We start from the raw sequence: 57,671 nt of genomic DNA on the forward strand, positions 1-57,671 counted from the left end.
GGGACGGCTGAGTACCGGGTCGCGGTGGAGGAGCTGAAGACCCGGTTCGCGTCCTGCGCGTGGCGCGACCCGATGGACCCGAACAAGGCCCTGGGCGACATCTCCGCCACGGCCGGGCAGGAGTGGCAGCAGGAGGTCGCCTCGCAGGCGCCCCAGCGCAACCAGCTCCTGACCGCGAGCAAGGAGGCCACCACCTCCCTCGCCTCAGGCGCGAAGACGCTGGGTGATCTGCTGGGGCACTCCTGGATCGCCGACCGCCTTGCACGCTGGCAGGACTACTGGGCTGCGGGCGGAGTGGGCTGGATCGGTGACAGCCATGTGACGATCGAGGTGCCGGGCGCCGCGGGCAGCTGCCTGGACGTTCAGGGCGGCGGCAAGACCAACGGCACGCCGGTCCAGATCTACACCTGCAACGGCGCCGCGTCCCAGCAGTGGACGCTCGAGGGCAGCGAGGACGACCTCCACCTGCGCAATGTCGGCTCGCAGAAGTGCCTGGACGTGGCCGGGAACAAGTCGGCGAACGGCACGAAGATCCAGATCCATGACTGCTACAAGTCCGAGGGGCAGTCGTGGAAGGGCGACGTCCGTGCCTCCTCGCCCCTGAAGAGCGTGTCCACGGGCAAGTGCCTGGATCTGAGCGCGTTCACCAAGAGCACGGACGCGCGGCTGTGGGACTGCAAGAACGCCGCCTCGCAGAAGTACCTGATCAAGCCGTCCGGTCACAAGGGTACGGACAGCCTGTCGTATCCGGACAAGGCGCAGTTCGACAAGGCGAAGAAGGGCGTCACCAGCACCCAGGCGGCGGCGAAGAAGCAACTGGCCGCTCTGAAGACGCAGCTGGAGAACGCCAAGAAGGCCGGCACCGCGTCGGATGCGGCCGAGCAGGCCGCGTACGGGATCGCGGATGCCGCTGGTGCGCCGCGGGGGCGTGGTCTCCTCGTGGGCCAGCAGAAGGCACAGGTCACCAAGGGCATAGTCGCCGCGCTGACGGCGATGGTGAAGGCCGGTGAGACCGCCGAAGCGGCCACCCGCGCCTCCGCTGGTGACAGCGAGACGATCGCGCAGCGCGCGCTGGCTCAGGCGGCGCAGGTCAACGCCGAGTTCCGCAAGGAGGCCGCGCACAAGGCCGAGCTGCAGGCGAAAGCGGCGGCTGACGCGGCCAAGCTGCACCGGGACAACGCGAAGAAGGACAAGGAACTCGCGGAGGCGAAGCTCGCCGTCGCGCTGAAGGCGGAGGGCGACGCGAAGGCGGCGGCCGCTGACGCGCATGCGAAGCGGCTCGCGGCCGAGGCCGAGGAGAAGACGGCCAAGGCGGAGAAGGAAACAGCCGCGGCCAAGCAGGCCGAAGCCAACCAGCACAAGAAGACCGCGCAGACCGAGGCTGAGAACGCGCAGGAGGCCAAGAAGAAGGCCGAGGCCGCCGAGGCGACCGCAGTCGCGCGGAAGGACGACGCGGTCACCGCCCGCGACAACGCCAAGGCCAAACGAGACGACGCCTGGGACGCCGAGCAGAAGGCCGACGTCGCCCGGGCCAAGGCCGACGCGAAGGGCGCCTACGCCGACTCCCTGGAGGCCGGTGACGCGGCGGACGCCGCGCGCGCCGCCGCCAACGAAGCGGACAGGCATGCGGATGATGCCGAGGCGGCCGCGGGCAGGGCGCGTGCCGCGGCGGATGCCGCGTCGAAGGCCGCGGCCGAGGCCGATGCCGCGGCCACCCGCGCCGAGGCGGCAGCCAAGCGGGCGCGCTCCAACGCGGACGGCGCCCAGGCCGCCAAGCTGAAGGCCGACGCCGCCGTCAAGACCGCGACCAGCGCCGTGGCCGACGCCATCAAGGCGTCCGAGCACGCCTCCGCCGAGGCCAAGACGGCCGTCGAGCTGGCAAACGAGGCGCAGAAACTGGCCAAGACCGCCAAGTCCGAAGCGGATGCGGCGAGCAAGGAGGCTGCCAAGGCCCTGGCCGCTTCGGCGAAGGCCGCGGGCTTCGCCTACGTCACCGCGCAGGCCGCCGTCGACGCGGGCAACGCCGCCGCCCAGGTCGCCAAGCCCGCCAACGACGCGATCCAGCTGGGCTCCCCGTACGTCACCACCGACTCGGCCGCCGGCCTGGTCGTGTTGGCCGGTCAGGCGTCGAAGTCGATCGCGGACCAGCAGAAGGCCGTCGCCGACGCCCATGCGAAGAACGCGCAGGCGGAGGCCGCCGCGGCCAAGAACCTCGCCGACCAGGCGACGGGCGACGCGAAGATCGCGTACCAGTACGCGGCCAACGCTGCCGGTCATGCCGCCAACGCCCGTACGTACTCCAAGGAGGCCCTCGGCTACGCAGCCGATGCCGCCAAGGCAGCGTCGGCGGCGTCGGCGTCACTTGCCCGCACCCTCGAGTACGACCGCCGGGCGACCGAAGACGCCGCAGCCGCGGACCAGGCGGCCGGACGCGCCGAGGGCTACGCCAAGCAGGCCCGCGATTCCGCCGACCAGGCGGCGCTCGACGCTCAGGCAGCCCGCCAGGCGGCAGCCGCGGCCGAACAGGCCGCCAAGGATGCCCGCGCAGCCGCCAACCGCGCCGACGCCGCCGCCACCGAAGCCGAACAGGCCGCCAAGGACGCCGAGAGGTACGCCAAGGAAGCCCAGGAAGCGGCTGACAGGGCCGAGAAGGCCGCGAACGCGAAGCAGATCGACACCGGCACCGTCGTCGACGAGGCCGGTGGCTCCATCGGCAGCATGTTCTATGTCATCGACCACATCGAGAAGGTCGGCGACCCCGAGACCGTCAAGAAGACGGCGGGCTGCGACGGCTGGTTCGACAAGCTCTTCTACCGGGGCGACTGCACGGTCACCGCGAAGATCCGGTACAGGGCGATCGTCGATCTGTACATGTGCACCGCGCAGGACCTGGATCCGACGAAGTACACCTGCCCCGCCGGCGCGACCGCGTACCTGGGTCAGCACACGACCAAGGTGCTGTCCCAGGAGGTCACCCACACCATCACGATCGCCGAGTACCAGCAGAGCGTCGACCCGGTCGACATCCTCTTCGGAAGCTGGATCAAGTGCGCCCAGAAGCTCACCCCCGGTGGTGAGAACGGAAGCTGGGGCGGATGCGCCTGGGCAGCCGTGGACGTCGCGAGCCTGTTCGCAGGCAAGGTCCTCAGGCCCATCGCCGACGCCGTCAGGGCCGTGGACGCCGCCGCGAAGACCGGCATCGGCTTCACGAACGCCTACAAGGCGCTGCGTTCCCTCGGTCTGTCGGAAGAGGTCGTCGCCGGAATCAGCAGGGTGCAGTTCCTGCGGCTGAGGGCAACGTGTGCGACGGCTCTGGCCCCGTCCAAGATGCGCGCGCTGGCGGCCGACGGCAGTGTGAAGCGGATCGTCGCGGCCAGCAGTGCCAGATGCCCGGACTACGTCGACGTGGCCCCGAGCGGATTTGGAATCGTTGCGGGCATCGATGACGCCGGCCTCGTCTCCATAGCCGTCAAGAAGGGCCCGGGTACGCCGAGTGGCGGTGAAATGTTCAACGCCGCCCTTGCGCACTTCGGCGACAAGGTCAAGGGAGTGAAGGCGTACTGGCAGAACGGTGGAGAACTCAGCGACAACCTGAATTCCTTCAACAAGGCCGTGCGCAGTGGCGAATACGCATCACTCGAGGAAGCGGCACTCCGGGGAACGTTCACGGGTAAGATGTCGTCGAAGTCAGGGTTCACCAACGTAGAAATAATCGAACTCCGAGGAATGCCGGGTGAGTACACCGAGGTCGGTGTGATCTTCTCGTAGAGGTCGCCCGCGCGATTCGCGAGACGATGAGCGTGTGAGGACGGGGCTCACGCGAAGCGAGCCCCGTCCTCACACCGCAATAGTGCTCGGGGCAGAACGGAAAGCCAGGTACGATATGGATGATCTGGAGAAAACAGCAGCCGAACTGAGGGCGGCTCACGCGGAAGGCCGCGGTGCGGTGGAACTGGCCTTGCTTTCGAGGGACAGGATGGGTTCGGCGTTCGGCGTCATCTCATTCATTGCCGCGTTCCGTATGGCGTTTGATGTTCCGCTTCCTGTTCTGCAGCGGGCGCAAGCGTGGGAGCGGTTCGGCTGGGGAGGCGTCCAGATCTCCGACGAGGAGTTCTCCGCTCTCCTCTCGCCTTGGCTCACCGACTGAGCGTGTCCGCTGGATGGTGAGGGCCCACCCATGACCTGCCCGGGCGGCGGTCGTGCGGCCTCCGCCCACGGGTGGCACGAGTAGTCGTCAGTCCCGTCCGAACCGTTGACCTGCTCGCGGCACACCCTTACCTTTTCGGCGTTCGTAATGACAGATGGCGTTCGAAATATCAGACAGCGTCGTGTGTCTCCCCCACCGAGAGGCAGGCCGCATGAGCCGCGATTCCGCTCTGCCCCAAGTCCCCAGCCGCAGATCGCTGTTGATGGGCGCCGCAGCCGCCGGCGCCCTGGCCGCGGTCCCTGGCGTCGCCCAGGCCGCCACGCCCCCGAAAGCAGCCCCCCTCGTCAACCCGCTCGTCCGCAACCGGGCCGACCCGCACATCCACCGGCACAAGGACGGCTTCTACTACTTCACCGCCACCGCCCCCGAGTACGACCGCATCATCCTGCGCCGCTCCCGCACGCTGAACGGCCTGGGAACGGCGGCCGAGTCGGTCATCTGGCGCGCCCACCCCACGGGGAACATGGGCGCGCACATCTGGGCGCCCGAACTGCACCGCATCGGCGGCAAGTGGTACATCTACTTCGCCTCCGCGCCCGCCGAGGACGTCTGGGCGATCCGCATCTGGGTGCTGGAGAACGCCCACCCCAACCCCTTCAAGGGCACCTGGGTGGAGCGGGGCCAGGTCAAGACGGCCTGGGAGACCTTCTCCCTGGACGCCACGACCTTCACCCACCGGGGCAAGCGCTACCTGGCCTGGGCGCAGCACGAGCCCGGCATGGACAACAACACCGGCATCTTCCTGTCCGAGATGGCGAACCCGTGGACCCTGAAGGGCCCTCAGGTACGGCTCTCCACCCCGGAGTACGACTGGGAGTGCATCGGCTTCAAGGTCAACGAGGGCCCGTACGTCCTCAAGCGCAACGGCCGCCTGTTCATGACGTACTCGGCCAGCGCCACCGACTCCCACTACTGCATGGGCCTGCTGACCGCCGACGCCGACAGCCACCTCCTGGACCCCATGAGCTGGTCCAAGTCACCGACGCCGGTCTTCACCAGCAACGACACCACCAAACAGTACGGCCCCGGCCACAACTGCTTCACGGTCGCCGAGGACGGCCGCACCGACGTCCTCGTCTACCACGCCCGCCAGTACAAGGAGATCAACGGCGACCCGCTGAACGACCCCAACCGCCACACCCGCGTCCAGAAGCTCGGCTGGAAGGCGGACGGCACCCCGGACTTCGGCATACCGGTCGCCGACACCGCCCCGGCAGGGGGCTGAGATGAGACGCGCGTACGCGACCCTCCTCGCCCTGTGTCTCGGGCTGTTCGGCGCGCTCGCCACCGCCGGGCCGGCCCAGGCCGCACCCCAGACCATCACCAACGGCACCCAGTTCAAGGACACTTCGGGCAACCCCGTCCACGCCCACGGCGGCGGGGTCCTCAAGGTCGGCTCGTACTACTACTGGTTCGGCGAGCACCGCAACGCCGACAACACCTTCCGGTACGTCGACGCCTACCGCTCGACCGACCTGAAGAACTGGGAGTTCCGCAACCACGTCCTCACCGAGGCCAGTGATCCGGAGCTCGCGACCGCCAACATCGAGCGGCCGAAGGTCATGTACAACGCGGCCACCGGCACGTTCGTGATGTGGATGCACAAGGAGAACGGCACCGACTACAGCGAGGCCCGGGCCGCCGTCGCCGTCTCGGACACCGTCGACGGCGACTACACCTGGAAGGGCAGTTTCCGTCCGCTCGGCCAGCACATGTCCCGGGACATCACGGTCTTCACCGACACCGACGGCACCGGCTACATGGTCTCCGCCGCCCGCGAGAACTACGACCTCCAGATCTACCGCCTCACCGCCGACTACGCCGGCATCGCGAGCCTGCTCGCCAACCCCTGGCCGGGCGGCCACCGCGAGGCCCCCGCCCTGTTCAAACGCAACGGCGTGTACTTCATGCTGACCTCCGGCGCCACCGGCTGGAACCCCAACCAGCAGCAGTACGCCACCGCCACGAACCTCGCCGGGCCCTGGTCCGCCATGAAGAACATCGGCGACTCGACGACGTACGGCTCGCAGACCGCGTTCGTCCTGCCCGTGCAGGGCACCTCGGGTACCTCGTACCTGTACATGGGCGACCGCTGGGGCAACTCCTTCGGCGGCACCGTCAACGACTCCCGGTACGTGTGGCTTCCGCTGACTTTCTCGGGCTCGACCACGATGTCCATGTCCTGGTCGCCGGAGGTCACCGTCGACACCGCCGCCGGAACCGTCAGCGGGACCAACGCCACGTACAACACGCTCATCGCCCGCCACTCCTCAAAGTGCGCGGACGTCACGAGCCAGTCGCTCTGGCCGGGCGCCCAGCTCAAGCAGTACGACTGCAACGGCGGTACCAACCAGAGGTACTGGTTCAAGTCCGTCGGAAGCGGCTACTACCAGCTGATGGTCCGGAACAGCTCCCTGTGCGTGCAGGAGAACGCGAACACGGTCACGCAGGAGAACTGCGACGCCTCCGCGACGAGCCAGCAGTGGTCGCTGACCACCACCGGCTCGTACGTGAACGTCAGATCGCGTGCCACCGGGGAGTGCCTGGACGTGAACGGCGCGTCCACCGCCAATTCCGCCGCGGTCATCACGTATGCGTGCAACGGAGGGACCAACCAGCAGTGGACGCGCGGCACATGATCCGGTAACCCTCAGGCCAGGAGGTCGATCGCGTCGATCGCGGTCCCGGCGCTGAGGAAGCCGGCCGCCCCCGACCCGCTCACCACGTCGATCCTGAGCACGTTGTACTGACCGGCGTCCGTCTTCCAGGCGGACGCCGGGACGGTGTACGTGAACGTGTGGTTGTTGCCGCGGTAGGAACCGTTGGTCAGAGAACGGGTGTTGGGCTGAGTGGGCGGGGAGGGGATCGCCGAGGTCCAGGTGTCGTTGACGGTGACCTGGGGGCGGCCGTTCGCGTAGGCCGTCGTGACGCCGATGCGCAGGGTGTGCGCGGCGGCCGCCTGGGCCGCCGTCAGCCGGAAGTACACCAGGATCCCGCTGTTGACGTCCTTCCAGAGGTAGCAGGGGAAGGCCGCCGTCTCGCCGTTGCCGACCACCACGTTCCCGGTCCAGGACGCGGCCCGCGCGTCGGACGGATGCGCGTACGTCATCAGGTCCGCGTTCTTGAATCCGGCCGGCGTGCCGTTCCAGTCCCCGATCCGCCAGATCGCGCTCGCGTTGGACGGGTCGTTGGACGACGGGATCGCGATCGTGTTCAGGGTGGTGGTGCCACCCGCCGACACGCTCACCGACGTGGTGTACACCGCCAGTTCGCCCTTGAAGACGGTCAGCGCGTACGTCCCCGGCAGCACACCCGGGATGGAGAACCAGCCGTCCGAAGCCCGCGCCGAACCCCAGTACTGCGCCGCCGCGTTGGCCAGCCCGACCGTGTACGGGTACGCCGTGTTCCGGCCGGAGATCCCGACGCCCGCGACCTTGCCCCGGCCGCTCGCCGGCACGTACCCCGAGATGCCGAGCGAGTCGGCCCACGGGGTGGTCAGCGTCCCCGGGAACAGCGACGAGGAGGGCGCACCGCCGTCCGTGAAGGCGATGACGTACGGGCCCTGCAGGCCGAAGCGCTGCGCCTCGGTCTGGTTCTGTCCGTAGTAGAGGATCTCGTACAGTCCGCCGCCGTCCGCGCTCTGGTGGCGCAGCAGGGAGCGGTAGAAGGGGCCCCCGGAGGCCTTCTCGTGATTGCTGCGTACGACCCACAGACCGACCCCTCCGGCGGACCAGCCGATGTAGTCGTAGTCCATGACGCGCCGCCGGGAGTAGTGCTTGGAGCGGGTCTGCCCGTCGGACTTCCGGAACACGTCCGACGCCTCGATGGTGGTCGGCGCGTACGTGTAGGAGTCGGGCTCGTCGTTGAGGAACGCGCCCTTCCTCACGCGCACGATGTACCGGGTCGCCGAGACGGACGCGTCGGCCTTGTTGGTCCACAGGTAGACGTTGTTCTCGCCGCTGCGGGCGGCGTAGTAGTGCTTCAGTGTGCCGTGCGTGACGGAGACGAGGATCGTCGGACCGGACTGCCTGATCCCGACGGTGGACGTGCCGAGGCCGGACTCGATGTGCGAGTTCATGCCTCCGTAGCCCTGGTACTCCGTGCCCCGGTAGACCAGGGAGGTCAGATCGCCGGTGGATTTGCTGACCTTGAAGACCAGCTGGGCGCCGGTGTCGACGACGTAGTTCGACCCGTCGTCGGTCCAGCCGAAGCCGGCGGCGTGCGCCGTGCCGGTGAGGGCGGTGCCGGCTGCCGCGGTGGCGCCGAGGACGAAGGTGCGGCGGCCGACCGGTCTGTTCGCGGATCCGGACATGGGGTGCCTCCTCCGGGAGGTGGGGGGAAGTGCGGGTGGGAGCGAGGGTGACAGTTGAATCGATTTTGCGAAAGGGCTTTCGCTCGTGTGTGGCTCGGGATCTCGGTAAAGCCGCTCAAGGTCTAGAAAGCGCTTGTCAAGCGCGGTACGGTCCAGGTCCATGTCTTGTCGTCCGCCGGGAGGAGCGCCGAGTGAGACGTTTCAGCATCGCCGTCATGGCGGCGGTGACCCTGGGTACCGCGTTGTCGTCCGTGCCGGCCCAGGCCCACACGGGCCGGCCGTCCCCGGGCCTCGCGCAGTGCACCGCCGGCACCTGCCACTTCGACGTCCCGCCGGGCACCTACGACGTGCGGGTCACCCTCGGCGGAGACGCCGCCTCCAGCACGAGCGTCAGCGGTGAGACCCGCCGCTCCCTGCTTCCCGAGACGGCAGCGGCTGCGGGCAAGCGCGTCACCCGCAGTTTCACCGTGAACGTCCGCACTCCCGAGGGCGAGCCCACCGGCCCCGACGGAACCCCCGGCCTCGACCTGCGGATCGGCGGCACGGCCCCCGCCCTCGCCGACATCAGGGTCACCCCGGCCCGGCACCCCCGACAGATCTTCCTGGTCGGTGACTCCACCGTCTGCGACCAGCCCGGCGACCCCTACTCCGGCTGGGGCCAGCAACTGCCCCAGTACCTCGCCAAGGGCCTCTCCGTCGCCAACTACGCCGATTCCGGCGAGAGTACGGTCTCCTATCTGGGGAACCCGAGGCTGTGGGCCACCGTACGGCCCCTGATCCGCCCCGGCGACCTGGTCCTCGTCCAGCTCGCCCACAACGACAAGACCACGGACGAGGCCACCTACCGGGCCAACCTCGAGAGCCTGGTGGCGGGAGTCCGGGAGCGGGGCGGACAGCCGGTCCTTGTCACTCCCATCGTGCGGCGCTGGTTCAACTCCGACGGCACGCTGAACAACGGAACCGCGCTCCTGGTCAACGGGCTGGGCGTCGACCACCCGGCGGTCACACGCGCCGTCGCCGCCGCGCGGGGGGTCCCGCTGATCGACCTGACCGCGAAGACGAAGGCACTCGTCGAGTCGCTGGGCGTGGAAGCCTCGAAGGCTCTGTACCTCTACAACGAGGCGCGGGACAACACGCACACCTCCGTGCGCGGAGCCACGGTCTACGCGGGCCTGGTCCGCGACGAACTCGTCACCCGGCGTCTAGTGCCGAAGAGCAAGGTGCGGGTCGAATGAACCCCTGGGGCGCCCCGACCGGAACCGGGGCGCTCCAGGTTCCACCTGCTCCGGCCGTCCCGGACGTCCCGGCCGCGAAGCCTTTGAGTACGAAGCTTTGAGCACGAGAGCTTTGAGTACGAAGTCTTTGAGCACGAGAGAGAACCGATGCAGCTGCCTCCCGCCGACCGCACCACGTCCCCGTTCACCGGCTACACCCGCGCCCACTGGGAGGCGGCGGCGGACACCCTGCTCACCGCCGTCGAACCGTACGCGACGCGGGACCGCGCGCTGTACCACCTGCCCGGCGACCGCACCAGCTGGTCGGGCCGCCTCTCCGACGGCCTGGAGGGCTACGCCCGCACCCTGCTGCTGGCCGCCTTCCGCCGCGACGAGAAGGCCCTGGAGCGCTACGCCGACGGCCTCGCCGCCGGAGTCTCGGGCGTCTGGCCCCGCATCGGGGACCGCAGCCAGCCGCTGGTGGAGGCGGCGTCGATCGCCCTGGCCCTGCGCCTGACCAGGGACCTGCTCTGGGACCGGCTGGACGACGGTGTACGGCAGCGGGCGGCCGACTGGCTCGGCGACGCGCTCACCGCCGAACCCTGGCCCTGCAACTGGGAGCTGTTCCCGGTCACGGTGGGCGGCTTCCTCGCCGAGATCGGCCACCGGCCGGACGCGTCCCGCACGGCGATCGACCGCGGCCTGGAGCGCATCGAGCAGTGGTACGTGGGCGACGGCTGGTACACCGACGGCGACGGCCGCAAGTTCGACTACTACAACGGCTGGGCGATGCACCTGTACCCCGTGCTCCACGCCTGGCTGGAGCGGGACGAACGGCTGCTGGAGCTGTACGGCGACCGCCTGTCGCGCCACCTCTCCGACTACGCCCGCCTGTTCGGCGGTGACGGCGCGCCCATGCACCAGGGGCGCTCCCTGACCTACCGCTTCGCGACGACGGCCCCGCTGTGGCTGGGCACGCTGACCGGCCGTACCCCCTTGACGCCGGGCGAGACCCGGCGCCTCGCCTCCGGAGCCCTGCGCTACTTCCTGGACCGGGGCGCGGTCGACGACCGGGGCCTGCTCACCCTGGGCTGGCTCGGCCCCGACGAGTCCGTCCTCCAGGGCTACTCGGGCCCGGCCTCCCCGTACTGGGCGAGCAAGGGTTTCCTCGGCCTGCTCCTGCCGGCCGATCACGAGGTGTGGACGGCTGAGGAGGAGCCCGGCCCAGTCGAGCGCACGGACGCCGTCACCCCGGTCGGCCCGCCCAACTGGCTGCTCCAGTCCACCCGTTCCGACGGCGTGGTCCGCCTGCACAACCACGGCAGCGAGGACGTCCGCTACGACCCGTACTACACGCGGCTGGCCTACTCGACCGTGACGGCTCCGGCCCCGTCGCACGACAACAGCGTGTTCGTGGGGGAGGATCCGAGCCGCACGGACATCGAACCGCTGGGCGCCGGCGAGGGCTGGGCGGCCTCGCGGCACACGGCGGCCGGGGGAGCACGGGTGACGAGCGTCGTGCTGGCCCGGGGAGCGGCGGAGGTGCGGGCCCACTGGGTGTCGGAGGCCGAACCGGGCACGCTGGTGCGGGTGACCGGCTGGCCGGCGACGGAGGGTGTCCGGGCGGAACTCCTGCCCGTGATCGGCCTGGACGAGACCCTCACCGGCTCCACCACCGAGAACGCCACCCTCTTCGTCGCCCTGGCCCGGCTGACGGCGGAGACGGACCCCGTTCCACTGGCGGAGGCCGTCGCCGTCACCGGGTCCGACGACGGGGAGCTGACGGTCCGCTGGGACGGCGGCCCCGAAGTGAGGGTCCGCCTCGACGATTCCGGTGTGAACGTCACCTGAGTACCGGGCAGTATGGCGGCCATGACGGGTGGGAGAGACGAGTTCGCCGTCCTGCTGCGGCGGGCCGGACTGGAGATCGTGGGCGACTGGCGGGTGGAGGAGGTGCTGCCGCCCCGGTCCGCGTGGCGCCGGGTGATCGCGTTCGGGACCGAGCCTGCCGTGTCCGTGCGCTCGGAGCGGTCCGACCTGGCCGACGAGGTCGACCGGCAGTGGCACCGGCTGGCGTCCGAGGCGGGCGTCCTCGCCGGGGACGGGACGTTCCTGATCTCGGTGGCCGGGAACTGGACGCACGCCGTGAGCGAGTTCTGGACCCGGGTCCGGCTCACCGACTCCTGGCGTCTCGCGGCCGTCCTGGGCGAGCGGCCCGGGCAGCCGGAGTTCGTCACGCTGTCGATGGACGGCGGTGCGCTGGTGGCGGCGACGACAGAGGAGTACGACGTCTGGCTGATCGCCGAGAACCGGCTCAAGGAGCGGCAGGAGGACGAGGCCCGGGCAGCCGGCCGGGAGACGCCGCAGGAGCGGGCGGACGCCTGGGCGTCACTCTTCGCGGGGCCCGCGCCGACGGAGAAACTGCTGGCCGCCTGGGCCCGCGGACTCGCGCGCAATCGGGCCGCGCCCCTGGACCTGCGCGTCCGGCTCATGGAGAAAGACCCCTACGTCCTGTACAGCCCCCTGCCGGCGGACGTCGTGGACGCGGTGCTGGCCCACCCGGACTGGAAGCTCAGGGAGCTCGCGGCCGAGTTCCAGCCGGACGTGACACCCGATCAGTGGGCTCGGCTGATCCGTGGCGAGCATGACGAGCGGCACCGTTGGATCCTCGCCATGGTGGCCGCGGACCGCCGGGCTGAGCTCACTGAGGACAGCTACCGCGAGCTCGCCACCGACCCGTCCGCGCGGGTGCGGGCCGAGGCCGCCCGGCACCGGAACCTTCCCCCCTCCCTGCTGGTCGCTCTGGCCGCCGACCCCGAGGCGACCGTGCGCGCGGCGGCCTGCCCCTCGGCCTGGCCGCACCTCGACGCCGCCGGACGCACGGCCCTGCTGGGCGACCCGGCGGGCGAGGTGCGCGCGCAGGCCCGGTTGCTGCACCACCGGGAGCATCCCCTGCCCCGGGCGGTGTACGAGGCCCGGGACCTCGAGCCCGACGCACTCGAGAGCTGCCGCCTGGAGCGCGAGCTGGCCGCACACCTGGCCCGGCACGGCGGACGGTCCGAACGCCTCGCCCTCGCCCGGAACCCCCGCCTGGACCCGGACCTGGTCGCCCTCCTGGGCGACGACCCCGACGACGGCGTCCGCTTCGCCGTGTCGACGCGGGCCGACCTCACCGAAACGCAACGGGCGGGCATCCGCATCGACTTCGACCCCGGCGTCCACTACCACACGCTCGACTGGGTCGAGGCCCTTCACCACGACGACGAGGCGATGCGCCGCCTGTCCGCCTCCGCCCACCCACTCGTCCGCAGGAGCGTCGCCAGGGCCCGGCGCCTCCCGGCGGACGTGGTCGCACGCCTCGCCCGCGACGACGACCGTGTCGTACAGCTCTTCCTCGCTGAGTGCTGTGACGACGCACCCGCGGACATGCTCCTGCGGGTGTGGCAGTGGTGGACCGGCAGTCTCACCGTCCCGGACCGCCCACGGAGTCATCCCCACTTCCCCCGCAGTGACCTCTTGCGCTACGTGGACGACCCGAACCCGCGGATGCGCCGGCTGGCCCTCGACGATCCGGACTCCACACCTGACGTGGTGGAGCGACTCAGCAGGGATCCCAGTGCCGAGGTGCGGTGCCGGGCGGTGTACGACCCCCGGCTGCCGCCCGCGGCCGCCGCGCGGCTGACCGAAGACGCCCACGAGCACATCCGGAACGCCGCCACGGTCCATCCCCGGCTGCCGGCCCGCGTCCTGGCCCGACTGCTGCGGGACACCCGCACCGCGGACACGGCTGCCGAGAGCCGGGCGCTGCCCGTGGAGGTCATGCGCCGGATGGTCGAGCACGTGGAGGGGGCGCCGCCCACCGGCCCGGGACGGGTCTCCGGGGCATGCTCGAGCGCACCGGGGGAGGTTCGCTGACGCACGTACTTCGGTCGGGGCCGAAGCGACCCGGACCTAGCGTGGGCTCATGAGCGCACACCCGAAGCAGCGACAGACCGTGGGGACGGCCACCACCTTCGCCGACCTCCACCGTGCCGACGAGCCGCTCCTTCTGCCCAACGCCTGGGACTGCGCGTCGGCGCGGATACTGGCGGCACGGGGATACCGGGCGATCGCCACGACCAGCCTGGGCGTCGCCGCCGTCGCGGGTCTGCCGGACGCGGTGGCGGCGACCCGTGAGGAGACGCTCCGGCTGGCCTTCGCCCTCGGGTCCGGGCCGTTCCTGCTGTCCGTCGACGCCGAGGAGGGCTTCAGCGAGGACGCGGACGAGGTGGCGGAGTTCGCGCGGGAGCTGTACGCCGTCGGGGTCGCCGGCATCAACCTGGAGGACGGCTGCGGGCCCGTCGACCGGCTGGCGGCGAAGATCACCGCGGTCAAGAGGGCCGCTCCGGGCCTGTTCGTCAACGCTCGCACCGACACCTACTGGCGCCGCGAAGGTGACGCCGCGGAAACCCTCGCCCGCCTTGACGCGTACCGGCAGGCGGGTGCGGACGGGGTGTTCGTCCCCGGCCTCACCGACCTGCGGGTGATCGCCACCCTGGTACGCCGGCTGGACACCCCCCTCAACGTCCTCTACTCGCCGGGCGGTCCGTCGATCGCCCATCTCACCGAGGCCGGCGTACGTCGTATCAGCGTCGGCTCGCTGCTGTACCGACGGGCGCTGGGCGCGGCCCTGGAGGCGATGGCGGACATCGGGGCGGGCCGGACGCCGAGTGGTGCGGCACCGTCGTACGGGGAGGTGGCGGGTCTCGTCCCGGCGGCGGACGACGGCCAGTAGACGACGAGGGCCGTCAGACGTCGAGCGCGGCGACCAGCAGTGACACCGCGGCCAGGTCCGGCACGTCGCGCAGGCAGGTGACCACCTGCTCGCCCGCGAACTCGCGCTGTGCGGCGGTCACGGCGGGATCGACGGCCGTCTCGGCCTGCACGTGGATGTAGTTCAGAGCTGTGGCGAAGAGCATCGAGAACGACTCCGGGCCCGTGACGACGGCCCGGCCTCCGGCACCGCGGTAGGCCCGGGTCAGGCGCCGGGCGGCGTCGGCGTTCACCTCGTTGCCGCCCGACCAGACGAACACGGCCCGCGCGAACTCCCGCTCCGCCGAGACGGGCCCGGCGTTGTCCCAGTCGAGGAGGACCGGGCCGTCCGGGCCGACCAGGACGTTCTGGGGCTGCAGGTCGAGGTGCGAGGTCACGAGGCCGCCCGGGGCCGACGGTGTCACCCAGTGGGCCAGCTGCGGCGCGGACGTGGCGACGAAGCGGCCGAGCTCCTCCGCCCACGGCAGGCCGGCGTCCCGCACCTTCTTGAGCACGTCCTCCCAGTCGGCGTCATCGGGGCACCGCTCGTACCAGTCGCCCGGCGTCTCGACGGTGCCGTCACCGGCCTGGTGGAGCAGCGCCATGGTCCGTCCGAACCAGTCCAGGATGCCGGGGTCGGAGGCGTCTGCCGTGGTGCCCTCGACCCAGTCGTAAAGCTTCACGGACGACCCGCCGGAGGAGCCGGGACGGCAGACGTGGGCGCCGTGCCGGTCGGTGTGGAGCCGGGGCGAGACGATGCCCAGGTCCGCCGCGGCGTCCCGTAACGCGGCCTCCCGGCCGACCTGCGTCTCGTCGCAGCCGAAGAGGAGCTCCTTCACGGCCCACGAGGATCCGTTCCCGGAGAGCTTCCAGATCTGGCCCAGGGCCCCCCGGGTGACCGGGGTCATGGTCCAGGGGCCGGGCCCGAGGGCGTATGTCTCCGCTAGGGAGTCGGCTGCGTCATGCATCGGTTGTCGTCCCCTCGCCGGGCCAGTTCTGCAGCAGTACGTGCAGGGCGTCGATCGCCCTGTCCCAGGACACTTGTACGTCACGGGACGCGCCGAAGGCGCCGGTCGACTCCAGGGCGCAGTAGCCGTGGAAGGTGCTGCGCAGCAGGCGTACCGCGTCGGTGAGGTCGGGTTCCTCCAGGCCGTAGGCGCGGAGCATGCCGTAGGTGACCTCGGCCGTGCGGCGCATCGCGGGGGAGCCGGTGACGAGGGTCTGATCGACGGGGATCTGGGTCGCGGCGTAGCGGCCGGGGTGCTCCAGGGCGTAGGCCCGGTAGGCGCCGGCGAAGGCGCCGAGCGTGTCCCGGCCGGGTTCCCTCCCCTCGACCGCCGCCGCGATCCTGTCGATCATCTCGCCGCCCGCGAGGAGGGCCATACGGGTGCGGAGGTCCTGCAGGTTCCTGACGTGCGAGTAGAGACTCGCGTCCTTCACCCCGAAGCGGCGTGCCAGGGCGGACAGGGTGACACGCTCGAAGCCGGCCTCGTCGGCGAGGTCGGCCGCGGCGGCGACGAGACGGTCGGGGGTGAGGCCGGCTCTGGGCATGGGTTCTCGGGGCTACCTCTCGGACGGTGCCGTGTCGTGGGCGGAGAGAGGGAGAGAGCCTAGTACGGGCCTCAGCGGATCGGCGCGTACATCACCCCCAGCTTGTCGACCTCGTCGCCCGCGCGACCCGTGAACCCGACGATCTGCCGGCCGGCCGGGGCCGTGAAGGTCTTCGCGTCGGACGTGGCCGTACCGGCGGACACCGTCCGTCCCGCGTCGGTCGTGAACGCCGCCGAGAACAGGCGGGTGCGGCCGTCCTTCTTGCCCTGTGTCAGTTTCACCGAGATCAGGTGCTCTCCCGGGGCCAGCGTCAGGGACGCCGCCGTGCCGCCCGTGCCGCCGTGGGTGAGGGTCGTACCGCCGTCGTGGGTGAGGGACACCGCGTCCAGGCGGGCGCTGCCGCGCAGCGTGAGGGTGCGGGGAGCGGGGGTCGCCGGCAGGTCGTCCGCGTCGTTGAAGGCCGTGCCGTGCGGGCCGCCGAAGAAGTCGCTCGCCCGCAGGGCGGAGTTGAGCGTGTACGAGAAGTCGACCGTGTGCGGGAAGTGGTCGGAGAGGTTGTTGCCGGCCGAGTCCAGGAAGGACGCCCAGTCGTTGTGGTAGCGCGTCGCGTTCAGGCTCAGCAGCCTGCTGCCCCGGTAGAGGACCTTGTCCACGACCTCGCAGTCCTGGGCGGGTGCCGTGGTGGAACAGAGGAGCGGGTCACTGCCCTGGGCCGGGGGCTTCCCGCCCTTCACCCGCTGGACCCACGCGTCGGTCAGGCCGTTCTCGGTCAGGAGTGTGCGGATGTTGTCGCCGGCGCGGGTGTACCTCGTGTTCGTGTCGCCCATGACGATCACCGCGTTGCCCGCGGAGTTGGCCTGGATGAAGTCGGAGAGCTGCTCGATGTTGGCCCGGCGGGCGGCGAGCGCGTCGTCCGTCGAGTCCGCGTTCGTGTGCACGTTGTAGAGGTCGACGAAGACACCCTCCGCGAGCCGTACCCGCGCCAGCGAGAAGCCCTTGGGGGTCAGGCAGTTGGTGCCGGTGCAGTTGTTCCACTTCACCCGCTGGAAGTCCTCGAAGGGATGGTCCGAGAGGGTGTTGAGGCCGTCCCCGAAGGGGACTCCGCCGCTGGTCGCGGTGCGGTGGGGGTGGTCGTCGCCCGCGTACAGGGCGGCGTGGTAGTTGAAGTCCTCCTGCACGTTGACGATGTCGTACGCCCCGAGGCGGGGGGAGATCAGCGGGGTGTTCTTCGCCGGACTGCCGGAACTCAGGCCCTCGGGGAGGCCCGCGACGTTGTAGGTGAGCACGTTGAAGGAGCCGGAGTCCGCGGCGGCGGCGGGCGTCGCGGAGGTGGCGGCGAGGCCCGTGACGGCCAGTGCGGTGGCCATGAGGGTGCCGATCAGTCTCTTCATGGGGGGCGTCTCCGGTCGGGGGAGCGAGCGGGGGGAAGGTGAACGGTGCTCAGGTTCGGGGGCAACACCCCTGTGGCGCAAGGGCCTTCGGGAAAACAGGGGGCAACGCCCCGGCGTCAGGCGTGCCGCGGCAGGTTCTGGACCAGCGGTCGCCGCGGGGGCCGTATGGTTGCCGGGGAACCGGGACGCGGGGGAGGCGTCATGACGGACCGTCGGACGGTACGGAACTTACGGGCCGCACGGGCAGCACGGGTGCGAGGGGCGCAGACGCCGCAGAAGGCACGCACGGCATGACCCACGAGACGGCGCGGCACGAGGACGATCCCGGCGGCGGCACCCTCGCGGACACCGTCGACGAGAGCCTGCTCGGCACCCGTCCGCTGTGGCGGCAGCGTGACTTCGGGATCTTCTGGCTCGCGCAGACCCTCTCCGTGCTCGGCGACTCCTTCGCGCTCATCGCCCTGCCCCTGCTGGTTCTGGACGCCACCGGTTCGGTCGCGCGGATGGGGCTGCTGACCGCGGTCGGCGGGGCGGCGGCGGTCGTGGCGGCGGTGTTCGCCGGGGCGGTGGTGGACCGGGTGGACCGGCGCCGGCTGCTCATCGGCTGCGACCTGGTGCGCATGGGCCTGTACGGGGCGATCCCCCTGGTGTGGCTGCTCGGCCCGCAGATCTGGCTGCTGTACGTGGTGCTGCCGCTGTGCGAGGCCGTCGGCATGCTGTTCGCGGTCGGCTACGTCACCGTCGTGCGCGGCCTGGTGGGTACGGAGCGGCTCACCGAGGCCAACGGCCGGCTCAACGCCACCGCAGCCGCGGCGGGCGTCTTCGGGCCGCTGTGCGCGGGTCTGGTCACCGCCTGGTCCGGACCGGCCGCGGCGGTGGGCGTGGACGCGGCCAGCTTCGGGGTGTCGGCGGCGTGCCTGTTCTTCGTACGGTTCCGGACGCGCGCGGCCGGCGACGAGCGGACGGGCGAGCGCCAGGGGCTGTGGCGGGACCTGCGCACCGGCATCGCCTTCCTCTACGGCCATCCGGTGCTGCGCTCGCTCACCGCCCTGCTGTTCGGCTTCAGTTTCCTCACGCTCGGCCTGAACGACCTGGTCATCTACCACCTCAAGCACGACCTCGGCCACGACGACGGCACGGTCGGCACCGTCATGGCACTCGGCGCGCTCGGCACCATCACCGGCGCCCTGCTGGTGGCCCGGGTCCGCCGTCGTCTCGGCTTCGGGCCGACCTGGACGGGCTCGGTCGCGGTGTGCGGAGTGGCCTTCGCCGGCCTCGGCTGGGCCCGTGACGTGCCCGTCGTCGGGGCACTGAGCGCCGCCTTCCTCGCCTGCGCGGGCATGGCGGGCACCTGCTCGATGTCGCTCCGTCAGGAGGTCACCCCCGAACACCTCCTGGGCCGGGTCACCTCCGCCTTCTGGACCCTGCAGTACGCGGCGGCCCCCGTCGGCGCGGCCCTCCTCACCTGGGCCGCGGAGGAACAGGGCACGGCACCGGTCGCCCTGGCCGCCGGAGCGACGTGCGTCCTGCTGGCGGCGACGGCCCTGCTCACCCCGATCCGGGGGTCGGGCAGCGGCCGGGCCGGCCCTGAATCACGATCATCACGCACCGGGACCGATGATCATCACGCACCGGGACCGATCGGCACCAGTCACGCCGATGCCCCGGGCCCGCGCACGCCATAGGGCCGGTCGGATCCGGACCGGGACCTATGGCCCCTCCACCGGGGCGTCCGGTCGACGCGATGCTCGAACCGTCAGCCTTGCTCCGGAGGTGGAGAGAATGCCCCGCACGAGCACCGGCCGCCGTCGTCCCGGACCGGCTGCCCAGTCAGGACGATGACGCATGGACCGGCCGCTTGTCGTCGGTGTGGACGGCTCCGAGTCCAGCCTGCGGGCCGTCGACTGGGCGGCCGACGAGGCGGCGCTGCGCGGGGTTCCGCTGCGCGTGGTGTACGCGTCGCTGTGGGAGCGCTACGAACGGGCCGTCTTCGCCTCGGGGCCGGGAACGTCGGAGCAGGTGCTCACCGACGTCCTCGCGGTGACCGCGGCGAAGCGTGCCCGGCGGCGGGTGCCCGGCCTGAAGGTCACCTCCGAGGTCGTGGCCGAGGGGCCGGTACCCGTACTCCGCCGGGCCTCGCACGACGCGGGCGCGCTGGTCCTGGGATCCCGCGGCCGCGGGGGCGCCGCCGAGCTGCTCCTGGGCTCCGTCAGCCTGGCCGTGGCCGGGCACGCCGACGGCCCGGTGATCGTCGTACGCGGCGACCACGACAACCCGGCCGGGACCGGGGTACGGGACGGCCGCATCGTCGTCGGAGTCCCCGACGAGCCGGCGGACTCGGAGGCGGTGCGGTTCGCCTTCCGGGAGGCGGCACGGCGCGGCGTACCGCTGGAAGCCGTGCGGGCCTGGCACCGGCCCGCGTACGAGAGCGCCGACCAGCCGCCGCTCACCGGCGGGCCGGACCCCGTTCAGCGGCGACGCGCGGAGGAGGCCCTGGAGGCGGGGCTGCGCGCGCCGGCCGGGGAATGCCCGTCCGTCGAGGTGCGCCGGCGCCTCGTCGAGGGCCACGCTCGCACGGTGCTGCTCGACGCCTCGGCCGGTGCCGCCCTCCTGGTGGTCGGCGCCAGGCAGCCCATCGGACCCTTCGGCCCTCAGATCGGCCGCGTCACCCACGCCGTGCTGCACCACGCGGCCTGCCCCGTCGCGGTCGTCCCCGAGCGGTCCTGACCAGGCGCGGAAAGGCCCTGCCGGGCCGGCACGCCTTTTCCGCGCTTCCCACCGCGCAGGCGCTCCGGGGCGGTGGCGGAGCACACTGGAATCACGCCCGTGAGGGGGTGAACGCGATGGCGGTTACACGACACGGGAACGCGGACAGGGTGCGGCTGTGGCGGTGGCGGAGCAATCCGCTCCGGCGCCGCAGCGACCGCGTCGAGGCCTGGATCGTGCTCCTCACCTGCGTCCTCGCCGTGCTGGGCGGAGCGATCGCGGGCCTGATCGCGGCCGGAGCGGCGGACCGGGCCCTCGCGGCGCAGCGCGCGAAGGCGCACGCCGTGTCCGCCGTGCTGACCGAACGGGCGCCGAAGTCCTCGCAGGCCACGGCGGACGGCTCGCGCAGCGACACGGTGTGGGCCACGGTGCGCTGGACCGCCCCGGGCGGCTCGACACACACCGGACGGACCGAGGTCGAGCCCGCCGCCGCGGCGGGAACCCGGGTGACGGTGTGGACGGACCGCACCGGTGAACTGGTCGACGCGCCGCTCAACCCGACGGAGGCGATGATCCAGGCGGCCGCCACCGGTGTCCTGGCCGGAACCGGCACCACAGCCGCGGTGTGGACCGTCGGACGACTCGCACGCGCGCGACTGGACCGGCGGCGTCTCGCCGAGTGGGACGCGGAGTGGGAGCGGGTCGGGCCGCAGTGGCGGAAACGCATGACCGGCTGAGGGCAGCTCATACCTGAGGGCGGCTCATACCCGGATCCGTCTGCCGTACGGTGTGTACTGGCCGATCCTCCGAGCGGCCGATCCTCCGAGCGACCGAGCGGCCGAGCGGCCGAGCGTGACGAGTGCAGTCGGCCGACGACCACCCGGCCGGCCTGGTCGCGCTCGCACGGTCGGACCCGTGGTCCCGGGCGCACAGGGCCCCCGCGCGGCCTCCGCGTCGACCCCGTAGGCGCGCACCACGCTCAGCGGCCTTCGCGCCCAGGTGGCACAGGCACGGCGCGAGTGCCACGCACGACCGGCCGGCCGGTCCGCCGTGGCCGAGGGAGCGGGCCCGTCGGCCCGGCCCGCGGGTCGCGCGCGACCCGCGCGTTCCGCATGCATCCAGCCCGCTGACTCCGGCGGGTGCCTGGGGTGCCCGCCACGGGCCGTACGGCCCCGGCAGAGGCCCGGTCGCCCCTCGCGCCCGGCTGCCGGAGGTGCGACGGTGGGAGTGGATCTGCGGGCTGCCCGAGCACGAGGCGGTGGGAACGATGACCATGGAGCTTCCTCTGGTCGTGGGCGTCGACGGATCGGACGGCAGCCTCCTGGCGGTCGACTGGGCGGTGGACGAGGCCGCCCGGCACGGTCTTCCCCTGCGGCTGGTCCACGGCTCCCTCTGGGAACGGTACGAGGACCTCACTCCGTCGGACGGTCCGGACCGCCCCACGGCGCAGGTGATGGCCGGACACATCGTCGCCTCCGCGGCGGAGCGCGCCGGGCGGCGCAACCCCGACGTGAAGGTGTCCACCGACGTCCTCCTCGACGACGGGGCGGACGCCCTCCTGCACGCGGGCAACAACGCCACCGCCCTGATCACGGGGTCGCAGGGCCGCAGCGAGCTGCAGGGACTGCTGCTGGGCTCCGTCGGACTGGCGGTCGCCGCCCGCGCGCACTGCCCGGTGGTCGTGGTGCGCGGCGACCAGGCCGGCCTGGCCGGCACACACGAACGGATCCTTCTCGGGGCCGGATACCCCGACACCAGTGAGGAGGCGGCACGATTCGCCTTCCGTGAGGCGGAGGCCCGCGGGTGCGTTCTGGACGTGATCCGGACCTGGCGCCGCCCCGCGCACGAGACCACCGGCGCGGCCGCGCCCGCCGAGTCACCCGACCGGGATCACGAGGAGCGGGCCCGCGCCGAGCTCGACGGGCTGCTCCGCGAGGTTACGGCCGAGTACCCCGGTGTACGCGTGCACCGGACGACGGTCGAGGGCCCGGCCCGCAAGGTGCTGGTGCACCGCTCGGCCGCGGCCGACCTGGTGATCCTCGGGGCCCGGCGCCGGCAGGGCCACTTCGGGCTGCAGCTCGGCAGGGTGGCCCACACGCTGCTGCACCACGCCGGCTGCCCGGTGGCCGTCGTACCGCAGCGCGTCTAGGAGGAGACAGCCCCGTGACGGACCGGACGCTGGAGTACGAGGGATACCGTCCCGCCGAGGAACGGCTGCGCGAGTCGCTGTGCACCCTGGGCAACGGCTACTTCGCCACCCGAGGGGCGCTGCCCGAATGCGGGGCGGACGACGTGCACTACCCGGGCACCTACGTGGCCGGCTGCTACAACCGCCTCACCTCCGAGGTCGCGGGACGCCGGGTGGAGAACGAGGACCTGGTGAACCTCCCCGACTGGCTGCCGCTGCGCTACCGCCTCGCGGGCGGGGAGTGGCTCACGCCGGACACGGCGACCGTCCTGGACCACCGCCAGACCCTCCACCTGGAGGTGGGGCTGCTGGAGCGCCGCACCCGCTACACCCTCGGCGAGGGGCGGGCGCTGACCGTAAGGCAGCTGCGGCTGGTGCACATGGCCGATCCGCACATCGCCGCGCTGCGCACCGAGTTCACCGCCGAGGGCGGCGCCGCCGAGCTGGAGGTGGAGGCGGCGATCGACGGGTCGGTCACCAATGCCGGAGTGCCGCGCTACCGCGACCTGGACGGCAGCCACCTGACCCATGTGCAGACCGGTACCGCCACGCCCGGCACGGTGTGGCTGCGCTGCCGCACCCGCACCTCCGACATCCGCGTCGCCCTGGCCGCCCGGCTGACGGCCCCGGCGCCCATCACGGACGCGCCCGGACCCACGCGGGCCGTTCAGCGGCTCACGCTGTCCCTGACCCCCGGTCGCACCGAGACCGTCGACAAGACCGTCGCCCTCCACACCTCGCGCGACCTGGCGATCAGCGACCCGCTGCAGGCAGCGGTGGAGCGGGTGAGCGCGGCACCGGACTTCGACGGACTGCCGGCCTCGCACCGGACCGCCTGGGACCAGCTGTGGCGCCGGGCCGAACTCGACGTCCCGGGCGAAGCCGGCTCCATCCTGCGCCTCCATCTCTTCCACGTGCTCCAGACCCTCTCGCCGCACACCGCCGACCTGGACGTGGGTGTGCCGGCCCGGGGACTGCACGGCGAGGCCTACCGCGGGCACGTCTTCTGGGACGAGCTCTTCGTCCTGCCGTATCTGAACCTGCACTTCCCCGAGGTGTCCCGCGCCCTGCTGCACTACCGTCACCGGCGCCTGGACCGGGCCCGCGCCGCGGCACGGGCCACCGGCCGGCGCGGGGCGCTGTACCCGTGGCAGAGCGGCAGCGACGGTCGTGAGGAGAGCCAGCGGCTGCACCTCAACCCCCGCTCGGGCCGCTGGCTGCCCGACCACACCCACCTCCAGCACCACGTCGGTTCGGCGATCGCGTACAACGTGTGGCAGTACTGCGAGGCCGGCGGCGACGCCGAGTTCCTGCACACCAAGGGTGCCGAGATGCTGCTGCAGATCTCGCGCTTCTGGGCCGACTCGGCCACCTGGGACGAGTCCCTGGGGCGGCACCGCATCCGGGGCGTGGTGGGCCCCGACGAGTACCACGAGGCCTACCCGCACTCAGAGCGGCCCGGCCTGGACGACAACGCCTACACCAACGTCATGGCGGCCTGGGTGCTCACCCGCACCCTGGACGTGCTGCGCACCCTGCCCGCACCCCGCCGCCGCGAACTCGTCGAACGCACCGACCTGGACGACGGTGAAACGGAGCACTGGGAGCATGTCTCCCGCACCCTCCACGTCCCCTTCCACGACGGGATCATCAGCCAGTTCGAGGGCTACGGCGACCTCGCGGAGCTCGACTGGAACGCCTACCTGGAGCGCTACGGCGACATCCGGCGGCTGGACCGGATCCTGGAGGCCGAGGGTGACAGCGTGAACCACTACAAGGCCTCCAAACAGGCCGACGTGCTGATGCTCGGCTACCTCTTCTCGCCGACCGAACTGCAGGGACTCTTCGACCGGTTGGGCTACGGGCTGGACGAGGAGACCTGGCAGCGCACCGTCGACTACTACCTCGCCCGCACCAGCCACGGCTCCACCCTCAGCGGGCTGGTGCACGGCTGGGTCCTGGCCCGGTGCCGGCGTTCCGAGGCGTGGAAGTTCTGCCAGGAGGCCCTGCGGGGCGACATCGCCGACCTGCAGGGCGGCACCACCGGCGAGGGCATCCACCTGGGCGCCATGGCCGGCACCCTCGACCTGGTCCAGCGGGGACTGACCGGCCTGGAGACCCGCGCCGGGGCGCTGTGGCTGGACCCCGTGCCCCTGCCGGAGCTGTCGTCCTACGGGTTCTCCATCGCCTACCAGGGCCACTGGGGCATCCGGCTGCGCCTGACCAGCGGACGGCTGGAGATCGCCGTGCCGCCGTCCGACCTTCCGCCGATCGACGTCGAACTGCCCGACCGCTCGGTCGGCGTCGAGCCGGGCGAGACCGCCACGCTGGTGGTTCCCGACTGACCGCGGGCGACCCGGGCGAGCCGGGCCACCCTCACCCGTTGATCCCGCTGTAGTGCCGCAGCCCCCACCGCCACACCAGTCGCGCGCCCAGATACGCGAGCAGTCCGAGCAGGGGCGAGGCGGCCGCCAGCCAATAGGGCACGCCGGTGGTGTGGCCGTGGCCGGTCAGGACCGCCGCCGGGAAGTACGCGACGAACGCGAGGGGGAGGCCGAAGGTGAGGAAGCCGCCCACCGCCTTGGGCAGAACGTTCAGCGGGTAGCTGCCGAAGGTGCCGAGGAGTTCCTCCAGCCAGCGGCCCCACATGTCGGCGGCCGGGAAGCGCAGGGCCGCGCTGGCCACCACCGTGAACAGGGCCGCCTCCAGCAGCATGCCGCCCAGCACGGCCGCGATCAGGTAGGTGACGCGGCCCGCCGTCCAGTCCAGGTCGCTGCGGGACAGCGCGCCCACCATCAGGCCCGCCGCGACCGTCAGGTCCCCGATGGCGTTGGTGGGGAAGAACGCCAGCTGGATCTGGCGGTGGACCGGCATGGGACGCATCAGGTAGATGTCGACCCGGCCCTCCTGGATCTGCCGGCCGGCCCAGTGCATCCGGCCCAGGAACAGCACGAACAGCCCGTGCGCGAGCATCCGCGTCGCCGGGATCAGCAGCACGTCGGAGCTGTCCCAGCCGCCCATCCCGGCGAACCGGGACAGCAGCACCGTGGCGAACACGATCACCGACACCTGCCAGATCGCCCCGATCGCGATCATCAGCAGGAACTCGGTGCGGTACTCCAGCTGCGCGCGGAAGTTGAGCGCGGTGACGCGCCACACGATCCGCAGAGCCTTCAGCGACATCTCAGCCTCCCTGCGAGATCACACGCCGGGCGGCCCGCCGCCACAGCAACCGGGTGAACAGCGCCAGCACCACGACCCAGCCCGCCTGCACGGAGAGCTGGAACGCCGCATCGGACAGCGGGATCCGCCCCACGTACAGGGACAACGGCACGCTCAGCGTCGCCTGGAACGGCAGGAAGGCGCTCATCGTCACGAACCAGTCCGGGAAGAACCACAGCGGCGCGTACACCCCGGACAGCAGGTTCTGCGCGAACAGCAGGATGAGCATCGCCGCGGTGTTGCGGATCGTCCAGAAGCACAACTGGTCCAGCACGAGCATGACGTAGTACAGGACCCACTGGCCCAGCAGCATGCTCAGCAGGAACACACCGGCCACCGACGCCGAGCGGGGTGGTTCGACGACCCCCGCGGTCAGGCAGATCACGTACCCGGTCAGCGCCCACGCCAGCCCGTACAGCTGCTCCCCGGCGGCCCGCAGGGCGTAGTAGCGCTGCGGGGGCAGCGGACGCAGGTACCAGTAGACGATCGTGCCGAAGTGCATGTGCTGGAGCACGGTGTCCCGGCCCGCGTACTGGTCCAGCTCCCGCAGCCGGGAGGCCAGCACGGCCAGTACGGCGTACGTGACGGCCTGGTCGCGGCTCAGCCCCGCGGTGGTGCCGGTGTGCGCGTACAGGCCGCGCCACAGCGACCAGACCAGCACCACCTGCACGGCCAGCCGGAGGGCGACGGCGGTCATCCGGGGCGGGGCGTTCAGCTCGCCCAGCGGGGTGACGCGGGCGGCGCGCCAGGCGTGCGGCGCGGCCACTCAGACCTCCTCGACGTGCACGTACGCGGCCCGCATCACGTCTTCGAGGTCGGCCTCGTCGAGGGCGACGTCCGTGACCTCGTACCGCTCGATGACGGCCTTCAGCGCCTGGTGGACGGTGGGTGCCCCGGGCCCGTCGGGGCCGAAGACGACCCGCGCGCCCTCGTGCCGCAGCAGGGCGGTCCCGGGCGGCGGCACGACCTCGGCGTGCGCGTCGGCGAGCGTGGCCCGCACCTGCCAGGTCGAGCCGAACTTGCGCCGGATCTCGTCCAGGGTGCCGTCCAGCACCAGCCGGCCGTGGTTGACCAGCACCACCCGCTCGGCGAGCCGCTCCACCTCGGTCATGTCGTGCGTGGTCAGCAGCACCGTACGGCCGCGCTGCTCCACCTGGTGGCGCAGGAACTCCCGCACCTGCTCCTTGACCACCACGTCCATGCCGATGGTCGGCTCGTCGAGGAACACCACCGGCGGGTCGTGCAGCAGCGCGGCTGCCAGGTCGCTGCGCACCCGCTGGCCGAGGGAGAGATGACGGACCCGGGTGTCCCAGAAGGACGACAGCTCCAGGATGTCGTCGAACTCCTTCAGGCGGGCGGCGTGTTCGGCTTTCGGCACCTCGTAGATGTCCCGCAGGATCGCGAACGACTCGCGCACCGGCAGATCCCACCACAGCTGGGTGCGCTGCCCGAACACCGCGCCGACGTTCCGGGCGTTGCGCTCCCGCTCCTGGTACGGCACCACGCCCGCGACCCGGGCCTCGCCGGACGTCGGCGTGAGGATGCCGGTCAGCATCTTGATGGTGGTGGACTTGCCGGCACCGTTCGGGCCGAGCAGGGCGAGCAGTTCGCCCGGGGCCACGTCGAAGGAGATGTCCGTGACGGCGTGCTTGGCCACCCGCTCGGGGTTGACCAGCGATCTGACGGCGCCCAGGAAGCCGGGACGGCGGACGGTGGTGTGGAAGGTCCGGGACAGCCCGCGGACCTCGATGGCGACATCCAATCGACTCACCAACTCCCTCGTGGTGAACACAGACGCGGCCGGTCGGCTGGAGGGCCGACCGGCCGCGGACGATGTCCCGACACTGTCAAAATGTCGATCAATTGGTCAATCGATTAATCGATCTTTTACCTTGCGCGGTGCCTCGCGCGTCACTCCGCGGTCGAGAACACGAACGAGAACTCCGCCGGCCCGGCCTTCAGGAAGTACTTGGGCAGCGGGCCCGGTCCGCAGGACTGCGAGCCGATGCCGTGCTGTCCGTGGTCGAGGTTGACCCACACCGTGTCGCCGGGCGTGAGGTCGGTGCGGTGCTTCGCCGCGTCCAGCTGCTCGGTGGTCCAGCGCCGCGCGGTGAACCAGAACTCCGGGTCGCCCTCGATCCGCAGCCCGCCGAGCTCCACCCAGCGGACGTCGGCACGGGCGCCGTTCTCCTGCGGACGCACGTACGGCGTCTGCAGCCCGTCGACCGTCGACTGCCAGCGGCCCACCATGGAAGCCGTCCGGGTGTCCGGGTACGCCTCGCCGGGACCGCCGCCGAACCACTCCACCCGGTCGGCCCGCGACAGCCCGAACCGGACACCGAGCCGGGGCAGCGGCACCGTCCAGTCGCCCGCCGGCGTCACGGACACGGTCAGCCGCAGCCGCTCGCCGTCGGACGTCCAGCGGTACACCGTGTCCAGGCCCACCTCGCGGGCGGCGGGCGCCACCCGGGTGCGGACCGTCAGCGCGTCCTCGCCGGCCTCGACGGAGGCCAGCCGGTGCCGCATCCGGTGCAGGCCGAGGGTGCGCCACAGCAGCCCGTAGCGGGTGTCGGTCTGCCACTCGGCACCGGCGTCGTTGTCGGTCGGCGCCCGCCACACGTCCAGCCGCGGCGAGCTCACCTCGACCCCGCCGATCGAACGCAGCGCACCGGTGCGGGCGTCGAACTCGCCCGGGCCGAGCGTGATCCGGCCGTCGCCGCGCACCGGACGGTCGGTCGCCGGGACGACCGGCAGCGGCCGGGCCGCCACGGCGAACTGCCCCCACGCCACGACGTGGTCCTTCGCGGCCCAGACCGTGTCGTCCGCGAGCAGCGCCCGCACCGTCCACTGCCGCTCGCCGCCCCGGCCGTCCGCGGGCGGCTCCGGCAGCTTCACCTCGGCGCTCTCGCCCGGCGCCAGCGCCGGCACCGCGAGCGCACCCGACTCGACGGTCTCGCCGTCCACCTGGCAGGACCACTCGAAGGCCAGCGCGGACAGGTCGGCGAAGTCCTGCTTGTTGGTGATCCGGACCGTGCCGCTGGTGCCGTCGCCCTCGATCCGGACCGGCTCGATGACCTTCTTGTACTCGATCAGGCCGGGCGACGGCGTCCGGTCCGGGAAGACCAGCCCGTCGCAGACGAAGTTGCCGTCGTGCAGCTCCTCGCCGAAGTCACCGCCGTAGGCGTAGCCCAGCTCGGGGTGCTCGACGCCGTGGTCGATCCACTCCCAGATGAAGCCGCCCTGGAGCCGCTCGTGCTTCTCGAACAGCTCCTGGTAGTCGGCGAGACCACCCGGGCCGTTGCCCATGGCGTGCCCGTACTCGCACTGGATGAACGGCAGTTCCCGGCGCTTGTGCGTGCCGCCGTCGAGCCGCTGCCCGATCTTGTCGACCTCGTCGTGGAAGGCGTACATCCGCGAGTACACGTCGGTGTCGCGGCAGTTCCAGTCGCCCTCGTAGTGCACCAGCCGCTCGGGGTCCCGCTCGTGGATCCACTCGGCCATGGCGGTGAGCCCGCGTCCGGTGCCGGCCTCGTTGCCGAGCGACCAGAACACGACCGACGGGTGGTTCTTGTCCCGCTCGACCATCCGCGCGGCCCGGTCCAGCAGGGCCGGGGTCCAGCGGTCGTCGTCGACCGGGTTGTCCCGCCAGTCCTGCTCGACGAAACCGTGGGTCTCCAGGTCGCACTCGTCGATGACCCACAGGCCGTACTCGTCGCACAGGTCGAGGAAGGCCGGGTGCGGCGGGTAGTGGGAGGTGCGCACGGCGTTGAGGTTGTGCCGCTTCATCAGCAGCACGTCCTCACGCATGGTCTCCAGGTCGAGGGCGCGGCCCTTCTCCGGGTGCCACTCGTGCCGGTTGACGCCCTTGAAGAGGACGGCCCTGCCGTTGACCTTGATGAGCCCGTCCTCGAGGACGACGGTCCGGAAACCGATCCGCAGCGGTACCCGCTCGCCCTCGGTGGCCAGCACACCGTCGTACAGCTTCGGCGTCTCGGCGGTCCACGGCTCGACGGCGACCGTCACCGTCTCGCCGGTGGCGACATCGATGTCCAGGGCGGGGACGGTCACCCGCCCGTCGACGTCGGAGTCGACGCGCAGGGTGCCCTCGCCGGTGGTGTGGTCGTAGGAGGCGTGCACGAAGAAGTCGCCCACGCTGCCCGCCGGGCGGTGCAGCAGGGTGACGTCACGGAAGATGCCCGGCAGCCACCACTGGTCCTGGTCCTCCAGGTACGACCCCGCCGACCACTGGTGCACGCGCACCGCCAGCACGTTGCCGCCCGGCTTCAGCAGGTGCCCGACCGCGAACTCGTGCGGCAGCCGCGAGCCCTTGAACTCGCCGAGCTCCGTGCCGTTCAGCCAGACCCGGGCGCAGGACTCCACCCCGTCGAACCGCAGCACCGCCGAGCCGTCCGCCGGCCAGTCGGACGGCAGGTCGAAGACGCGCAGATGGTCACCGGTCGGGTTCTCGGTCGGGACGTGCGGCGGGTCCACCGGGAAGGGGTAGAGGTGGTTGGTGTAGATCGGGGACCCGAACGCCCCGTCGCCCTGGAGGACCCAGTGCCCGGGGACCGTGACCTCGGCCCAGTCCCCGGCCTCGTAGCCCTCGCCGGCGAACGAGTCGTCCTCGGCGTCGATGGTCGCCGACAGCCGGAAGCGCCAGCTGCCGTTCAGCGACAGGGACCGCGCGTCCGAGGCCGCGTACCAGGCACGGGGCGGCAGGGCCCCGCTGCCCGGGGAGACGTCCTCGACGTAGTCGGCGGTGTTGCGGAAAGACATCGGTCTCCTAGCTCAGCCCTTGATGCCGGTCTGGGCGATCCCCTGCACCAGCCAGCGCTGGAGGAAGAGGAAGACGAACACCAGGGGCAGTATGGAAATGGCCGTGGCCATGAAGATCAGGTGGTAGTTGACGGTCTGGTTCGTCATGTACGACGACAGCGCCACCTGGACGGTCCAGGCACTCGGATCCTGCCCGATGACCAGGGGCCACAGGAAGGAGTTCCAGCCGGCGATGAACGTGATCGTGGCCATCGCCGCGAAGAAGTTCAGCGAGTTGGGTACGACGATTCGCCAGTACGCGCCCCAGTAGCCGAGCCCGTCCACGCGTGCCGCCTCCTCCAGCTCCTTGGGGAACCCCAGGAAGTACTGCCGGAAGAGGAAGCAGGTGAAACCACTGAACAGGCCCGGGATGATGAGACCCCGGTAACTGTCCACCCAGCCGAGGGAGGACACGAGCACGAAGCTCGGCACGAAGGTGACGGCCGTCGGGACCATCAGGGTCGCCAGGACGGCGTAGAAGACCTTGTTGGCGTGCTTGTACGGGATGCGGGCGAGGCCGTACCCGGCCAGCGAGCAGATCAGCAGGATGCCCGCGGTGTGCAGGACCGCGACGACGACGGAGTTCCACAGGGACCGGGCGAAGTCGACGGTGACGTCGTCGAAGGGCTCGGTGAAGTTGCTCCACTGGATGGAGGTGGGGAACCACTTCCATTCCTCGCCCGTGATCTCCGGGTCCGTCATCAGCGCGTTGCGGACGATCAGGTAGAAGGGGACCAGGAAGAGGACGGCGGCGACACCGGTCGCGACATAGAGGCCGGTGTTGCCGATGACGCCGCCCCGCTTGCCCGTGACCGGCTTCGTGACCTTGTCGAGGTCGGGTGCTGTGGTGGTCACTTGGACTCCTCACCCCTTCCGAAGCCCATGAGCTTGCCTTGGAACAACGTGACGAGACAGATGAGCAGGGTCAGGACGACCGCGCCCGCGCTGCCCACGCCGTAGTTCTGGTTCTCGCCCAGCGCCATCTTGTACAGCTCGACCAGCGGCGGCTGGCCCCAGGTGGCCTTGGGCAGCAGGTTCCAGAACTCGTCGAACGCCTGGTAGGCGGCGACGAGCAGCAGCAGGATCACCGCGGTCGAGGTCGCCCGCAGCTGGGGCAGCGTGATGTGCCGGAAGGTCTGCCAGCCCGGCTTGGCGCCGTCGATGGCCGCGGCCTCGTACAGCTCCCGCGGGATGTTCTGCAGCGCCGCGATGAAGAGGATCATGTAGAAGCCCGACTGGAGCCACAGGCGGACGGTCACGATGACCAGCCAGTACCAGGGCGGATCGGGATTGGCCAGCCAGGCGACGTTGTCGATGCCGACCCAGCCGAGCACGGTGTTGGCCAGGCCGAAGCGGACGCCGTTGAAGATGGACATCTTCCAGATCAGCGCGGCGGCGACATAGCTGACCGCGGTGGGCAGGAAGAACACCGACCGGAAGAACGCCCGCATGAACGTCAGGCGGTTCACCAGCAGGGCGAGCCCCAGTGACATCGCCCAGGTGGCGGGCACGATGAAGGCGGCGAAGACGGTGAACGTGACGAGCGAGTTCAGGAAGTCGTCGTTGGTCAGGATCGACTTGTAGTTCTCGAGGCCGACGAACTCGCTCGGCGTGACGGTGAAGCGCGCCTCGTAGAAGCTGAGCCAGATGCTCCAGCCGATGGGTACGAAGACGAAGATCACCAGGCCGATGAGGAACGGCCCGGTGAAGAGCCAGAAGTTGAAGGTGCTGCTCGCCCTGAGTCCCCGCCGCGGCCGGTCCTCGGAGACCTTGGCCGGGGCGGGGGAGGCGACCCCGCGTGTGGTGGTGGTCGACATGTCGAGATCCGTCCGGCGGTCTATCCGAAGAGCTTCTTGAGCTCGGCGTCGACCTTCTTCTCCGCGGCGTCCAGCTGGGCCTTGGGGTCGCCGTTCTTGCGGACGGTGTTGGCGATCACGTCCCAGAACGCGGCGATCATGGACTGCGTCCAGCCGATGTTGTCGAAGTGGCCGAACTCGTTGAAGAGCTTGACGCCCTCGGCCGGCAGGCCGGACTTCAGCTTGTCCGCGGACTGGGCGAGGGAGGTGCGCGGCGGGATGTGGAAGCCGTAGGAGGTGGCGAAGTCCTCCTGGTACTGCTTCTGGTCGATCCACAGCCACTTGACGTATTCCTTGGCCGCGTCGACGTTATTGCTCTTGGCGTTGACGAACATCGACCAGCCGCCGTTGTAGACCGACTGCTTGCCGGCCGAGCCGACCTTCGGGAACGGGAAGATGCCGATGTCGTCGCCGAGCGCCTTCTGCATGGCCGGCATGGCCCACATGCCGCACCACTGGATCGCGGTGAGGCCCTGGATGAACGCCGACGGGTCCCAGGAGTCGGCGGGGGCGTCGAGGAGCAGGTTGCCGCTGGTGAAGAGACCGCGCAGCTGCTTGAGGCCGTCGGCGACCGCGTCGGTGTTGAAGGCGGGCTTGTTGTCCGCGGTGAGGGTGTCGGCGCCGGCCGACCAGATCAGCGGGCGGTCGATCGAGGTCAGGTCGTTGCCGAGGAAGATGCCCTTGACCTTCTTCGTGGTCAGCTTGTCGGCGGCCTCGATCAGCTCCTCCAGCGTGGTCGGCACCTCGACCTTCGCCTTCTCGAACAGCGAGGGCCGGTAGAAGAGGAACTGCGGGTCGTCGATCATCCGGACGCCGTATATCTTCCCGTCGACCGTGTGCGACTTGATGTCGGCCGGGTTGAAGTCGTCCTTGACCGGTTCGATGATGTCCGTCAGGTCCGCCACCTGGCCGCTCTTGACCATCTGGATCTGCGGGTGGAACTCGAAGACGTCCGGTGCGTTCTTGGTGAGCAGCGCGGCGAACAGCTTCTGCTCGAAGTTGTTGCCCGTGATCCACTGGGTGCTCACGTTGGCGTCCTTGTACGCCTTCGCGTACCGCTTCACGGCCTGCTCGACGCCGGGCTCGCCGTACGCGTGGAAGTACTGGACCAGGCCCTTGCCCGACCCGGCCCCGCCGCCCCGGCCGGTGTTGCTGCCGCACGCGGCGAGTCCGCCGGCGGCGGCCAGGCCCATCGCGGCCCGCATTACGGTTCGGCGGTCCCAGTTCATGTTGCTCGATGCCGACATGCTGACGTCCTTGTCTCGAGTGCGGCTGCGGCTCTTCGGCTCACTGCCGGGTGGCGCTCGGCCCGGTGGCTCGCGCCGGTTGGCTCAAAGAAGAGGTGCGGTGCGGGACGCTAGAGCTTCGGCTAAGACTTCGGCAAGGGGTTGGACGAAGTCTGTTCGAAGCGTTGCGTCCGGTTCGTGATTTCGAACGTGGGGGAGTCGGGGAGGAGTTGACTCCGCCGCTACGACGGTGGCGCGGCGGCGCGGCTCCTCGGGGGTGTGGTGCGTTTGCCGTTCTTCTGCCCGACGGCCCGGAGTGCGCCTTCGAGCGCGAACGTCGCCGCGCCCAGGCACACGGGGTCGGTGGGGATCGGGGAGAGGACGATCTCGGTGGCGGCCAGCGGCCGCGGCAGCGCGTGCCGGTTCACGGCCTCGCGCACCTCGTGCAGCAGCGGTTCGCCCAGGGTGCGGGCGACCCAGCTGCTCAGCACGACGATCTCGGGGTTGAACAGGTTTACCAGGTCGGCGACGCCCGCGCCCAGATAGCGGGCGGTCTCATGGACGGCCCGGCGTGCCACCGGGTCGCCCGCGGCGAGCCCGCGGGCCAGCGCGTCGATGGTCGCCGTCTGGTCGTCGGGATGCAGCAGGGTGCTGTCGGGTCCGATCTCGCGCAGGTTCAGCATGATGCCGCGCGCTCCGACGTACGTCTCCACGCAGCCGTGGTTGCCGCAGCGGCACGGCCGTCCGTCCAGCACCATCGTGGTGTGGCCCCACTCGCCGGCGCTGTTGCTCACGCCCCGGTGCAGCCCGCCGCCCAGCACGAGTCCGGCGCCCACGCCGGTCCCGAGGTTGACCACCACGGCGTTCCCGCGCCCCCGCGCCGCCCCGAACCACAACTCGGCGACCGCGCTGGCACGCAGCGGGTTGTCCAGGTGCAGCGGATAGGCGATGTGCTCGGTGAGCAGGTCGAGCAGGGGGACGTCGTGCCAGTCCCAGTTGGGCGCGTACTCCGAGGTGCCGGTGGCGCGGTCGACCTGCCCGGGCACGCTCACGCCGACGCCGAGTACCCGGGCGCCCTCGATTCCCGCCTGGGTGACGACCGAACCGACGGCGGTGGCCACATGGCCGACTACCTGCTCGGGCAGGCTCTCGCTCGGGCGGACGTCCTCCTCGGCCCGGGCCAGGACGTTCAGCCCCAGGTCGAACAGCTCGACATGGACGTACGTCTCGGCGATGTCGACGCCGATCAGCGCGCCCCCCGAGCCGTTGACCGCGACCAGGCCCCGGGGGCGGCCACCGGCCGAGTCCTCGAAGCCGACCTCCGTGATCATGCGGAGGTCGAGCAGTTCGCCGACGAGTGTGGCCACCGTGGCCAGGCTGAGGCCGGTGGCGGCCGCCAGCTCCTGCCGGGACGTGGGCGACTCGGCGATGATCTGGCGCAGCACCTCGTAGCGGTTGGCGGTGCGGATGTCACGTGATGTGCGCTTCACCGGGGTGCCCCATTCCTTCCCAGACCGGCCCTGGCCGGGTCGAGGTCGGCACCGGCGCGGCGCAAGGCTATGGGCTGCCGGGGACTTTCGACAAGGGGTTTGGAAAGGGGCTTTATAAAGGGCACTCCCCGGTGGCGGGCGGGGCGCCCGGCGGTGGCCTGACCATGATGCCTCAGGGGGGGCAGGGCCGGACGGGTCAGACCCCGTCCTCGGCGGCTCCGCTCCCGGGGCCGACCGCCGCCCCGGCCGGGGGGCTCGCGCTCGCTACGGCCGCCGAGAGCTGCCGCCGCACAGGCTCGGGCAGGGTGCTTCCGTGCACGCTCCCCACCAGGTCACGGGCCAGGTGGTGCAGCTTGGTGTTGGTGTTCTGGGAGGTCCTCACCAGCACGCTCCAGGCCGCTTCGGCGCTCAGGCCGAAGGAAGCCATCAGGATGCCGCGGGCCAGGTCGATGGTGGGCCGGGTCTGCATGGCCCGCCGCAGCTGGGTGACCTCGGCGCGGAGGTCGCGGTCGGCGTCGCCGTCCGTCCGCGCGTCGGCGACGTGGGCGGCCGTGCCTGCGACGTCCGTGAAGAGCTCGCGCGTGCCGGTCAGGTCGAAGAGCCGGTCGACCGCGCGGCCGCAGGAGCGGACGGTCACCGTCTTGCCTTGGTCGAGGGCGTGCGTGCGCAGATCCAGCAGCACGTTGATGCCCGCGCAGTCGCAGAACCCGACCGTGTCCAGGCGCAGATCGATGCCGCTGCCCGACAGCGCGAGGATGTCGTGCAGGTCGGGCAGGAGCCTGCGGCTGCCCAGATCGAGTTCACCCCACAGGGTCACGGTCATCCGGTCGTCGTCCGGGGTGACGTCCATGGTCGCCATGCAGGGCGGGACCGCCGTCGGCGCGTTGTCCGTCGCCGCGGCTGCGGCGCCCTCCCCGGTACGAGACCGCGCGGCATACGCAGGCTCCGGCATGGCCCTGTTCTCCCTCGTCTCTTCGCCCTGCCTCCGCTTTCCAGCGTTGCCTCTCTACCCCATACACGTCAACCGATACATGAAACGTAGTACGTGTTTTTGGCTGCCGGAATGCCAGGTCGGTATTGTTGGAGCATGGACGGAGTGCCTGAGCCACACACCGGATGGACGTTCCTCACCAACCATGCCCGGGTGCTGGCAGCCATCGCCGACAACCACAGCGCCCGCATCCGCGACATAGCGGCGCACTGCCGACTCACCGAACGCGCCGTGCAGAAGATCATCGCGGACCTGGAGCAGGACGGTTACCTCTCGCACACCCGGGAGGGCCGCAGCAACACGTACGAGATCGACCCCGGCAAAGTGCTGCGGCACCCGGCCGAGGCCGGTCTGACCGTGGCGTCGCTGCTCTCCCTCCTCGTCGAGGACGAGGCCGGCCGCGCGAGCGCCCCCGGCCGGCCGCACGCCACGACCTGACCGCTCGACTCCGCGTTCGGTCGGTCTCCGCCGCCCACCGCCTACGGCGCTGCCAGCACGTCCCGCGCAAAGGCGTTGGTGAACTTACCGACGGGGTCCAACTCCCGCGCCAGCGCCCGGAAGTCACCCAGCCGCGGGTACAGCCCGCGCAGGACGGACGCGGGCACGGTGAACACCTTCCCCCAGTGCGGACGCGCCTCGAACGGTGCCAGCGCCTCCTCGACCCGCCGCACCACCGGCAGCACCGCCTCCGTGTCCTCGACCCAGGTGAAGTGCGCCGCCACGGTGTCCCGGCCGAAGGACGGGCTCAGCCACTGGTCGTCGCCGGCGACCGTGCGCACCTCGCAGGTCTGCAGGACGGGGGCGATCGTCCCGCGGATCGCGTCGAGCGCGTGCAGCATCTCGACGGCGTGCCCGCGCGGCAGCAGGTACTCCGACTGCAGTTCCGCCCCGCTGCTCGGGACGAACTCGGCCCGGAAGTGCGGCAGCCGCTCGTGCCAGGGCCCCGGCGCCCCGAACTGCTCGGTGCAGTTGACCGCCGGCATACCCGGCACGGGGTGCTTCTTCTCGGTGGCGGGAGCGGCCCAGGGGAAGGCGGGCAGCGGCTGGTCGGTGCGCCGCTTGAGCCACACCTGCCGGAAGCCCGGCGCCCGCCAGTCGGTGAACAGGCTGACGCTGTACGCCGTCGCCATCACCGTCTCGAACGTCCCGGAATCCAGACCCTCCAGGGGCAGTTCGGTGAACACGTGCTGCTCGGCGTCGAAGGCCGGTTCCAGGTCGAGGGTGAGCGCGGTGACGACGCCGAGCGCGCCCAACGCGGTGACGGCCCCGCCGAACCGCTCCTCGTCGCGACCTATGCTCACCGTCGAGCCGTCCGCCGTGACCAGCTCCACCTCGCGCACGGCCGACGAGAGCGGGCCGTTGAGCACTCCCGAGCCATGGGTGCCGGTCGCGACCGACCCGGCCACCGAGATGTGCGGCAGCGACGCCATGTTGTGCAGCGCCAGACCCTGCCCGTGCACCCGGCGGGCCAGCTCCGCGTACCGTACGCCGCCGCCGACCCGGACCGTACGGGCCGCCGTGTCGACGTCCACCTCCGGCGGCAGGCCGGCCAGTGACAGCAGCACGCCCCCGGCCCCCGGCTCGGCTATCTCGTTGAACGAGTGCCCACTGCCCAGCACCCGCACCCGGTCGCTGCCCGAGACGAGCGCGCGCAGTGCGGTGAGCGAGCCCGGCCGGTGCAGTTCCCCTGCCGCGTAGGTGATGTTCCCCGCCCAGTTGGTCACGGTCCCGCGCATCACGTCGTCCTTCCCCTAGGCAGCGGGGCCGGCAGACCCCCGCCGCGAACCTACCCCGGCGTCCGTTGCCCCCGCCGCCCGCCTCGGCCTACCGTGGAGACGTCGTAGAGAGCGTTTTCTATGCCGTCTGCTGTGCCGTCCGTTCCCCCGTCCGCTGTCGAGCCGGAAGGTCACTCCCCTTGAGCCAGCGCCCCCAGGCACTGTTCGCCATGGCCCCCGAGAACGTGCCGCAGGTCTTCCCGCCCGAGGTGCTGGCACGACTGCGCGAGTCCGTGGACCTCGACCCGGCCCTCGTCGCGCGGGACTTCACCGACCCGGGCGTGCGCGACGCCCTGGCCCGGACCGAACTCCTGATCACCGGGTGGGGCTGCCCCCGCATCGACGAGGCGGTCCTCGACGCGGCGCCCCGGCTGCGTGCCGTCCTGCACTCGGCCGGGTCGGTGAAGTCCTTCGCCACCCCCGCGATCTGGCAGCGCGGCATCGCCGTCTCCACGGCCGCCGCGGCCAACGCGCTGCCGGTCGCCGAGTACACGCTCGCCATGATCCTGCTCGCCGGGAAGGACGTCCTCGCCGCCCGCGACCGGATGCGCGCCACCCGCACCTCCTCCGGCTGGGGCATCGTCCCCGGCATCGGCAACTACGGCCGCCGCGTCGGCGTCGTCGGCGCCTCCCGCATCGGCCGCCGCGTCCTGGAACTGCTGCGCCCCTTCGATCTGCGTCCCGCCCTCACCGACCCGTACGTCGACGCGGAGGAGGCCGCCGCGCTCGGCGTCCCCCTGCTGCCGCTGGACGACCTGCTGCGCACCAGCGACATCGTCACCGTCCACGCCCCGGCGACACCCGAGACCCACCATCTGATCGGCCGCCGTGAGCTGGCCCTGATGCCCGACGGGGCGGTGCTCGTCAACACCGCCCGCGGAGCGCTGGTCGACCACGACGCCCTCGTGGCGGAACTGCGCACCGGGCGCCTGACCGCGATCCTCGACGTCACCGACCCCGAGCCGCTCCCCGCCGACTCGCCCCTCTACGACCTGCCCGGGGCCTTCGTCACCCCGCACCTCGCCGGCTCCCAGGGCAACGAGCTGGCCCGGCTCGGCCTGACGGTCGCCGAGGAGGCGGAACGGCTGCTGACCGGAGGGGGACTGGCGTACGGGGTCGACCTGGCGGCACTGGAGCGCGCGGCCTGAGAGAAGCGCGGGGCCGTCGCTGAGCGCTCCTGGGTCAGGACCATGCCCCCAGCGCATGGCCTGCGACGACGGCGCAGAGTGCCAGTTGGACCGCCCCGATGTATCGGTGCCCCAGCCGCAGCAGCAGGACGCCCGTCACTCCCACTGCCAGGGCCAGGGCGCCGAAGCACACCAGCGGTGCCCAGTCCGTGGGTGGTGCGTCGGCTGCGGTCCGTCCGGGGCCGGGTTCCATCCGGCCCAGCGCTCGGACCGTGAGCAGGAGGACGACCAGCAATCCGGCCGCCGCGTCCGCCATCAGCACGAGCAGCAGGAGACATCCTGCGGTGAACGCGTCCTTCCCGCGGGAAGGCTGTTCGTCGGCGAGTTCGGGCATGTCCGTATCGTTGTGCGGAACTTCCCCCTCCACCCGGGCCGTCGCAGACTCGCAACCCAGGCGTACTCCGCTCTTCACGAGTCGCGCCCGGCCTGCCGGTCAGAACCAGTGCAGGCAGTGCGGGGAGCGCTCGGCGCGGAAGAGGGCGTCGGCGAGGGTGGCCGCGCCCGGGCGGTGGGACCGGATGTGTCCGGCACGCACGAGCGTGCTCGGGGCGGTGCCGCCGAGGTAGACGGAGCCCAGGTCGCTGATGTCCAGGGACAGGTCGGGTTCCCGGTCCGTCGGGACGCAGTCGGCCTTGCCGTTCCGGACGGTCAGCAGGCAGCGGTGGTGTTCACCGAGGAACGGGTCGTCGATGTCGAGGACGAGCTCGCCGTCCGTGAACCAGCCGCGCGCGGTCAGCGCACGCGGGACGTCCAGCGGCCGCACCCACAGCCAGTCCATGTCGCCGCTCACCTCGCCGGCACGGAAGTCGGCGAACTGCCAGCGCAGCGGGTGACCGGGCGGGACGTGCTGGAAAACGACCTGAGAGACCAGGTCGTGGCCGATGACGAACCGGGCCAGGGCCGTGAAGACGGCGTCGTCGCCGGCGATGGTCTCGTCGACCGTCAGGGTGCCGGACTCGATCGAGTAGCTGGCGTACCCGTCCGGGACGCCGTCGGCACCACGGTGGACAGCTATGTAGCGCGGCGCCGGCGAGATCGGGGGTTGCCCCGCGCGCAAGGCCCACCAGCGGTGCGGCCGGGACAGCGCACCGGGCTGGGCGCGGCGGTACCGGTCGTAGACCTCTTCCAGGATCTCGCCGCACTCGGCCCGGCGCAGCACCTCGACCGAGCCGGTGCCCGGACCGGTCGCCGGCGCGTCGGCCGTCCCACGTGCCCGGGGGAGGGCGAGGGCGGCCCGGTGGCGGGGCACCGTCAGCCGCGCCGTGTAGGTCGCCGGTCCGTAGCCGAACCTGCCGTAGATCGGGGCCTCGGAGGCCAGCAGCACGGAAAGGAACTCCCCGCGGGCCCGCAGCTCGGTGAGCTGATGCCGCATCATCGCGCTGAGCACGCCCTGGCGCCGGTGCGAGGGCAGGACGCCGACGGCGGTCACCCCGGCGGCCGGGACGAGGGTCCCACCGGGCAGGGTGAGCTCGAAGGAGTGGGTGGCGGCGGTGCCGACGGGCCGCCCGTCCGCCGTCAGGGCGAGCACGCAGCGGTCCGTTTCGAGCGCCGACCACCAGAGCCCGCCACCCTCGACCGGGGTTTCCGGGAAGCGCCCGAACGCGGCATGGACCGTGTCGACGAAGACGTCGAGATCCTTGTCGGTCGTGGGACGGATCTCCATTGCCGCTGCCTCCTCGGGGAACCGGCACCACGACGCGTGGTGTCCGGCCACAGTGCAGCGTCGACCCGTGACCAGGGCAAGCGAATTACGGCCGGGCCCGTCGGGCGGGTTCGGGCCGGCGAGGAACACAAGGCCCGTACGCCAGATCAGGGGGACCCGGTACCCGCTTCGCACACCCATGGGCATACCGTGAGGAGTCGTACGTCCGAACCGGGAGGAGAGACGGGATGGGCAGCGGCAGCCGTACCGCGCTGGTCGAGGATCTGATGGAGCGATTCCCGCACGTCCCGCGGGAGGCCGTCTTCAAGGAGGACCTGCTCCGGGGCGGCGTGGCCTTCGACGCGTCCGCGCTCAGCGACAACGAGGGTGGTGAGGTCAAGCCGAAGTCGTACTTCATCTTCTCCTTCGACCACGGGACCCTGCCCGAGCTCGGCGAGGCCGCGCTGCGCCGCCCGCCGGAGGAGATCATCCTCACCGGCGGCCCGTACGACCTGCGCCGGACCGTCGTCTCGGTCCGCGTGAACCCCTCCTCGCCGTACCGCGTCGCCGCGAACGAGGACGGCGTGCTCGGCCTCTACCTCGACGGCAAGCGGATCTCCGACGTGGGCGTGCCGCCGATGCCCGAGTACTACCGGCACACCCTCGCCAACGGGAAGTCGGTCATGGAGGTCGCCCCGACCATCCAGTGGGGGTACCTGATCTACCTGACCGTCTTCCGGGTCTGCCAGTACTTCGGCGCCAAGGAGGAGTGCCAGTACTGCGACATCAACCACAACTGGCGCCAGCACAAGGCCGCCGGGCGGCCGTACACCGGGGTGAAGGACGTCGAGGAGGTCCTGGAGGCCCTGGAGATCATCGACCGCTACGACACGGCGAAGGCGTCCACCGCCTACACCCTCACCGGCGGCGCCATCACCAAGACGGTCGCGGGCCGCGACGAGGCCGACTTCTACGGCCACTACGCCAAGGCCATCGAGGAGCGCTTCCCCGGCCGCTGGATCGGCAAGGTGGTGGCCCAGGCGCTGCCGCGCGACGACGTGCAGCGCTTCAAGGACTACGGCGTGCAGATCTACCACCCCAACTACGAGGTGTGGGACGAGTACCTGTTCAAGATGTACTGCCCCGGCAAGGAGCGGTACGTCGGCCGCGACGAGTGGCACAAGCGGATCCTCGACTCCGCCGAGATCTTCGGCGCGCGCAACGTCATCCCCAACTTCGTGGCGGGCGTGGAAATGGCCGAGCCGTTCGGCTTCACCTCGGTCGACGAGGCCATCGACTCGACCACCGAGGGCCTGCGCTTCTTCATGTCGCACGGCATCACGCCCCGCTTCACCACATGGTGCCCGGAGCCCACGACCCCGCTCGGCAAGGCCAACCCGCAGGGCGCGCCGCTGGAGTACCACATCCGGCTGCTCCAGGCGTACCGGCAGACCATGGAGGACTTCGGCCTCTCCTCGCCCCCCGGCTACGGCCCGCCCGGCGCCGGCAACGCGGTCTTCTCCGTCAGCTCCTTCATGGACAGTCTGCCGGCGGACGCGAACACGCCTGTCTGATAACGCTTTGATGACGTCCTTCATCATGGGCGTACCGCGTTGAGCACGGAGCGGACCGGGACCGTATGGCCATCCGAGAGTGGAGTCGTGGGGTACGTCCGCCCTGTGCTGACATCTGAACACGGCGCTTGTCAGTTGTGTGAGTGACGTGAAAAGCTCTTGCCCTGCCGCGAGGGTCCCCCCAACTCCATTACCTATGTGGTGAGTTGACCTCGCTTGTGGATGCAGGAGACTCATGCCCGACCTGCCGACCCCTCAGGACGCCGCCGAGGCCGCGTTGTTCTCCGAGTGCTGGGACGCGGTTCTCGCGTACGCCGATCTGTGCACGTCCGGTTCCACCGCCGCCGCACAGCTCGGCCGCGAGGCGTTCGCACACGGCACACGTGAGGCACGCGCGGCCGAAACCGGCCCGGTCCGGGGCACCGGCCGCCGCCCCGCCCGGCTGCCCCGCATACCCCTGCTGCTGACCGCCGTCCGCACCACGGCCGCGGCCTGGGAGGAGGAAGGACAGGGCCACAAACTCGACCCCGACCTCCGCCTGTGGCTCAACTCGGACAAGGCCGCCCGCTACACCGGACCGCCCCTGCAGCGCCCGCTCGCGCTGCGCGGTCTGCGCGACCTCCAGCAGGCGGACGCGGAACTGCTGTGGCTGGCCGAGGTGGAGGCACTGCCGCTGCCGGTGGTCGCCCGCCGCCTGGGCCTGGACCCCGCCACCGTCGCCGAGGAACTCCAGCAGGTGCGCACCCTGTTCCGGGACCGTTGCCACCGCAACCACCTCGACACCCCGATGGACGCCCAGTGCCGCAGCTATGCCCGGCTGCTGGACGCCGTCACCCGCTCCTCCGCCGCCGACGCCCCGGGGGACCTCTCCCGGCACCTCGCCACCTGCGTGCAGTGTGCCGAGGCCGCGGCCTGCCTGCGTCTGCACGGCGGAGGACTTCCCGGGGCACTGGCCGGCGGGGTGATCGGCTGGGGCGGGCTCGCCTACCTGGAGCGCCGCCGCCGCGCCGCCGAGGTGCGGCTCGGCGCCGGCCGTCCCGGCCCGGCGGACCAGGCGGCCGCCGGGCAGGAGGAGGACGAACAGAAGGCGCGCGTCGCCCGCAACGGTCTCCTCGTCGCCGCCGTCCTGGTCTCCGTGCTGGCGCTGGGCGTCTCGATGATGCCCTTCGGCGGCGACGACCTGGCCGCGCGCGACGACGTCGGCCGTCAGACGGTGGCCGACCCCAACCCGTCCCTGCCGTCCCCGCCCTCGCTGCCTCCCGCGACCTCGAAGCCGGCCGCCACCACCGGGGACAGGGAGCACACCCGCAAGCCGGACGAGCCGAGCACGTCGGACAAGCCGGAGGGCGGCAACGACAACCGCCGGACCGAACCCCAGGGCACCTCCTCTCCCACCGGCCGGGCCGAACCGGAGGAGAGCGAGGAATCCACCTGCCGGGTCGAGTACGACCTGGTCAACCAGTGGCCCGACGGCTTCCAGGCCACCGTCACCGTCACCAGCAGCGAGGCCCTCGACTCCTGGCGCGTGTCCTGGTCCTTCCGGGACGGCCAGCGCGTCGGCCAGATGTGGGACGCCTCCGTCTCCCAGGACGGCTCCCGCGTCACCGCCACCGCCGCCGACTACAACAAGTCCGTCGCGGCCGGCTCCGACCTGACCTTCGGCTTCATCGCCTCCTGGCGCGGCAAGAACTCCCCGCCGTACGCCTTCGAGCTGAACGACCACGCCTGCGCGAAAAGCAGTTGACGCGACGCCGCCGTGACGGGATAGCGTTACGGCGGTTCTGCGAACCGATCTACGACGAGTTCTCCAGCGAGTCGAGGAACGAGGAGGTGTTGACCGATGGCTGTCACCGCGATGAGCGCTGCCCGCATCCAGTTCATCAAGTCCACCTCCGTGGCCGCCGGCTGATCCGACCGACTTCTCGGGCCGGGGGCCGACCTTGGAAAGGGTCACCCTTGACTTCCAGCTCTGCCGCATCCGTTTTCTCCGCGCTCGCTCCCTACGGCTGGGACGACGCCTGGGCGGACGAGTTCGCCCCCTACTCATCCGAAGGACTGCTGCCCGGACGCGTGATCCGGGTCGACCGCGGGCACTGCGACGTCGTCACCGCCGACGGCGTGCTGCGGGCCGACACCGCGTTCGTCACCCCGCACGACCCCCTGCGGGTCGTCTGCACCGGCGACTGGGTCGCCGTCGAACCCGGCGGCAACCCTCGCTACGTCCGCACCTGCCTCCCGCGCCGCACCGCGTTCGTCCGCTCCACCTCCTCCAAACGGTCCGAGGGGCAGATCCTCGCGGCCAACGTCGACCACGCCATCGTCGCCGTGTCCCTCGCCGTCGAGCTCGACCTCGGCCGCATCGAGCGGTTCCTCGCCCTCGCCTGGGAGTCCGGGGCACAGCCCGTCGTCGTCCTCACCAAGGCCGACCTCGTCCCCGACGCCGTGACCCGCTCCCACCTCGTCCAGGACGTGGAGACCAGTGCGCCCGGTGTGCCGGTGGTGCTCGTCAGTGCCGTGCACGGCGAGGGGCTCGACGTGATCGCCGCGATCGTCGGCGGTGGGACGTCGGTGCTGCTCGGGCAGTCCGGCGCGGGCAAGTCCACCCTCGCCAACGCCCTTGTCGGCGAGGACGTCATGGCCGTCCAGGCCGCCCGGGACGTGGACGGCAAGGGCCGCCACACCACGACCACCCGCAACCTGCTCGTCCTGCCCGGCGGGGGTGCCCTCATCGACACACCCGGGCTGCGGGGTGTCGGGCTCTGGGACGCCGAGACCGGCGTCGGGCAGGTGTTCTCCGAGATCGAGGAACTCGCCGAGCGGTGCCGCTTCCACGACTGCGCCCACGAGGCCGAACCGGGCTGTGCCGTACTGGCCGCCATCGACTCCGGCGAGCTGCCGGAGAGGCGACTGACCAGCTACCGCAAGCTCGTGCGGGAGAACCAGCGGATCGTCGCCAAGACGGACGCGCGGCTCCGGGCGGAGATCCGCAAGGACTGGAAGCGGAAGGGAGCGATCGGACGCGCCGCGATGGAGGCGAAGCGCGGACCGCACTGGCGTTCGTGACGGCTGTCTCGCGCCGACCGGGCACGTCAACGTCGTGTCCGATTTCCGCCAGCGACATCCCGGCCGACGGCGGAGACTGGACCCTGTGACGGACGAGGACACGACGGAAGACACGACGGAAGACCCCAGGTACGAAGCCGTACGCAGCCGCGACGCCCGTTTCGACGGCGCCTTCTTCTTCGCCGTCGAGACGACCGGCATCTACTGCCGGCCGAGCTGCCCCGCGGTCACCCCGAAGCGGGCCAACGTACGGTTCTTCGCCACGGCCGCCGCCGCGCAGGGCTCGGGGTTCCGGGCCTGCCGGCGGTGCCGCCCGGACGCCGTGCCCGGCTCCGCCGAGTGGAACGTCCGCGCCGACGTGGTGGGCCGGGCCATGCGGCTCATCGCCGACGGTGTGGTGGACCGGGAGGGCGTCGCCGGCCTCGCCGGACGGCTCGGCTACAGCGCACGGCAGGTGCAGCGGCAGCTCACCGCCGAGCTCGGCGCCGGGCCGGTCGCCCTCGCCCGGGCGCAGCGGGCCCACACCGCGCGCGTCCTGGTGCAGACGACCGAGCTGCCGATCACCGAGATCGCGTTCGCGTCCGGCTTTCCGAGTGCGCGTGAACTACAGTTCTAGCATGTCTGGCGTGTCCGGGTCGGTCCGTTTTCCCAGACAAGTCGCCGTGTACTGAGGCCCGTTCGTGCCCCCTGGGGTCCGTAGCGTGGGCTGCATCAACCCAGCGCGATTGACGGAGATTCGCCATGCCTCAAAACGTTCGCCGACTTCCGTGGACCGGACCTAACGGTGAAGCGGAGTATGCAGCGCCCGGTGAAGTGGACGACTTCGCGGACGCTGAGGAAGCGCACATGATCCGTACGGCGCGCAATGACGCCCGGTACGCGTTGGCCATGGTCGACCGCCCAGACGTTTCGCCTGAGGACCTTCGTAGGCTTGTGCGCTCGATGGTCGACCACGTTGTGTGCGTTGCGCGGGTAGCGGACATGCGCGAAGAGCGCCTGAAAGATCCGTCGTACGGTCCGGCAGTGCGCGCCATTGAGGGGGCGTTGCGTAAGGCTCTTCCGTCCCGCTGATCTTCGTACGCATGAGCCCAGGCATGGCTGGGAATGCGCCCCAGCATGTACGACGCTGTGAGGGTTGCTGAGGGGCTGTCAGAAGCCGAAGCCCGCCGGATATGGCACGAGCACGCGGCAAAGCTTGTGACTATGGGCGAAGCCGAGTACGGGCGCTGTGTTGGCGTCAGACACCTGGGGTACGGGAAATGGGCTGTGTACGTCGGCATGCAGGACGGCGCCCCGATTCAAGAGCCGCCGGTTCTGAGGAAATAGCGAGGCCCCGTTCAACGCCCGTAGGGGTGGCGTTGAACGGGGCCTCTTTAGTGAGGGTCCTATGCTGCCGCGCCACGGGCAACTATGAGTGCCACAACGGCCACCCATGCGACCCATGCCGCAGCGACCACTAACCGGCTCATGTGGGTTGCCATTCCGCGCGCTGTCGGGTCTGCCCCCGGTGAGCGATCACCCGGTGTGCCCGGAACAGACGCAACAACCTAACCCCCTCTTCTGACGGACCGTCGGCCGTGCGCCATGCCATGGCCTTGTCCCGCAAAGCCCGGCACTGCAAGCACGCGTTCGGGTCCACAGGTCCGGGCCGCTGGATTAGGTATCGCATGGGCACATCGTCAGCGAGTCGGCTACCCAGCAAGCCGGGGCCGGTACGGGGCGCTTCGTCCATCACGCCCCCTCTTGCCGTGCGCAGTGCGAACACTCGGGGTACAGCGGGCACGGGGGAAGCGCACGCGGCGGAAACGCGATAACGCCGGATACGGGGTCGAGCGTTCCGCCGTATTCGGTCCACCACGGGGCCGGTATGGCTTCCTGGCCGTTCAGGGGGTCGTCCGGCAGGCTGACTAGCTCCGGGGCCGGTAAGGCGCTCACACGGGCGCTTACGCGCTTTTCCGGGGTGCTCACGACTTCTCCTTAGCCGGGCAGTCCTCGGGGAAGTGCCGGTAGGTCACGTTCGGGGAGTCGGTACGTCGGGCAACCTGCGTCGACTTGATCGGCTTGTTGCAGTCGGCGCAGTTGGTGCCGGGGGGCGCATAGGTCGCGTAATCGAAGTCGCCCGGTTGAAGCACTGAAGCCGTCCTTCCGAGTCGGGAGCACGGGGAAGGACGGCTGGGCGCGTTCGGTGGGAGGGTCCCCCAGTCGAACGACAGCGACCTTCCCCGCGCAAACACGCGGTCCGCTGTGATCATGTGTTGTTGTCCCTACGGTGAGTTGATCATCCGTTAGGTGTGTTGCGAGTCACAGGCTACGCCTACGAAACGGTTTCGTCTCCCGTTTCGTCACGGGCTGTTGAGGGGTCGTCCGTAAGGGTGTACGTCGTGCGCCCCACGGTCACCGACGTTGCGCCGTCCCTGATCGCTTGTGCGGCACGCTCGAAGTCGCCTGCCCGTTCCTTGTTCTCTCGTGCCACCCGTTCCCACATAGCAGCTTTGCCCTCCAGTTTGGCTAGCACAGCACCGACGCTCGTGAAGCTCTTCGTCTTGGGGCCGACAGCGCCGCTCATGAAGTCGTCGTCAACGTCCATGCCGTGAGGGTACGCAAAAGAGCCCCGCACCAACCGCCTATGTGGCAGTCAGTACGGGGCGGGTGCTGCGGTCGCCTACTCCTTATGGGTCAGCGCGTGCCGCTCCTTCCACGGTGTCCACGGGTCGTCTGGGTACTGCCGGTTATGCGTGGCCACGCAGCGATCACACAGCGGCGTTTTCACGCTTCGGGCGACGGCTTCCGGCGACGGCTCGACGCGTACAGGCTGATCGTCCGGCCCCCGCTCGACGTCCGGCGGGAAGCCGGTCTCTGGATCAATGGCAACCGTGTTGACGCACTGGGGGCAGGCAGCGAACTGGGTTCGGCAGGCGGCACACCTGGAAGACAGGGCTTCGTATCCAACAGTCATGGCGGCACCGTAGCTGCGCCCACTGACAACGCACAGAAGCCCCGCACCAACCGCCGGGCAGGCAGTCAGTACGGGGCTTCGTGCGCGGAGCGCTTACACGGTCAGCTCTGCGTCGAGCTGGGCGAACTTCCGGCGGACAGTGGCAGGGTGCCGACCGGCGGCGGCGGCTACCTCAACCGGGTTGAGCTTGTGGCGCCAACCTTCCTCAATGATCTTGTTGGCTTCGGCGTTCGGCAGGCGCTTCTTCGGCTCTTCCTCGGCAGGCTCCGGCTCGCCGTCGGTAACCAGCTCTGGCACGTCCTGGGCGACCGGCTCCGGCGCCGTCTCCGGCTTCGTGACGTCGTCCAGCCACTCAGCGACGTTCCCCACGAACGGTGCCGGTACAGGGGCGCTCAGGGGCGTGTACGTGGGAATGTCGACGTGCCGCCGTACTGCGTCCCGCTCAGCGTCGGCAAGCGCCTTCATATAGACCGGCCCAACCTCCGCGAGAAGCATCACCAGGGCGGGTGCGATCAGGTGGACGGCAACGCCGACCCAGTCCCGCGCGCTGACGCTCAGCCACACGTTCAGGAACACGCTCGACAGTCCCGTGACCCAGCGGAAGGCAACCGGCCACCTGCCCAGGTTCGTGACGCCGTACTTCGCCAGGGTCGACTCTGCGCTGAGCGACATGATGAAGGCGGCGTCGACTATGAGCCCCAGGACCCAGCCGGACCATTCCCATTCGCTGTGCGCGCTGACGAAGGGGGTTGTCGTCATGAGGCTGTAGAAGACAAGCCCCACGATCAGGAACCAACGCCCCGACGTCAGCACGCGCCGTGTTCTCACAATGGCCTTCGTGTCCAACTCCCTTGTCCCTTCGATGAGTTGATGTTCTCTCGAAGGCCAGTAAGGGAGTCGGTGACCTAGCGGGCTGTGCCCAGTTGCTCAGCGGCCAACTCGGCTTGCGCGTCCCAGACAACCCAGGGTTCGCCGTCCGGCGCGTACCGGCCTAGCTCCGGAGTCCAGCGCCACGAGTAGACGGCGACCGTGTTCCCGCTGTGTGCCCCCCGGGCGACAAGCCGGAAGCGCGGGGGGCCGCTGTGTTGGAACATCGTGGCGATGACGACCCCGTAAGAGAGCATGATTCGAGTCAGTTCGTGTTCGGTGGCGGCGTGTTCTTCTCCAGCCGAACCGTGACGATTCGATGGGACCCATTTCCATCCGCCTTCAGGTGTGGGGGCAGGTATCTCTACACACACACGGACCGTAGGAAAGCCTTCGCATCCCAACGCGCGCACCCCGTTCTACTCGTGGCTTGTTCCGTGCCATGGGGGGTGGCAGAAACCGCGTACCCCAGTGATCACCGGTAACACAGGGGTCCCATAGGTCACTTTGCGTAGCACTTTTGGCCAAAGGTAGTTTGTGAAATTGTGAAATGGTAGTCAATGAAAAACCCCTGACTACTCACGTGAGTAGTCAGGGGTTTCGCCCTGGTCGTCAGCGCCGGAAGATGTGTGCCTTCGTCGGGTTCCGGTCACAGGTGTCGCCGTGTCGAGTGCATCGAGGCTCTTCCATCTCACGCGCCGTCGGCATGCCGTCGAGTGCTGCGCTGAGTCGGTCGCGGAGCTTGCGTGCCGTTTCGATGCGCATGCTGATCATGTCCCCAGCGGAGCCGTCCGGCAGGGTAGGACCGGCGAGCCACATCAAGAATCCGTCGTCTTCAAGCGGAGCTTCACGGAGTACAGCGGCGGCGTCTTCCCAGAACTGAGCGATCATGGCGGGCTTCCCTTCGGTGGTGAAGTTGAGGCTTCACCGTAGCACGTGCCTACTCACGTGAGTAGGCACTTACGCAAGCTCCGACTACTCACGTGAGTGGTCAAGGTCGGCTTGTGAATGCGTTCACTTTCACAAGAGTCGGCAATGGGGAAGCCCCCGGTTTCCCAGGGGCTTCGTGGTTAGCGTCGGATGAACCAGCCGCCGTCTCGCGCACCTGCCGGAATCTCTCCGGCTTCGATCCGCGCCGCGTGCATCGCGCGGGCTTCGGCTTCGGTGGCCGCTTCGTACTCGTTAGTCCGCTTCTTGATCCCCCGGTTGGTCTTCGGGTTGATCTCCATGAAGTCCTTGATCACGATCCGCATTTCCCGGTCCCTCCCTCGTTCCTGCTTACGTAGTAATCATACCACAGACTACTCACATGAGTAGTCACATGTCGGAGGAAAACGGGGCGAATATTGCGTGGGCATTACACATTGATTGACCGAGAGTGATATTTAGGCCCAGCCGGCCTAACCCACAGTAATCACGTGCGACGCGACCGGCGTGACCACTCGACGGATACCGGCAGCGCGTATGAGCGTCCAGCACGCGGGGCACGGTTCGCGCGTCGTATAGAGCGTCGATCCGGCAAGCTCAGCGGCAGGCGCATGACGTATCGCGTTCCGCTCAGCGTGATCGGCAACACAGTTCGCATAGTCGGAGTTGGGCGCGCACTCGACGGCGCTCATTCGGCCACGTGGACAAGCACCCGCCGACGCACACCCGGGAACGCCGGACGGCGCACCGTTGTAACCCGTGCCGCGTACTTCGTGGTTCGCGTTCACGAGAATCGCGCCAACCCGGGAACGCGTACAGTCCGCGCGCGTTGCCACCCATGCGGCACCGGCCAGAAAGTACGCGTCCCAGGACGGACGGTCAGACAAGGGCAAGCCCCCGTTCCAGAAGCGCCGTGATCTCTTCGCCGGTCGCTGCGCCCCTGTGCTCCGCCAACACGTCGCCGTACGGGTCTTCGTCGGCGTACACGCGGACGGTCGGCACCACTTCGACGCCTTCAGCGCGTGCGTCCGACTCCGTCACGCTGACAAACTCCGGCTCGACGTCAGCGCCCCAGCATGCCGACTGGAAGTCTCGCCACACGTGCGACGTACCCCAGTGGCCGGGAAGCCCGACCAGAACGGCATTGATCACTTCTCGTCACGCTCCCAACAAGTCGTCTGCGTACGGGGCGCGTTGGGCTGAAGCGGCACCGTGCCGCCCTTCGGCGGATTGACCCTGGGGGCAGGCTTCGGGGGAGTGACGCGCGGAGCCATGGGCGCCGGACGCGGAGCCGGAACGCTGACGCCTACCGTCGTAATCGTGGTGCACTCCGTGTCGTCGTCGTCGAGCGAACAACCGCTCAGCAGGACGGCGCCAACGGCAACGGCAACGATCTTCTTCACTGGGCACTCCCGTAAGGCGAAGTCGGCATGTCCTGAACGGAGTTGGGGGCGACGCTGCGAAGGTGCCCCAGGACGAGACCGGCGAACTCCCGAATCTCAGCGTCAGCGGCCACGTGCCAACGCGTACCCAGGACGTCACGCCACGCGCGGAGATTGCCGGTCACGACCATGTCGACGGGCGCGGCGTTCGGCAGTACGGCACGGGCGGCTTCGCGGGCTTCCTTGCGCTTCAGCCCAGCGTCCATGAGTTGCCCAACAAGGGTTTCGTACACGTGAAGTGCGCCCTTGTAGGCACCCGTCATGTATGCCTTTGCCGACGGCTTGTCGCGTAGCGCTGGGGGTATAACCGGCTCCGTGCCCGCGTAGTCGACGTACCGCTGAGAGACGACGCTAAAGCTCAGGTGTCGGTGCCGGGAAAGCTCCGTCAGAAGCGCGCGGGAAACGCCGCGAACCAGGAACGTGACTGAGCTGTGCTCCAACACGCTGTAATGACCCTGGGCGAGGATGTTGCCCAGGTAACCGGCGTTCGTCGCCGTGGCCGGGTTGGGGCGGTCGAACGACTTGTAACAGATACGACCGGCGGCTTCCCCCAGCGCGTCAGCGCCCGACGTCGGCCAGTCTTCACTGTCGCTGTCCCATGCGCTGTAGCCGTACGCGTCGCGCATTACAGAGGCGCTAAGCATCGTGCGCGCAAGAATGTCAACCCTCATAGGCGTCTCTCCAAGGGAGGGACCCGACTACTCACGTGAGTAGTCGGGTCCGGTTGCTAGTTGTCTCCGGCGAGCCACTGGGCGAGCGACAGAACGTCGTACGGCGTCAGCCCCTCGGCCCAGTCGTGCGGAGTGAGTAGCGCACGTGCGCTCTTCCATGCGTCGTGACGGTGTGCCATGCGTTCGGCTTGTCGTTGTGACGCCGTCTTGCGCGGTGGCTTCGCCTCAGTAGGCACGACGGAAGCCGCCCACACGGTCAGTGTCGAGTGCCGCGCGAATGTCCGCCTGCCGCTTCGCCTCAGCCTGTCGCCAACCGGCATCCGTACGGGCGCCGATACTGACGCTGCCGCCCTTGTCGGCTTCCTCAACAAGCCACGCGGCAAGCTGACGCGCCTGAGCGGGAGTCATCACGGCACGGTCGCCCGGAACGGCAAGGCTGATCTTGCCCGGTTCTGACGACTTCACGAAGCCGACCACTCGCCCCGACTCTGTCTGAAGCGTGGCCTTCGTCTCGTTCACTACACGCAGCATTCTGTTTCTCTCCTTACGCGAAAAGCGTCAACTGTTCCGGCGTGAATTCGTGGTGACTGATCTCTACGGCTTCTTCGGCCACAAAGACGACTTGCCCGAGCCCCCCGACGCGCACGGCCCAGTCAGGAACGTCGTATTCCCAGACCAGGAAATCGGCTTCGCTCATGGCTTCCGTCCAGCCGTCGAACCACTCATTGAGCGCTTCGCGCGAATCGAACCCGCATCGCTCTTCCTTCGCGATTCCGCGAAGTCTGTGATCCGCGTACGGGCACGGATGCTGCATGTCGGAGTGTGCCCAACCCATGCCGCTAAGCGCGCCGTACTGGGCGTCAGTCAGACCCTTCGCCGTGTACGGGCCGGAAGGGAAGCCGGAGTCGAGCGCCGACCGGTGACCAACTCTCCAAACGCGCACGTCGTCTCTCCTTCGTCGTGTGCTTGCGTGCCCAGGAAGGGAGTCGAACCCTTCAAGCCGTACCGGTTACGACCTGGGCTGTGCGCTGACTACTCACGTGAGTAGTCAGCGGAGTGTCAGCGGGTGCGGCAGGCAAGCCGCTTAATGAGAGGCACCGACTCACCGAAGGTGCGCGTCACGGAAGAGATCACGTCGCCGTCGGCGTTCCGAGTGACGAACTCGATCCCGGCGCCGTCGCGCTGAGTGGTGATCGTGTGACCGGACGCAAGGGTGAAGGTCTGCACTGGGTTTCTCCTGATTCCTGCGGAAGCTGTCTTGTTCGCCAGTAAGGGAGTCGGTTACTCGCTGCGCGATAGGTACTCAATCGCCGCTCTAAGCAGGTCGGGGGAGTCTCTAAAGTTGCCTAGCGCGGTGTTACAGGGGAGACACAGCAGCCCACGAATGCACTTGCCACACGAGCGCGTACCCGAACAACAAGCGTGGTCATGGTCGACCGCGAATGATTTACCGGTGGCGCACTCCGGCGCCCCGCATACCGCGCACTTGTTGCCCTGATCGCTGAGAAGTCGCGTGTAGTCGCTCAGGGATATCCCGTAGTAGTGCCGAAGCCGAGTGTCACGTCTCGCTTCTGGATTGCTCTTGCTGTACGCCGATGACCTAGCGCGCTCGCATTCCTTGCACACGGAACGCCGTCCGTCGCTACGACGCTTGTCCGGGCTGAACGAGCTAAGCGGCTTCGCCCCTCCGCACTTCGTGCACGTCTTCACTTGCGTCCGGCGTTCGTGAGGATTGCGGCGGCAGCGTCGGTGAGCACCTGGGCGTAAGCCGGGTCAGTGAGGCTCACAGCGGCGGCATAGCGCTTCGCAAACGCCTTCCGGCCCTTCGCACGGTGGGCGCGCACGTTCTGAGACGTCATGCCGAGGAAGGCGCACAGCCCGTCAAGGTCGCCGGAGTCGCCCCAGCCAAAGTCGGCAGCGCCACCGATACCGAAGCTGTGCCGGAGTACGTCACGCTGTGCCTGGCCCATCGAGTCGAGCGTGTCATTTACACGGGCGTGCTTCTCCGCAGCGTCGGCCATACGGTCATCGCGCGCGTCCCGAAGGTCGTCGACAAGGTCGCCTTCCATGGACGTCGACACAGCGGCAGCAAGCACCCCCATGGCGTCGAGCACGTAACGGCGCTCCGTCGGGTCGCTGGGGACCGTCAGCGCGTCTTCGAGCGCCGCAACGTCCGCCGGGGTCGTCTCACCCATGGCGGCAAGCTCCAACGCGTCCAGCACGCACACACGGGCGTCAGCGTCACGCGGAACAGCCACGTATCGGGTGAGCACCTGGGCGGCTTCGATCAGGGCGCCCTTACCGACCTTCGGGCGAACTTCCGGTTCTTCGTCCGTCACGGAGAGGCTGACTGTGTCGGCAAGGGTCACGTCGTTTTCGTCGACTCCCTGACCCAGTCCCTTTACGGGCTTGTCGAGCGAAAGCGCACCCTGCCATGCGAGTCGGGCGGCTTCGGCACGGTCGGCGCTGAGTCGCTTGCCCTTCGGCGGCAAGGTCTGTGCAAGCTTCGCCGCTTCGTACACGTCGCCGTCGGCGGCTTCGAGCATCGCAGCGAAGACCTTCACGGCGTTTTCGTCGGCTCCGGCGTTGCCGTTGCGCTCAGCGCGCACAGCGTCCTTCAGGGTCGCCTCTACGGTCGTGTACGTGAGCTTCAGGAACGCTTCCGCCGTCGTGTCCGTGAAGCGCTTCAGCAGGTCCCAGACGGCGACGCGCCCAACCTGAGCGAATTCGTCGGCGTAGTCGTAAAACCGGGGGCCGCCGTGCGGAGCCATACGGTTCGCGGCCTTACGGGCAAGCACTTCGATGCGGGACTCAGTGGCCTTGATGACTTCCGCGACAGCAGGAAGGTCGTTGCCCTGGGCAGCGCGAATCGTCTCGATAGACAGCATGGGGGTTTCTCCATCAGGTCGGTTGACTCCGGGTAAGGGAGTCGGTGACCTGAGCGGAGAAGTGACCGGGGTCACTGATCTGTCGCGGCAAGGTTTCGCATGCTTCTGGGCATGCGAAGGCAACCGATACGGTCACCGACTCTTGCCGACGGGGGACTGATCAGTTCCGGTCCGTCGTGCAGCACGAACGTACAGCGTGACTACTCACGTGAGTAGTCACTGGTTTGCTCGCGCACTCTCATCAGACGACACAGATAGTTGAAGGGGAACCTTTAGAAGCAAGGTGTAACCCGGGGTCATACTTAGGGATGAGAGGTTTCGCATATGCAGGGAGCCCCGTTACCTGTCATTTACAGGTAACGGGGCTTAGACACCCTGTCAGGGGGCGCGCTGACTACTCACGTGAGTAGTCAGGGATCGTTATGCGTGCGTGACATACGGACTGAACGGATCACACGTCAGCGCCGTACAGCGACCCCCAGGACCGTCCCCCTAGCTCCGCCTCAGCGACGACAGGCACGCCGAAAAGATCCATCGTCATGCAGCGCTCAAACTCGCGCGCAATGTCCTTTGCGTCCGACTTGGGGGCACTGAACACGATCTCATCGTGAATGGGCAACTTCATGTAGTCGAGAAGACCGGCGTCACGCATGTTCAGCATTGCCTGACCCAGGACGTCACGCGCTGCCGACTGACACTGATAGTTCACGACGGCGTACGTACGGTGCCGGTCGAGCGGAAGGCGCCGACCAGTCACCGACACAGTCACAAGACCAGTCGCGCGTGCCTCACGCTGCCACTTCGAAGATGCGCGCTTGATCTCGGGAAAGACCCGGTCGTATTCAGCGACAGCACGCGCAATCTCGTGTTCGGGCGCTCCCGTCTGTCTCGAAATGGTGCCGATGCCACCGCCGTATACCTTGCCGAATCCGGCGCCCTTGAAGACTTTTCGATCCCGCTTCGTCGCGGCTTCGCCCTTGATGAGCTGCGCCGTATACATGTGGATATCGAAATCGGAGCCGCCGTTTACGAAGCCGTCTTTCATGCGCTTCACGTTTGCCAGCGCTGCCAGTACGCGCATTTCGATTGCCTGAAAGTCGACCGAACCGAAAATGTGGTCCGGCCGGTCGCCCAGGATTGCGCGCCGGATCATCCAATCCGAAGACGGCAGCGTTTGTGCGGCAAGGTCACCCGTGATGGACATGCGCCCCGTACGCGCGGCTAGCGTCTGCACAGTCGGGTGAATGCGCCCAGTCGGGTCAACGTTCGCCGCGAACTTGTCGGCGTACGACGACACCCATTTCCCAGCGCGCTTCGCCCTCAGAACGGCTTCGGCCAACGGGTTAGGCTCACGCGCCCCGATACGTTCCCAGTCACGGTCTAGGTCCGCCAACGGCAACAACACTGCCTTGTCGACCTTCAGCGCTCCGCCGTCGGTCGTCTCCGTCAGCGTCTCGCCCATGGCCAACAAGGCTTCGGCCACCTGGGCGCCGGAGTTGACGGAGTCGACACCCCACATTGCCGCTACAGTCGCGTAGCGCTCTTCTTCCTCGCGGAGCATGCGGCGAAGGGTGTCGACGTAGTCAAGGTCGAGCACAAGCCCAGCGCGCTGCATGTAGGCGCACATATAGGCAATCTCGTGTTCGTACTCGACAAGCTTCGGCCGTACGCCCAGCCGATCATGTTCAGCGTCAAGGCACGGATTCAGTCGCGCCGTGTAGATCACGTCGAGACCGGCGTAAAGGTTGTACGTCGGGTGCCGAAGGTCGATACCCGCCCACCCGGTTGCCTTCGTCAGCTTCAGCTCACGGAAAACCGCCGTAAGGTCGCCCTGAGTGTCCGGCGCTGACGGGTCAACGTAATAGGCGCTCAGCGGCTTCAGGCCAGTACCTATGCCGCCTTCCTGGGGCTGACGCGGGTCAATCAGCGTCGCCTTAATCTTTGTGTCCGTCGTGCGCGGAGCAAGCGACTCAAGCGAAACGGGAGTGTGCGCGTCGAGCACAAGCCAATCGAACGGCGCGTTATGAATCAGAAAGCGCGGGCAGTGCGTCAGAACGTAGTCGGCGGCTTCGCGGAACCTGCCGCCCAGTTCGTAATGGATAACCCACGCTTCGCGCGTCGTGCCGAATTGCACCGTGCGCAACCGATAGTTCGGCGCGTAGATGTCGAGCCCGGTCGTCTCCGTATCCAACGCAAGTTCGGGCTTGTTGCGCGCCCAGTGCATGAACTCACGAAGATCAGCGTCAGTCTCGGGGACCCGTATCGTGACGACGCCACCGGCCACACCGTGGCGGTAAGTGATCATGTGTCAACTCCCTTCACTCACCTGCCTAGAAGGGAGTCGGAGACGCGAAGAGCCCCTGACTACTCACATGAGTAGTCAGGGGCTTCCCGGGTCAGTCCTGGGCGAAGATGCCCGGACCAGTAGCGGCGGCAGGCGCGTCAGCCATGCGCACGCCGACCAGCGCAATACCCTTGTTTGTCTTCTTCTTCATCACGTTGCGCTCTTCCATGGCGCCGTAAAACGCCTTCCGGCTCCAAATCTCCTTGCGCTGCAAACCCTCAGCCTCACACCAATCGGTGTAAGCAAGGTATGCATCCGCACCCGGCAACACGTGCGAGTCGTCAGCCGCTTCGAGCACACCCGGAAAGAATCCGGCGAGCGCATCGGACGTTGCCCGGTACTCGCGCGTGGCACTGGAAATGCTCTCAGGATCGC

50 protein-coding genes and 1 pseudogene (2 of these 51 only partly in view) are annotated in these 57,671 nt (G+C 69.7%); 20 read left to right on the top strand and 31 right to left on the bottom strand.

The features are described 5' to 3' along the window. The 4 genes from IE97_RS0117695 to IE97_RS0117710 form a co-directional block, all read left to right on the top strand. Positions 1–3,768, top strand: partial view of a ricin-type beta-trefoil lectin domain protein gene (locus IE97_RS0117695; RefSeq protein ID WP_234310785.1) — the 3' portion only. 669 nt of this gene lie to the left of the window's left edge; only the last 3,768 of its 4,437 coding nucleotides appear in the window; the start codon falls outside the window, past its left edge; its stop codon occupies positions 3,766–3,768. 34 nt (positions 3,769–3,802) lie between these two features. Continuing rightward, positions 3,803–4,147, top strand: a complete 345-nt coding sequence (locus tag IE97_RS0117700; RefSeq protein ID WP_158708309.1) for a hypothetical protein — start codon at positions 3,803–3,805, stop codon at positions 4,145–4,147. 211 nt (positions 4,148–4,358) lie between these two features. Further along, a complete protein-coding gene (locus tag IE97_RS0117705; protein ID WP_030240544.1) occupies positions 4,359–5,432 on the top strand; it encodes a family 43 glycosylhydrolase in 1,074 nt (357 codons plus the stop codon). 1 nt (position 5,433) lies between these two features. Continuing rightward, on the top strand, positions 5,434–6,846 hold the full coding sequence (locus tag IE97_RS0117710) for an RICIN domain-containing protein (protein WP_030240546.1): 1,413 nt from the start codon (positions 5,434–5,436) through the stop codon (positions 6,844–6,846). Positions 6,847–6,857: 11 nt separating this feature from the next. On the opposite strand, the gene IE97_RS0117715 is transcribed toward IE97_RS0117710, so the two are convergent. Then, a complete protein-coding gene (locus tag IE97_RS0117715) occupies positions 6,858–8,519 on the bottom strand; it encodes a rhamnogalacturonan lyase B N-terminal domain-containing protein (protein WP_030240548.1) in 1,662 nt (553 codons plus the stop codon). A 191-nt stretch (positions 8,520–8,710) separates the two neighbouring features. On the opposite strand from IE97_RS0117715, the gene IE97_RS0117720 reads away from it, so the two are divergent. From IE97_RS0117720 to IE97_RS0117735, 4 genes are all read left to right on the top strand, one after another. Continuing rightward, positions 8,711–9,754, top strand: a complete 1,044-nt coding sequence (locus IE97_RS0117720; protein ID WP_030240551.1) for a rhamnogalacturonan acetylesterase — start codon at positions 8,711–8,713, stop codon at positions 9,752–9,754. 147 nt (positions 9,755–9,901) lie between these two features. After that, positions 9,902–11,584: a DUF2264 domain-containing protein gene (locus tag IE97_RS0117725; RefSeq protein WP_030240553.1), complete on the top strand. Its 1,683-nt coding sequence runs from the start codon at positions 9,902–9,904 to the stop codon at positions 11,582–11,584. A 21-nt stretch (positions 11,585–11,605) separates the two neighbouring features. After that, positions 11,606–13,648, top strand: coding sequence for a PE-PGRS family protein (locus IE97_RS0117730; protein WP_234310784.1), 2,043 nt, complete (start codon positions 11,606–11,608; stop codon positions 13,646–13,648). 49 nt (positions 13,649–13,697) lie between these two features. Continuing rightward, positions 13,698–14,507 (top strand): isocitrate lyase/PEP mutase family protein, encoded by an 810-nt coding sequence (locus tag IE97_RS0117735; protein WP_030240560.1) that lies wholly within the window; start codon positions 13,698–13,700, stop codon positions 14,505–14,507. 13 nt (positions 14,508–14,520) lie between these two features. On the opposite strand, the gene IE97_RS0117740 is transcribed toward IE97_RS0117735, so the two are convergent. The 3 genes from IE97_RS0117740 to IE97_RS0117750 all read right to left on the bottom strand — a co-directional run bounded on the left by IE97_RS0117740 (position 14,521) and on the right by IE97_RS0117750 (position 17,466). Continuing rightward, on the bottom strand, positions 14,521–15,492 hold the full coding sequence (locus IE97_RS0117740; protein WP_030240562.1) for a phosphotransferase: 972 nt from the start codon (positions 15,490–15,492) through the stop codon (positions 14,521–14,523). Further along, positions 15,485–16,075 (bottom strand): TetR/AcrR family transcriptional regulator, encoded by a 591-nt coding sequence (locus IE97_RS0117745; protein WP_030240564.1) that lies wholly within the window; start codon positions 16,073–16,075, stop codon positions 15,485–15,487. The genes IE97_RS0117740 and IE97_RS0117745 overlap by 8 nt, the downstream gene beginning before the upstream one ends. Before the next feature lie 71 nt (positions 16,076–16,146). Continuing rightward, a complete protein-coding gene (locus IE97_RS0117750; protein WP_030240568.1) occupies positions 16,147–17,466 on the bottom strand; it encodes a jacalin-like lectin in 1,320 nt (439 codons plus the stop codon). 290 nt (positions 17,467–17,756) lie between these two features. On the opposite strand from IE97_RS0117750, the gene IE97_RS0117755 reads away from it, so the two are divergent. From IE97_RS0117755 to IE97_RS0117775, 5 genes are all read left to right on the top strand, one after another. Beyond that, positions 17,757–19,151: an MFS transporter gene (locus IE97_RS0117755; protein WP_234310783.1), complete on the top strand. Its 1,395-nt coding sequence runs from the start codon at positions 17,757–17,759 to the stop codon at positions 19,149–19,151. Positions 19,152–19,311: 160 nt separating this feature from the next. Then, positions 19,312–20,193, top strand: coding sequence for a universal stress protein (locus tag IE97_RS0117760; RefSeq protein ID WP_030240575.1), 882 nt, complete (start codon positions 19,312–19,314; stop codon positions 20,191–20,193). Positions 20,194–20,309: 116 nt separating this feature from the next. Then, positions 20,310–20,909, top strand: a complete 600-nt coding sequence (locus IE97_RS0117765) for a hypothetical protein (protein WP_030240578.1) — start codon at positions 20,310–20,312, stop codon at positions 20,907–20,909. Positions 20,910–21,445: 536 nt separating this feature from the next. Further along, on the top strand, positions 21,446–22,321 hold the full coding sequence (locus tag IE97_RS0117770; protein WP_030240580.1) for a universal stress protein: 876 nt from the start codon (positions 21,446–21,448) through the stop codon (positions 22,319–22,321). Between the two features lie 14 nt (positions 22,322–22,335). Then, on the top strand, positions 22,336–24,705 hold the full coding sequence (locus IE97_RS0117775; RefSeq protein WP_030240587.1) for a glycoside hydrolase family 65 protein: 2,370 nt from the start codon (positions 22,336–22,338) through the stop codon (positions 24,703–24,705). A gap of 31 nt (positions 24,706–24,736) precedes the next feature. Here IE97_RS0117775 and IE97_RS0117780 read toward each other — a convergent pair whose 3' ends face one another. From IE97_RS0117780 to IE97_RS0117820, 9 genes are all read right to left on the bottom strand, one after another. Next, positions 24,737–25,543, bottom strand: a complete 807-nt coding sequence (locus IE97_RS0117780) for an ABC transporter permease (protein ID WP_030240589.1) — start codon at positions 25,541–25,543, stop codon at positions 24,737–24,739. A 1-nt stretch (position 25,544) separates the two neighbouring features. Continuing rightward, entirely contained in the window at positions 25,545–26,348 is an 804-nt protein-coding gene (locus IE97_RS0117785; protein ID WP_030240590.1) for an ABC-2 family transporter protein, read from the bottom strand. Next, positions 26,349–27,344 (bottom strand): ABC transporter ATP-binding protein, encoded by a 996-nt coding sequence (locus IE97_RS0117790; protein WP_037835112.1) that lies wholly within the window; start codon positions 27,342–27,344, stop codon positions 26,349–26,351. A 149-nt stretch (positions 27,345–27,493) separates the two neighbouring features. Next, positions 27,494–30,358, bottom strand: coding sequence for a glycoside hydrolase family 2 TIM barrel-domain containing protein (locus IE97_RS0117795; RefSeq protein ID WP_030240594.1), 2,865 nt, complete (start codon positions 30,356–30,358; stop codon positions 27,494–27,496). Between the two features lie 12 nt (positions 30,359–30,370). After that, positions 30,371–31,252, bottom strand: coding sequence for a carbohydrate ABC transporter permease (locus IE97_RS0117800; protein ID WP_030240598.1), 882 nt, complete (start codon positions 31,250–31,252; stop codon positions 30,371–30,373). After that, positions 31,249–32,214 (bottom strand): carbohydrate ABC transporter permease, encoded by a 966-nt coding sequence (locus IE97_RS0117805; protein ID WP_030240600.1) that lies wholly within the window; start codon positions 32,212–32,214, stop codon positions 31,249–31,251. The genes IE97_RS0117800 and IE97_RS0117805 overlap by 4 nt, the downstream gene beginning before the upstream one ends. Positions 32,215–32,234: 20 nt before the next feature. Beyond that, entirely contained in the window at positions 32,235–33,500 is a 1,266-nt protein-coding gene (locus tag IE97_RS0117810) for an ABC transporter substrate-binding protein (RefSeq protein ID WP_030240604.1), read from the bottom strand. A gap of 221 nt (positions 33,501–33,721) precedes the next feature. Beyond that, positions 33,722–34,969: an ROK family transcriptional regulator gene (locus IE97_RS0117815; RefSeq protein WP_030240605.1), complete on the bottom strand. Its 1,248-nt coding sequence runs from the start codon at positions 34,967–34,969 to the stop codon at positions 33,722–33,724. 196 nt (positions 34,970–35,165) lie between these two features. Beyond that, positions 35,166–35,921, bottom strand: coding sequence for an ANTAR domain-containing protein (locus tag IE97_RS0117820; protein ID WP_030240611.1), 756 nt, complete (start codon positions 35,919–35,921; stop codon positions 35,166–35,168). A 135-nt stretch (positions 35,922–36,056) separates the two neighbouring features. On the opposite strand from IE97_RS0117820, the gene IE97_RS0117825 reads away from it, so the two are divergent. After that, positions 36,057–36,398: a helix-turn-helix transcriptional regulator gene (locus IE97_RS0117825; RefSeq protein WP_030900250.1), complete on the top strand. Its 342-nt coding sequence runs from the start codon at positions 36,057–36,059 to the stop codon at positions 36,396–36,398. Between the two features lie 41 nt (positions 36,399–36,439). Here IE97_RS0117825 and IE97_RS0117830 read toward each other — a convergent pair whose 3' ends face one another. Further along, on the bottom strand, positions 36,440–37,696 hold the full coding sequence (locus IE97_RS0117830) for a D-arabinono-1,4-lactone oxidase (RefSeq protein WP_030240628.1): 1,257 nt from the start codon (positions 37,694–37,696) through the stop codon (positions 36,440–36,442). 179 nt (positions 37,697–37,875) lie between these two features. On the opposite strand from IE97_RS0117830, the gene IE97_RS0117835 reads away from it, so the two are divergent. Then, positions 37,876–38,883 carry a hydroxyacid dehydrogenase gene (locus IE97_RS0117835; protein ID WP_030240629.1) on the top strand — a complete coding sequence of 336 codons (1,008 nt, stop codon included), beginning with the start codon at positions 37,876–37,878 and terminating at the stop codon, positions 38,881–38,883. 34 nt (positions 38,884–38,917) lie between these two features. Here the strand turns inward: IE97_RS0117835 and IE97_RS0117840 are convergent, their stop codons facing one another. After that, complete coding sequence (locus IE97_RS0117840) at positions 38,918–39,256, bottom strand: hypothetical protein (protein WP_030240630.1); 339 nt, start codon at positions 39,254–39,256, stop codon at positions 38,918–38,920. Between the two features lie 99 nt (positions 39,257–39,355). After that, positions 39,356–40,585 (bottom strand): GNAT family N-acetyltransferase, encoded by a 1,230-nt coding sequence (locus IE97_RS0117845; protein WP_030240650.1) that lies wholly within the window; start codon positions 40,583–40,585, stop codon positions 39,356–39,358. 227 nt (positions 40,586–40,812) lie between these two features. Between IE97_RS0117845 and IE97_RS0117850 the strand changes: the two genes are divergently transcribed. From IE97_RS0117850 to IE97_RS0117875, 5 genes and pseudogenes are all read left to right on the top strand, one after another. Beyond that, positions 40,813–42,138 (top strand): radical SAM protein, encoded by a 1,326-nt coding sequence (locus IE97_RS0117850; protein WP_030240653.1) that lies wholly within the window; start codon positions 40,813–40,815, stop codon positions 42,136–42,138. A gap of 235 nt (positions 42,139–42,373) precedes the next feature. Continuing rightward, the gene (locus IE97_RS0117855; protein WP_030240657.1) at positions 42,374–43,882 is read left to right on the top strand and encodes a cellulose-binding domain-containing protein; all 1,509 of its coding nucleotides are present in this window, start codon (positions 42,374–42,376) and stop codon (positions 43,880–43,882) included. 212 nt (positions 43,883–44,094) lie between these two features. Next, entirely contained in the window at positions 44,095–45,201 is a 1,107-nt protein-coding gene (gene rsgA / locus IE97_RS0117860; RefSeq protein WP_030240662.1) for a ribosome small subunit-dependent GTPase A, read from the top strand. Between the two features lie 76 nt (positions 45,202–45,277). Beyond that, positions 45,278–45,805 (top strand): annotated as a pseudogene (locus IE97_RS0117865) (bifunctional transcriptional activator/DNA repair enzyme AdaA); the annotation flags it as partial. 512 nt (positions 45,806–46,317) lie between these two features. Further along, entirely contained in the window at positions 46,318–46,527 is a 210-nt protein-coding gene (locus tag IE97_RS0117875) for a hypothetical protein (RefSeq protein WP_158708310.1), read from the top strand. A 988-nt stretch (positions 46,528–47,515) separates the two neighbouring features. Here the strand turns inward: IE97_RS0117875 and IE97_RS40400 are convergent. The 15 genes from IE97_RS40400 to IE97_RS0117960 all read right to left on the bottom strand — a co-directional run. Continuing rightward, positions 47,516–47,788: a hypothetical protein gene (locus IE97_RS40400; RefSeq protein WP_234323989.1), complete on the bottom strand. Its 273-nt coding sequence runs from the start codon at positions 47,786–47,788 to the stop codon at positions 47,516–47,518. A gap of 462 nt (positions 47,789–48,250) precedes the next feature. Next, on the bottom strand, positions 48,251–49,003 hold the full coding sequence (locus IE97_RS0117890; protein WP_030240679.1) for a hypothetical protein: 753 nt from the start codon (positions 49,001–49,003) through the stop codon (positions 48,251–48,253). A gap of 633 nt (positions 49,004–49,636) precedes the next feature. Continuing rightward, positions 49,637–49,915, bottom strand: a complete 279-nt coding sequence (locus IE97_RS0117900) for a hypothetical protein (RefSeq protein ID WP_030240686.1) — start codon at positions 49,913–49,915, stop codon at positions 49,637–49,639. 179 nt (positions 49,916–50,094) lie between these two features. Further along, a complete protein-coding gene (locus tag IE97_RS0117905; RefSeq protein WP_030240691.1) occupies positions 50,095–50,277 on the bottom strand; it encodes a hypothetical protein in 183 nt (60 codons plus the stop codon). Positions 50,278–50,424: 147 nt separating this feature from the next. Then, entirely contained in the window at positions 50,425–50,844 is a 420-nt protein-coding gene (locus tag IE97_RS40405) for a deoxycytidylate deaminase (RefSeq protein WP_037835115.1), read from the bottom strand. Further along, a complete protein-coding gene (locus IE97_RS0117915) occupies positions 50,831–51,103 on the bottom strand; it encodes a hypothetical protein (RefSeq protein WP_030240697.1) in 273 nt (90 codons plus the stop codon). Before IE97_RS0117915 ends, IE97_RS40405 begins: the two co-directional genes overlap by 14 nt. Before the next feature lie 247 nt (positions 51,104–51,350). Next, the gene (gene thyX / locus IE97_RS0117920; protein ID WP_199809818.1) at positions 51,351–52,019 is read right to left on the bottom strand and encodes an FAD-dependent thymidylate synthase; all 669 of its coding nucleotides are present in this window, start codon (positions 52,017–52,019) and stop codon (positions 51,351–51,353) included. Positions 52,020–52,120: 101 nt separating this feature from the next. Next, positions 52,121–52,243 carry a hypothetical protein gene (locus IE97_RS43460; RefSeq protein WP_267881779.1) on the bottom strand — a complete coding sequence of 41 codons (123 nt, stop codon included), beginning with the start codon at positions 52,241–52,243 and terminating at the stop codon, positions 52,121–52,123. A gap of 46 nt (positions 52,244–52,289) precedes the next feature. Continuing rightward, positions 52,290–52,595 (bottom strand): hypothetical protein, encoded by a 306-nt coding sequence (locus IE97_RS0117930; RefSeq protein WP_199809819.1) that lies wholly within the window; start codon positions 52,593–52,595, stop codon positions 52,290–52,292. Between the two features lie 13 nt (positions 52,596–52,608). Next, on the bottom strand, positions 52,609–53,007 hold the full coding sequence (locus tag IE97_RS0117935) for a hypothetical protein (protein WP_030240712.1): 399 nt from the start codon (positions 53,005–53,007) through the stop codon (positions 52,609–52,611). A gap of 116 nt (positions 53,008–53,123) precedes the next feature. Next, a complete protein-coding gene (locus IE97_RS42525) occupies positions 53,124–53,291 on the bottom strand; it encodes a hypothetical protein (RefSeq protein ID WP_199809820.1) in 168 nt (55 codons plus the stop codon). A 54-nt stretch (positions 53,292–53,345) separates the two neighbouring features. Next, positions 53,346–53,774, bottom strand: coding sequence for an endonuclease domain-containing protein (locus IE97_RS43790; RefSeq protein ID WP_030240715.1), 429 nt, complete (start codon positions 53,772–53,774; stop codon positions 53,346–53,348). After that, complete coding sequence (locus tag IE97_RS0117950) at positions 53,771–54,952, bottom strand: sigma factor (RefSeq protein ID WP_030240720.1); 1,182 nt, start codon at positions 54,950–54,952, stop codon at positions 53,771–53,773. The genes IE97_RS43790 and IE97_RS0117950 overlap by 4 nt, the downstream gene beginning before the upstream one ends. 451 nt (positions 54,953–55,403) lie before the next feature. Beyond that, complete coding sequence (locus tag IE97_RS0117955) at positions 55,404–57,257, bottom strand: DNA polymerase (RefSeq protein ID WP_030240723.1); 1,854 nt, start codon at positions 57,255–57,257, stop codon at positions 55,404–55,406. A 91-nt stretch (positions 57,258–57,348) separates the two neighbouring features. Then, positions 57,349–57,671, bottom strand: the final stretch of a protein-coding gene (locus IE97_RS0117960) for a phage/plasmid primase, P4 family (RefSeq protein ID WP_030240728.1). 2,122 nt of this gene lie beyond the right edge of the window; the window shows 323 of its 2,445 coding nt (coding positions 2,123–2,445); the start codon falls outside the window, past its right edge; the stop codon is at positions 57,349–57,351.

The sequence above is a fragment of the Streptomyces sp. NRRL S-455 genome (assembly GCF_000717875.1).
Classification (GTDB): domain Bacteria; phylum Actinomycetota; class Actinomycetes; order Streptomycetales; family Streptomycetaceae; genus Streptomyces.

Excerpts from the sequence above, each read along its gene's own strand:
- IE97_RS0117705 (WP_030240544.1), top strand. The coding sequence starts at position 4,359 with ATGAGCCGCGATTCCGCTCTGCCCCAAGTCCCCAGCCGCAGATCGCTG.
- IE97_RS0117710 (WP_030240546.1), top strand. The coding sequence starts at position 5,434 with ATGAGACGCGCGTACGCGACCCTCCTCGCCCTGTGTCTCGGGCTGTTC.
- IE97_RS0117715 (WP_030240548.1), bottom strand. The coding sequence starts at position 8,519 with ATGTCCGGATCCGCGAACAGACCGGTCGGCCGCCGCACCTTCGTCCTC.
- IE97_RS0117725 (WP_030240553.1), top strand. The coding sequence starts at position 9,902 with ATGCAGCTGCCTCCCGCCGACCGCACCACGTCCCCGTTCACCGGCTAC.
- IE97_RS0117730 (WP_234310784.1), top strand. The coding sequence starts at position 11,606 with ATGACGGGTGGGAGAGACGAGTTCGCCGTCCTGCTGCGGCGGGCCGGA.
- IE97_RS0117735 (WP_030240560.1), top strand. The coding sequence starts at position 13,698 with ATGAGCGCACACCCGAAGCAGCGACAGACCGTGGGGACGGCCACCACC.
- IE97_RS0117740 (WP_030240562.1), bottom strand. The coding sequence starts at position 15,492 with ATGCATGACGCAGCCGACTCCCTAGCGGAGACATACGCCCTCGGGCCC.
- IE97_RS0117745 (WP_030240564.1), bottom strand. The coding sequence starts at position 16,075 with ATGCCCAGAGCCGGCCTCACCCCCGACCGTCTCGTCGCCGCCGCGGCC.
- IE97_RS0117750 (WP_030240568.1), bottom strand. The coding sequence starts at position 17,466 with ATGAAGAGACTGATCGGCACCCTCATGGCCACCGCACTGGCCGTCACG.
- IE97_RS0117755 (WP_234310783.1), top strand. The coding sequence starts at position 17,757 with ATGACCCACGAGACGGCGCGGCACGAGGACGATCCCGGCGGCGGCACC.
- IE97_RS0117760 (WP_030240575.1), top strand. The coding sequence starts at position 19,312 with ATGGACCGGCCGCTTGTCGTCGGTGTGGACGGCTCCGAGTCCAGCCTG.
- IE97_RS0117765 (WP_030240578.1), top strand. The coding sequence starts at position 20,310 with ATGGCGGTTACACGACACGGGAACGCGGACAGGGTGCGGCTGTGGCGG.
- IE97_RS0117770 (WP_030240580.1), top strand. The coding sequence starts at position 21,446 with ATGGAGCTTCCTCTGGTCGTGGGCGTCGACGGATCGGACGGCAGCCTC.
- IE97_RS0117780 (WP_030240589.1), bottom strand. The coding sequence starts at position 25,543 with ATGTCGCTGAAGGCTCTGCGGATCGTGTGGCGCGTCACCGCGCTCAAC.
- IE97_RS0117795 (WP_030240594.1), bottom strand. The coding sequence starts at position 30,358 with ATGTCTTTCCGCAACACCGCCGACTACGTCGAGGACGTCTCCCCGGGC.
- IE97_RS0117805 (WP_030240600.1), bottom strand. The coding sequence starts at position 32,214 with ATGTCGACCACCACCACACGCGGGGTCGCCTCCCCCGCCCCGGCCAAG.
- IE97_RS0117810 (WP_030240604.1), bottom strand. The coding sequence starts at position 33,500 with ATGTCGGCATCGAGCAACATGAACTGGGACCGCCGAACCGTAATGCGG.
- IE97_RS0117820 (WP_030240611.1), bottom strand. The coding sequence starts at position 35,921 with ATGCCGGAGCCTGCGTATGCCGCGCGGTCTCGTACCGGGGAGGGCGCC.
- IE97_RS0117825 (WP_030900250.1), top strand. The coding sequence starts at position 36,057 with ATGGACGGAGTGCCTGAGCCACACACCGGATGGACGTTCCTCACCAAC.
- IE97_RS0117830 (WP_030240628.1), bottom strand. The coding sequence starts at position 37,696 with ATGCGCGGGACCGTGACCAACTGGGCGGGGAACATCACCTACGCGGCA.
- IE97_RS0117840 (WP_030240630.1), bottom strand. The coding sequence starts at position 39,256 with ATGCCCGAACTCGCCGACGAACAGCCTTCCCGCGGGAAGGACGCGTTC.
- IE97_RS0117845 (WP_030240650.1), bottom strand. The coding sequence starts at position 40,585 with ATGGAGATCCGTCCCACGACCGACAAGGATCTCGACGTCTTCGTCGAC.
- IE97_RS0117850 (WP_030240653.1), top strand. The coding sequence starts at position 40,813 with ATGGGCAGCGGCAGCCGTACCGCGCTGGTCGAGGATCTGATGGAGCGA.
- IE97_RS0117855 (WP_030240657.1), top strand. The coding sequence starts at position 42,374 with ATGCCCGACCTGCCGACCCCTCAGGACGCCGCCGAGGCCGCGTTGTTC.
- IE97_RS0117875 (WP_158708310.1), top strand. The coding sequence starts at position 46,318 with ATGTACGACGCTGTGAGGGTTGCTGAGGGGCTGTCAGAAGCCGAAGCC.
- IE97_RS40400 (WP_234323989.1), bottom strand. The coding sequence starts at position 47,788 with ATGGACGTTGACGACGACTTCATGAGCGGCGCTGTCGGCCCCAAGACG.
- IE97_RS0117900 (WP_030240686.1), bottom strand. The coding sequence starts at position 49,915 with ATGATCGCTCAGTTCTGGGAAGACGCCGCCGCTGTACTCCGTGAAGCT.
- IE97_RS0117905 (WP_030240691.1), bottom strand. The coding sequence starts at position 50,277 with ATGCGGATCGTGATCAAGGACTTCATGGAGATCAACCCGAAGACCAAC.
- thyX (WP_199809818.1), bottom strand. The coding sequence starts at position 52,019 with ATGCGCGACGCGTACGGCTACAGCGCATGGGACAGCGACAGTGAAGAC.
- IE97_RS43460 (WP_267881779.1), bottom strand. The coding sequence starts at position 52,243 with ATGGCACACCGTCACGACGCATGGAAGAGCGCACGTGCGCTACTCACT.
- IE97_RS0117930 (WP_199809819.1), bottom strand. The coding sequence starts at position 52,595 with ATGCTGCGTGTAGTGAACGAGACGAAGGCCACGCTTCAGACAGAGTCG.
- IE97_RS0117950 (WP_030240720.1), bottom strand. The coding sequence starts at position 54,952 with ATGCTGTCTATCGAGACGATTCGCGCTGCCCAGGGCAACGACCTTCCT.
- IE97_RS0117955 (WP_030240723.1), bottom strand. The coding sequence starts at position 57,257 with ATGATCACTTACCGCCACGGTGTGGCCGGTGGCGTCGTCACGATACGG.